The organism is Parashewanella sp. 2210YD4-3 (genome assembly GCF_056591735.1).
The window spans coordinates 1-57671 of the sequence record NZ_JBWQOG010000014.1; the positions used below are offsets into that span (position 1 = coordinate 1).

54 protein-coding genes, 4 tRNA genes and 1 pseudogene (1 of these 59 running past the window's edge) are annotated in these 57671 nt (G+C 42.0%); 38 read left to right on the top strand and 21 right to left on the bottom strand.

The features are described 5' to 3' along the window. Window positions 1-240 precede the first annotated feature (240 nt). Both AC1EU0_RS17170 and AC1EU0_RS17175 read right to left on the bottom strand, forming a co-directional pair. A complete protein-coding gene (locus tag AC1EU0_RS17170) occupies window positions 241-645 on the bottom strand; it encodes a hypothetical protein (protein ID WP_480303795.1) in 405 nt (134 codons plus the stop codon). A 17-nt stretch (window positions 646-662) separates the two neighbouring features. Next, complete coding sequence (locus tag AC1EU0_RS17175; RefSeq protein WP_480303796.1) at window positions 663-1070, bottom strand: hypothetical protein; 408 nt, start codon at window positions 1068-1070, stop codon at window positions 663-665. A 362-nt stretch (window positions 1071-1432) separates the two neighbouring features. Between AC1EU0_RS17175 and AC1EU0_RS17180 the strand changes: the two genes are divergently transcribed. The 6 genes from AC1EU0_RS17180 (at window position 1433) to AC1EU0_RS17205 (ending at window position 7330) form a co-directional block, all read left to right on the top strand. Beyond that, window positions 1433-1861 carry a hypothetical protein gene (locus AC1EU0_RS17180; protein ID WP_480303797.1) on the top strand — a complete coding sequence of 143 codons (429 nt, stop codon included), beginning with the start codon at window positions 1433-1435 and terminating at the stop codon, window positions 1859-1861. A 20-nt stretch (window positions 1862-1881) separates the two neighbouring features. After that, window positions 1882-2193 (top strand): helix-turn-helix transcriptional regulator, encoded by a 312-nt coding sequence (locus AC1EU0_RS17185; RefSeq protein ID WP_480303798.1) that lies wholly within the window; start codon window positions 1882-1884, stop codon window positions 2191-2193. A gap of 13 nt (window positions 2194-2206) precedes the next feature. Continuing rightward, window positions 2207-2404: a hypothetical protein gene (locus AC1EU0_RS17190; RefSeq protein ID WP_480303799.1), complete on the top strand. Its 198-nt coding sequence runs from the start codon at window positions 2207-2209 to the stop codon at window positions 2402-2404. A gap of 65 nt (window positions 2405-2469) precedes the next feature. Then, the gene (gene murB, locus AC1EU0_RS17195) at window positions 2470-3495 is read left to right on the top strand and encodes a UDP-N-acetylmuramate dehydrogenase (RefSeq protein ID WP_480303800.1); all 1026 of its coding nucleotides are present in this window, start codon (window positions 2470-2472) and stop codon (window positions 3493-3495) included. Then, window positions 3488-4468: a bifunctional biotin--[acetyl-CoA-carboxylase] ligase/biotin operon repressor BirA gene (gene birA, locus AC1EU0_RS17200; RefSeq protein WP_480303801.1), complete on the top strand. Its 981-nt coding sequence runs from the start codon at window positions 3488-3490 to the stop codon at window positions 4466-4468. The genes murB and birA overlap by 8 nt, the downstream gene beginning before the upstream one ends. Before the next feature lie 81 nt (window positions 4469-4549). Next, window positions 4550-7330, top strand: coding sequence for a hypothetical protein (locus tag AC1EU0_RS17205; protein WP_480303802.1), 2781 nt, complete (start codon window positions 4550-4552; stop codon window positions 7328-7330). Between the two features lie 37 nt (window positions 7331-7367). Here the strand turns inward: AC1EU0_RS17205 and coaA are convergent, their stop codons facing one another. Next, entirely contained in the window at window positions 7368-8318 is a 951-nt protein-coding gene (coaA, locus tag AC1EU0_RS17210; RefSeq protein WP_480303803.1) for a type I pantothenate kinase, read from the bottom strand. A 249-nt stretch (window positions 8319-8567) separates the two neighbouring features. On the opposite strand from coaA, the gene AC1EU0_RS17215 reads away from it, so the two are divergent. The 8 genes and pseudogenes from AC1EU0_RS17215 to AC1EU0_RS17250 form a co-directional block, all read left to right on the top strand. Further along, a tRNA-Thr gene (locus tag AC1EU0_RS17215) sits at window positions 8568-8643 on the top strand. A gap of 5 nt (window positions 8644-8648) precedes the next feature. Further along, window positions 8649-8733: transfer RNA gene (locus AC1EU0_RS17220), tRNA-Tyr, on the top strand. A 40-nt stretch (window positions 8734-8773) separates the two neighbouring features. Then, window positions 8774-8847 (top strand) — tRNA-Gly (locus AC1EU0_RS17225). Between the two features lie 10 nt (window positions 8848-8857). Then, window positions 8858-8933: transfer RNA gene (locus tag AC1EU0_RS17230), tRNA-Thr, on the top strand. A 128-nt stretch (window positions 8934-9061) separates the two neighbouring features. Further along, window positions 9062-10246 carry an elongation factor Tu gene (gene tuf, locus AC1EU0_RS17235; RefSeq protein WP_480303804.1) on the top strand — a complete coding sequence of 395 codons (1185 nt, stop codon included), beginning with the start codon at window positions 9062-9064 and terminating at the stop codon, window positions 10244-10246. A 445-nt stretch (window positions 10247-10691) separates the two neighbouring features. Beyond that, a complete protein-coding gene (locus tag AC1EU0_RS17240) occupies window positions 10692-11393 on the top strand; it encodes a hypothetical protein (RefSeq protein WP_480303805.1) in 702 nt (233 codons plus the stop codon). A gap of 202 nt (window positions 11394-11595) precedes the next feature. Beyond that, window positions 11596-12249, top strand: coding sequence for a hypothetical protein (locus AC1EU0_RS17245; RefSeq protein WP_480303806.1), 654 nt, complete (start codon window positions 11596-11598; stop codon window positions 12247-12249). A gap of 180 nt (window positions 12250-12429) precedes the next feature. Beyond that, a pseudogene (locus AC1EU0_RS17250) lies at window positions 12430-12590 on the top strand (MBL fold metallo-hydrolase); the annotation flags it as partial. A 66-nt stretch (window positions 12591-12656) separates the two neighbouring features. Here the strand turns inward: AC1EU0_RS17250 and AC1EU0_RS17255 are convergent. Both AC1EU0_RS17255 and AC1EU0_RS17260 read right to left on the bottom strand, forming a co-directional pair. Next, complete coding sequence (locus tag AC1EU0_RS17255; protein WP_480303807.1) at window positions 12657-13973, bottom strand: M28 family metallopeptidase; 1317 nt, start codon at window positions 13971-13973, stop codon at window positions 12657-12659. 136 nt (window positions 13974-14109) lie between these two features. Beyond that, window positions 14110-14364: a hypothetical protein gene (locus AC1EU0_RS17260; RefSeq protein ID WP_480303808.1), complete on the bottom strand. Its 255-nt coding sequence runs from the start codon at window positions 14362-14364 to the stop codon at window positions 14110-14112. A 91-nt stretch (window positions 14365-14455) separates the two neighbouring features. On the opposite strand from AC1EU0_RS17260, the gene secE reads away from it, so the two are divergent. From secE to rpoC, 8 genes are all read left to right on the top strand, one after another. Further along, on the top strand, window positions 14456-14827 hold the full coding sequence (secE, locus tag AC1EU0_RS17265; RefSeq protein ID WP_480303809.1) for a preprotein translocase subunit SecE: 372 nt from the start codon (window positions 14456-14458) through the stop codon (window positions 14825-14827). A 9-nt stretch (window positions 14828-14836) separates the two neighbouring features. Next, complete coding sequence (gene nusG, locus AC1EU0_RS17270; RefSeq protein WP_480303810.1) at window positions 14837-15388, top strand: transcription termination/antitermination protein NusG; 552 nt, start codon at window positions 14837-14839, stop codon at window positions 15386-15388. A 146-nt stretch (window positions 15389-15534) separates the two neighbouring features. Beyond that, the gene (rplK, locus tag AC1EU0_RS17275; protein WP_480303811.1) at window positions 15535-15963 is read left to right on the top strand and encodes a 50S ribosomal protein L11; all 429 of its coding nucleotides are present in this window, start codon (window positions 15535-15537) and stop codon (window positions 15961-15963) included. A gap of 4 nt (window positions 15964-15967) precedes the next feature. Then, window positions 15968-16666 carry a 50S ribosomal protein L1 gene (gene rplA / locus AC1EU0_RS17280; protein ID WP_480303812.1) on the top strand — a complete coding sequence of 233 codons (699 nt, stop codon included), beginning with the start codon at window positions 15968-15970 and terminating at the stop codon, window positions 16664-16666. 623 nt (window positions 16667-17289) lie between these two features. Beyond that, complete coding sequence (gene rplJ / locus AC1EU0_RS17285; RefSeq protein ID WP_480303813.1) at window positions 17290-17790, top strand: 50S ribosomal protein L10; 501 nt, start codon at window positions 17290-17292, stop codon at window positions 17788-17790. A gap of 54 nt (window positions 17791-17844) precedes the next feature. Beyond that, window positions 17845-18213: a 50S ribosomal protein L7/L12 gene (gene rplL, locus AC1EU0_RS17290; RefSeq protein WP_480303814.1), complete on the top strand. Its 369-nt coding sequence runs from the start codon at window positions 17845-17847 to the stop codon at window positions 18211-18213. A 268-nt stretch (window positions 18214-18481) separates the two neighbouring features. Beyond that, window positions 18482-22504 (top strand): DNA-directed RNA polymerase subunit beta, encoded by a 4023-nt coding sequence (rpoB, locus tag AC1EU0_RS17295; protein ID WP_480303815.1) that lies wholly within the window; start codon window positions 18482-18484, stop codon window positions 22502-22504. Window positions 22505-22586: 82 nt separating this feature from the next. After that, window positions 22587-26792, top strand: a complete 4206-nt coding sequence (gene rpoC, locus AC1EU0_RS17300; RefSeq protein WP_480303816.1) for a DNA-directed RNA polymerase subunit beta' — start codon at window positions 22587-22589, stop codon at window positions 26790-26792. 72 nt (window positions 26793-26864) lie between these two features. Here the strand turns inward: rpoC and AC1EU0_RS17305 are convergent, their stop codons facing one another. Further along, window positions 26865-27374, bottom strand: coding sequence for a hypothetical protein (locus AC1EU0_RS17305; protein WP_480303817.1), 510 nt, complete (start codon window positions 27372-27374; stop codon window positions 26865-26867). Between the two features lie 218 nt (window positions 27375-27592). Between AC1EU0_RS17305 and rpsL the strand changes: the two genes are divergently transcribed. The 4 genes from rpsL to tuf (AC1EU0_RS17325) all read left to right on the top strand — a co-directional run bounded on the left by rpsL (window position 27593) and on the right by tuf (AC1EU0_RS17325) (window position 32055). Then, window positions 27593-27967 (top strand): 30S ribosomal protein S12, encoded by a 375-nt coding sequence (rpsL, locus tag AC1EU0_RS17310; protein WP_121839259.1) that lies wholly within the window; start codon window positions 27593-27595, stop codon window positions 27965-27967. 80 nt (window positions 27968-28047) lie between these two features. Further along, complete coding sequence (rpsG, locus tag AC1EU0_RS17315) at window positions 28048-28518, top strand: 30S ribosomal protein S7 (protein WP_121839258.1); 471 nt, start codon at window positions 28048-28050, stop codon at window positions 28516-28518. Window positions 28519-28689: 171 nt separating this feature from the next. Beyond that, complete coding sequence (fusA, locus tag AC1EU0_RS17320; RefSeq protein ID WP_480303818.1) at window positions 28690-30786, top strand: elongation factor G; 2097 nt, start codon at window positions 28690-28692, stop codon at window positions 30784-30786. Between the two features lie 84 nt (window positions 30787-30870). Next, window positions 30871-32055, top strand: coding sequence for an elongation factor Tu (gene tuf, locus AC1EU0_RS17325; RefSeq protein ID WP_480303819.1), 1185 nt, complete (start codon window positions 30871-30873; stop codon window positions 32053-32055). Between the two features lie 338 nt (window positions 32056-32393). On the opposite strand, the gene AC1EU0_RS17330 is transcribed toward tuf (AC1EU0_RS17325), so the two are convergent. Then, entirely contained in the window at window positions 32394-33998 is a 1605-nt protein-coding gene (locus AC1EU0_RS17330; RefSeq protein ID WP_480303820.1) for a hypothetical protein, read from the bottom strand. A gap of 221 nt (window positions 33999-34219) precedes the next feature. Between AC1EU0_RS17330 and AC1EU0_RS17335 the strand changes: the two genes are divergently transcribed. Beyond that, window positions 34220-34405: a hypothetical protein gene (locus AC1EU0_RS17335; RefSeq protein WP_480303821.1), complete on the top strand. Its 186-nt coding sequence runs from the start codon at window positions 34220-34222 to the stop codon at window positions 34403-34405. Between the two features lie 86 nt (window positions 34406-34491). Here AC1EU0_RS17335 and AC1EU0_RS17340 read toward each other — a convergent pair whose 3' ends face one another. Both AC1EU0_RS17340 and AC1EU0_RS17345 read right to left on the bottom strand, forming a co-directional pair. Continuing rightward, the gene (locus tag AC1EU0_RS17340; protein WP_480303822.1) at window positions 34492-36000 is read right to left on the bottom strand and encodes a leucyl aminopeptidase; all 1509 of its coding nucleotides are present in this window, start codon (window positions 35998-36000) and stop codon (window positions 34492-34494) included. A gap of 127 nt (window positions 36001-36127) precedes the next feature. Beyond that, window positions 36128-37174 carry a hypothetical protein gene (locus AC1EU0_RS17345; RefSeq protein WP_480303823.1) on the bottom strand — a complete coding sequence of 349 codons (1047 nt, stop codon included), beginning with the start codon at window positions 37172-37174 and terminating at the stop codon, window positions 36128-36130. Between the two features lie 141 nt (window positions 37175-37315). Between AC1EU0_RS17345 and AC1EU0_RS17350 the strand changes: the two genes are divergently transcribed. Next, window positions 37316-37993 (top strand): SDR family NAD(P)-dependent oxidoreductase, encoded by a 678-nt coding sequence (locus AC1EU0_RS17350; protein ID WP_480303824.1) that lies wholly within the window; start codon window positions 37316-37318, stop codon window positions 37991-37993. On the opposite strand, the gene AC1EU0_RS17355 is transcribed toward AC1EU0_RS17350, so the two are convergent. Next, window positions 37990-38856 (bottom strand): LysR family transcriptional regulator, encoded by an 867-nt coding sequence (locus AC1EU0_RS17355; RefSeq protein WP_480303825.1) that lies wholly within the window; start codon window positions 38854-38856, stop codon window positions 37990-37992. The genes AC1EU0_RS17350 and AC1EU0_RS17355 overlap by 4 nt on opposite strands. Before the next feature lie 117 nt (window positions 38857-38973). Here AC1EU0_RS17355 and AC1EU0_RS17360 point away from each other — a divergent pair, with 117 nt between their 5' ends. After that, window positions 38974-39516: a cytochrome b gene (locus tag AC1EU0_RS17360; RefSeq protein WP_480303826.1), complete on the top strand. Its 543-nt coding sequence runs from the start codon at window positions 38974-38976 to the stop codon at window positions 39514-39516. Between the two features lie 9 nt (window positions 39517-39525). Then, window positions 39526-40095 carry a YceI family protein gene (locus tag AC1EU0_RS17365; protein WP_480303827.1) on the top strand — a complete coding sequence of 190 codons (570 nt, stop codon included), beginning with the start codon at window positions 39526-39528 and terminating at the stop codon, window positions 40093-40095. Window positions 40096-40202: 107 nt separating this feature from the next. Here AC1EU0_RS17365 and AC1EU0_RS17370 read toward each other — a convergent pair whose 3' ends face one another. The 3 genes from AC1EU0_RS17370 to AC1EU0_RS17380 form a co-directional block, all read right to left on the bottom strand. Next, window positions 40203-40871, bottom strand: a complete 669-nt coding sequence (locus AC1EU0_RS17370) for a hypothetical protein (RefSeq protein WP_480303828.1) — start codon at window positions 40869-40871, stop codon at window positions 40203-40205. 90 nt (window positions 40872-40961) lie between these two features. Continuing rightward, window positions 40962-41540, bottom strand: a complete 579-nt coding sequence (locus tag AC1EU0_RS17375) for a hypothetical protein (protein ID WP_480303829.1) — start codon at window positions 41538-41540, stop codon at window positions 40962-40964. Window positions 41541-41620: 80 nt separating this feature from the next. Then, window positions 41621-42205 (bottom strand): TetR/AcrR family transcriptional regulator, encoded by a 585-nt coding sequence (locus tag AC1EU0_RS17380; RefSeq protein WP_480303830.1) that lies wholly within the window; start codon window positions 42203-42205, stop codon window positions 41621-41623. A gap of 121 nt (window positions 42206-42326) precedes the next feature. Between AC1EU0_RS17380 and AC1EU0_RS17385 the strand changes: the two genes are divergently transcribed. The 4 genes from AC1EU0_RS17385 to AC1EU0_RS17400 all read left to right on the top strand — a co-directional run bounded on the left by AC1EU0_RS17385 (window position 42327) and on the right by AC1EU0_RS17400 (window position 46401). Further along, window positions 42327-42509 (top strand): hypothetical protein, encoded by a 183-nt coding sequence (locus tag AC1EU0_RS17385; RefSeq protein WP_480303831.1) that lies wholly within the window; start codon window positions 42327-42329, stop codon window positions 42507-42509. Between the two features lie 122 nt (window positions 42510-42631). Beyond that, entirely contained in the window at window positions 42632-43642 is a 1011-nt protein-coding gene (locus tag AC1EU0_RS17390) for an extracellular solute-binding protein (protein WP_480303832.1), read from the top strand. 36 nt (window positions 43643-43678) lie between these two features. Beyond that, complete coding sequence (locus AC1EU0_RS17395; RefSeq protein ID WP_480303833.1) at window positions 43679-45376, top strand: ABC transporter permease; 1698 nt, start codon at window positions 43679-43681, stop codon at window positions 45374-45376. After that, window positions 45376-46401 carry an ABC transporter ATP-binding protein gene (locus AC1EU0_RS17400; protein WP_480303834.1) on the top strand — a complete coding sequence of 342 codons (1026 nt, stop codon included), beginning with the start codon at window positions 45376-45378 and terminating at the stop codon, window positions 46399-46401. The genes AC1EU0_RS17395 and AC1EU0_RS17400 overlap by 1 nt, the downstream gene beginning before the upstream one ends. A gap of 49 nt (window positions 46402-46450) precedes the next feature. Here AC1EU0_RS17400 and hemN read toward each other — a convergent pair whose 3' ends face one another. Both hemN and AC1EU0_RS17410 read right to left on the bottom strand, forming a co-directional pair. Further along, complete coding sequence (gene hemN, locus AC1EU0_RS17405; protein ID WP_480303835.1) at window positions 46451-47827, bottom strand: oxygen-independent coproporphyrinogen III oxidase; 1377 nt, start codon at window positions 47825-47827, stop codon at window positions 46451-46453. 107 nt (window positions 47828-47934) lie between these two features. Next, a complete protein-coding gene (locus tag AC1EU0_RS17410) occupies window positions 47935-48864 on the bottom strand; it encodes a phosphotransferase (RefSeq protein ID WP_480303836.1) in 930 nt (309 codons plus the stop codon). Between the two features lie 100 nt (window positions 48865-48964). Here AC1EU0_RS17410 and AC1EU0_RS17415 point away from each other — a divergent pair, with 100 nt between their 5' ends. Then, window positions 48965-50245 carry a metal-dependent hydrolase family protein gene (locus tag AC1EU0_RS17415; protein ID WP_480303837.1) on the top strand — a complete coding sequence of 427 codons (1281 nt, stop codon included), beginning with the start codon at window positions 48965-48967 and terminating at the stop codon, window positions 50243-50245. Between the two features lie 86 nt (window positions 50246-50331). On the opposite strand, the gene AC1EU0_RS17420 is transcribed toward AC1EU0_RS17415, so the two are convergent. The 4 genes from AC1EU0_RS17420 to AC1EU0_RS17435 form a co-directional block, all read right to left on the bottom strand. Next, window positions 50332-51183 carry an HpaA family protein gene (locus AC1EU0_RS17420; RefSeq protein ID WP_480303838.1) on the bottom strand — a complete coding sequence of 284 codons (852 nt, stop codon included), beginning with the start codon at window positions 51181-51183 and terminating at the stop codon, window positions 50332-50334. Between the two features lie 147 nt (window positions 51184-51330). Then, window positions 51331-51804 (bottom strand): DUF2489 domain-containing protein, encoded by a 474-nt coding sequence (locus AC1EU0_RS17425; RefSeq protein WP_480303839.1) that lies wholly within the window; start codon window positions 51802-51804, stop codon window positions 51331-51333. A gap of 5 nt (window positions 51805-51809) precedes the next feature. Continuing rightward, window positions 51810-52343, bottom strand: coding sequence for a Der GTPase-activating protein YihI (yihI, locus tag AC1EU0_RS17430; protein ID WP_480303841.1), 534 nt, complete (start codon window positions 52341-52343; stop codon window positions 51810-51812). 746 nt (window positions 52344-53089) lie between these two features. Beyond that, window positions 53090-53716: a c-type cytochrome gene (locus AC1EU0_RS17435; RefSeq protein ID WP_480303842.1), complete on the bottom strand. Its 627-nt coding sequence runs from the start codon at window positions 53714-53716 to the stop codon at window positions 53090-53092. A gap of 160 nt (window positions 53717-53876) precedes the next feature. Between AC1EU0_RS17435 and yihA the strand changes: the two genes are divergently transcribed. The 3 genes from yihA (at window position 53877) to AC1EU0_RS17450 (ending at window position 55619) form a co-directional block, all read left to right on the top strand. Continuing rightward, window positions 53877-54533, top strand: a complete 657-nt coding sequence (yihA, locus tag AC1EU0_RS17440) for a ribosome biogenesis GTP-binding protein YihA/YsxC (RefSeq protein ID WP_480303843.1) — start codon at window positions 53877-53879, stop codon at window positions 54531-54533. A 209-nt stretch (window positions 54534-54742) separates the two neighbouring features. Then, window positions 54743-55321 carry a hypothetical protein gene (locus AC1EU0_RS17445; protein WP_480303844.1) on the top strand — a complete coding sequence of 193 codons (579 nt, stop codon included), beginning with the start codon at window positions 54743-54745 and terminating at the stop codon, window positions 55319-55321. A gap of 1 nt (window position 55322) precedes the next feature. After that, the gene (locus AC1EU0_RS17450; protein ID WP_480303846.1) at window positions 55323-55619 is read left to right on the top strand and encodes a GIY-YIG nuclease family protein; all 297 of its coding nucleotides are present in this window, start codon (window positions 55323-55325) and stop codon (window positions 55617-55619) included. A 114-nt stretch (window positions 55620-55733) separates the two neighbouring features. On the opposite strand, the gene AC1EU0_RS17455 is transcribed toward AC1EU0_RS17450, so the two are convergent. After that, window positions 55734-56648: a DUF4097 family beta strand repeat-containing protein gene (locus AC1EU0_RS17455; RefSeq protein ID WP_480303848.1), complete on the bottom strand. Its 915-nt coding sequence runs from the start codon at window positions 56646-56648 to the stop codon at window positions 55734-55736. A 194-nt stretch (window positions 56649-56842) separates the two neighbouring features. Further along, window positions 56843-57671 carry the final stretch of a M14 family metallopeptidase gene (locus AC1EU0_RS17460; protein WP_480303849.1) on the bottom strand. 989 nt of this gene lie beyond the right edge of the window, so the window shows 829 of its 1818 coding nt (coding positions 990-1818); its start codon lies off the right edge, out of view — the gene reads right to left on this strand; the stop codon is at window positions 56843-56845.

The following is a 57671-nucleotide window of genomic DNA, read 5'->3' on the forward strand; positions in this document are numbered from 1 at the left end:
GCTTTGACAATAAATATACCGAGCATGGGGAATATAAAAGTAGCATGCGTTGTTTGCATGCATCATTTCCCATGTGGAGTAAGGCTTTTTTTGTATTGGTTTTTATAGCTTTATTCCCAACGGGTGCATTCTGTATCTGTTTTGCAAATTATCCCTTTAGATTAAATTTCATTAGATTGCTCCTCAGACTCTATTTTTCATAGAAAATATCTTTCTTATTGAATAAATCTTCTGCTAGAACTAATTCCAAGGCTTACAGCTCGTATAATCACAAGCTAATCCTACGATGGTGTATACAGGTCCTATGTATATCGTTTTATTAGAATCAACATTTTTAACAATGATGTTAAATGATTCAGTGTTGTCAAAAAAATATGAAGGCAATATATTTCCTGGGGCAATCGTTTGACTTGGAGCCCCCTCCTTTAATTGTGTGGTAATGCTGGCATGGGAATTTTTATTGTATATCGGCATACATGCTTTAATATTGGGATCATAAGCCATTTGATAGTCACAATACGCTTGCCCTGAATTAAAGGTTATAAAATTATTCTCAGGTAATGCATTCTGGATTGTTGGCGTATTCGGATAACAATTCGATGAAAGGCATATCGTTGCCACTATAAATAAACTTTTACCTTGCATGACATTCTGACCTTTCACTATTTCCAAGGTTTACAGCTAGTGTAATCGCACTTGATCCCAATCATGTCATAGACAGGCCCTGTATAAATCACTTTATTCGCAACGGCATTAGTGACAACAATATTGAATGAATCTTTTTCATGGTAATAATCAATAGTAAAAACAGTACCGGGTACAACAGGCACTAGGTTGCCCGTTTCTTTCGTTTTAACATTGAGAAAAGCCTGACTGTTTTGATTGTAAATTGGCATACATGATTTCACATTTGGATTGTTACTTATCAAGTTATCGCAAAATTCCTGCCCTGATTTGTAATTCGCGAAGTTGGTTACTGTAACTGTTTGTTGTGTTGTCTGTGTATCTTGTGCATAACTACAGGCTGACGTAACTATTGCTGCGATAAATAGTATTGAACGAGTATTCATTTTTATTCCCCAATTTTTAACGCTTTTAATTAGCACCGTAGACCTGACCTGCTTAACTGTGGCTTAACAGTGATACGTATATTTTTAACTAATGGAATGGTTGCTTGATTCTCAAGTCATAACGAATCGCTGATTGATAATTTCAGTTTGAACTATGGCAATGTAAACAAATACAAAGTTAAAGCCATCCGATAAAAATAAGTCCATGACTCTGTAACATAAAAATAGTTAACCCATTGATTTTGTTGTAGTGGCATATACGTGTCATATGATATTTTGATGCCATGTCATATGACTGACCTTTCTGATTTAGATGATCTATTTAGTCTAAGGGCTAGGCATACGCTTACAAGGAAATGGATATGAGTAATGAAGTACAATTCAAAGGCAATGAACTTTTAACAGAGGGCTACACATTTGCGTTTGATGTGAAAGGAATAAAAATTTCGACTTGGGGATCGGGCTGGACAGGGAAAGAAGTTATAAAAGTTGATGGTGAGGTTGTGAGCGAAAAGCGCTCCTATCGACGTAAATCGCTGCATCAGTTTGATATTGATAATGTTACTTACGAAATTGAATTTAATATGATTAATATTCTCAAGGGGCATTTAGAGTGTACATTAGTAGAAAACGGCACACATGTTGATACACAGGCAATTGCTTATAAGTATCCAAAAGGTTCCCAAAGGCAATCCAAAAAACAATTAATAAAAACGTTTCTTATTTGGCTTATGGTTGGATTTGCCTCAGGCATATTGTTGGGATTTATTACAGAAACGTTTTTCAGTTAATGGACTAGGGAAGTAATAACGTGGATGTTAATGCAAAAACAATCAAAGAATATCGATTAGCAAAAGGCTGGACTCAACAACATTTAGCTGACGTTTGTGGTGTCAGTTTACGCACCATCCAACGTGTTGAGCGTTATGGAAACGCTTCAAACGATACGGCAATGGGAATAGCATCAGCGTTCGATGTTGAAATCTCTATGATAGTGAAATTAACCAGTAATAAACCGATGATTTCTGAAGTTATAGGAAAGAGGACTAACTATTGGTTAATTGGTTTGTCATTATTTACGGGGGTAATTTTGGGTGCAGGCCTAACATTAAGCCTAAGTTAAAGGAATACATTAAATGCATAAGTTATTGTTCTATTTCATTATGGCCATAGGATTCATAGGTATTACAGGGTATAACTTAGGATACTTTGTGTTTAATCCAAACGATCCAACGTCAGACTGGATCGATATCACTAAAGCTGTATTTTCAGTTTTAGGGGCAGGCTATTTTTTAAATCGCCTACGAAACTACATACAACAGCAACAAAATTAACCACAAATACTGAAAAACAGCTATTGAGTCAGTACAATGGCTGTTATTTGCCAATATTAGTCATTATGACATCAAGCCAAATTTCGTTACTTCCATATAATACGCTGGGACTAAACCAATCCTGTACTGAACTGTTGACTATCACTAGTGAAGCAGAGTTGGAGAAGCAACTTAAAAAGCTTTCTATGAAACCATCACCTTGGTTTGTGCTAGGTGGTGGTAGTAACCTTGTGTTGTGTGAAGATTTTAATGGTGTTGTGTTAAAGATAAATCTCAAAGGCATTGTCCATGCTGAGGATGAAAGATTCCATTTTCTATCTATCGCCGCAGGGGAAGATTGGCACCAATTAGTGGAGTATTGCTTAGAGCATGAGATCGATGGGCTTGAGAATCTTGCGCTCATTCCCGGTACTGTTGGCGCAGCACCAATACAGAATATCGGGGCTTATGGGGTTGAGTTTTGTCAGCTGTGTGATTGGGTTGAATTTATGGATGCCACCACGCAATTGGTTACAAGGTTAACGGCTGAAGAGTGTCAGTTTGGGTATCGGGATTCTATCTTTAAGCAAGAACTTAAAGGGAAAGTTGTGATCACCCAAGTGGGTTTGAAATTGAGTAAAAACTGGCAGCCAGTTTTGAATTATGGTCCTTTGCAGCAGCTTGATCAGAATACGGTGACGGCACGAGAAATATTTGACCTAGTTTGTCAGGTTAGGCAACAAAAACTGCCCGATCCTAAGGTATTGGGGAATGTCGGCAGCTTTTTTAAAAATCCTATCGTGAGTGTCGAACGATTTAAGAATTTACATGCACGCTTTCCTGATATTGTGGCTTATCCTCATAATAATGATATGAAACTGGCGGCTGGCTGGTTAATTGATAAAGCGGATCTGAAAGGTTATCGCATAGGTAAAGCGGCGGTTCACGATAAACAAGCATTGGTTTTGGTCAATTGCGGACAAGCGACGGGTGAGGATATTATTAAACTTGCTCGTAATATTATTGAGCGGATCAAACACACCTTTGGCGTTGAGTTAGAGCCAGAGCCACGGTTAATCGGACAACACGGGGAGATCACTATTCATGGCTGAACAATGGCAACGTCGTAGACAAATCTTAACGGCATTGAGTCATCATCAAGGCTTTATTTCGGGTGAAGCATTAGCGAATCAGCTGGGGGTAAGCCGGATGACCATCAGTAATCATATTGATGCACTTGAAGCGCTTGGTGTAGAGATCTTCAGCGTAAAAGGTAAAGGCTATAAGTTACAGAAGCCCGTCCCCTTGATGGATGCAACTGAGTTACTGAAAGGGATCCAAAGTCGTTGTTTTTATTTTGATGAAATTGATTCCACTAACAGCTTTGTTATGAAGCATGCTAATGAATTGAACTCTGGTGATATCTGTATTGCTGAACATCAAACGGCTGGCCGAGGTCGTCGAGGTCGAAATTGGGTGTCGCCCTATGGAAGCCACTTTTATGGTTCATTATTTTGGAATTTCGAAAAAGGTATTGCACAAGCGATGGGGTTATCACTCGTCGTTGGCTGCTCTTTGGTTACTGCTTTAGAACAATTAGGAGTTGATGGCTTAGCCGTAAAATGGCCAAACGATGTTTACCTTAATGGTAAAAAACTGGCTGGGATCTTAGTCGAAATGTCTGGGCAAGCGGATGGTGAATGCCAAATCGTTGTGGGTGTTGGTGTTAATTTTGTGATGCCATCCAATTCAGCGGAACAAATTGACCAACCTTGGTCAGACTTAACCAATGCGGACTTATCCAGTAAAACGGCTTTTGCTATTGCCTTTCATCAGCAGTTAGTCAGTGACCTCAAAGTGTTTGAATCACATGGACTCAAGCCGTTTTTATCTCGTTGGCAGCAAACGGATTTATATCACGGCCAAGTTATTCGCCTTGAAATGGCCGATAACTACGTTGAAGGTATTTGTCGTGGTATTGATGAACAGGGTGGAATCTTGTTAGAAACTGGTGGTGAGTTGAAGTCGTTTGTTGGAGGGGAAATTAGCCTCAGGTCAAAAACAGGGAGCAATAGTGCGATATAAAGTAATGTTAATTCAATCTATAGGCGTGAGTTAATGTGTGTTGAATACACTTATAGTATTTAGCCCTACAGAGCAAGTACGATGGCAGTTAGCAATGATCATTGCAATCAACCACCAAGTTATGATCAGGTTCCCAAGAAAAGCGTTGATGCTCTCCGCTGGCAAGCTTTCCGCTTCGTTGATTGTTTTAGTGAACCTTACAGATCGGAAAACAAGCAATTTTATAAGGATTTTATTCGACTTTTAGATGCCGGCTCACCTACACAACGCCGAGAATTGGCTGAATTTTTTGGCGAATTAGTAACTAATGATTGTTTTGATGATGTTCTAGATACACTAACAACTGATCAATTATTTGAGCTTATACTGATACGACCTGAACTTTTATCGGTTGTTTTATTTGAGCTTTTTGAACCGAATACTGCGTATGAAAGGGAGCGACTTCCAGCTGAAAAAAAAGCGAAGATACAATCACTGTTACTCAAGGTTTGTGACTTCTTCCCACGTTCGGGTGGACTGAATAAGCGATGTTCTGAATCTATGAGGAGCTTGACTCAGCGTGCTCATGAGCAAAGAACGATTCCTAGTGTAGACTCCCGTTATTACTATCAAGTTTTCTCATTGACTTTAGATGAATTAGAACAAGTCAATCAAGCGTTTCCTGAATTCGCTCACTCCCTATTTTTATGGGCATTAAACGGAGCTCCTGAACACGAAATTAATGTTCTTTATAACTTGCTTATACTTGGAGAAGTCAATGAGAAATCTTCGTTAAACTCGGCGATGACTCTATTTCAATTACACCGCAGTAAGCTCAAGTTTTTATCAAATGAGTCATACGATGAGCTTGGAACGTTTTTATTGAACCACTCAACATTGGTTCCTACCGAAACCCAATTGATGCCAACAGAAAGATCTAGAACAAACAATCCTATTATCAAATTGGCTAGTCTTTTTTCTTTCGTTCAGACACAGATGCCAGGTAAACCGGTTCCGTTTCCCAGTGCAGAGCAAATGAATAATTTAGCACTTGTAATAACTACTCTTGTTGAGATCGAACCTGATTCGAAATTTGTAAGGAAATATTTTGGTTTATGCTGTCGCGTCATTCAGGAAAGGTTGAAACATACCGATGTTTCGGATGGCTTTGTGCTCTGTGATAGCAATGGGGGGGCAGAAATTGAATTGATTGAAAAGAAAAATATAGAGCTGTTATGTGAAGCAGGGTTACGCTGTTTTGCAATATATCAAAGCGTAATGGCGAAAGGCCAAACTGAATTTCTGAAAATAACAGAGGTGTCAAAGCCGTTATTCGAGCAAATAGAGGAAAAACTTTGTTTACTAGCAGATGGCGACTTGAGTTACATAAGATCTTTTGCGCAAAAATTGAATATCAAATTCGTCAAATTAAATGCCCAACTCGAAAAAAAACAAAAAGTAGAACTGGCGCTCAAAAAAAAGTTGCTTACACAGCCCTATTCTTTGCTTAGAGATCCATATCCAGAAAAAATAGTACGTGAGGTAGTGCAGGAAAACCCTGATCATTTTACACCTACAGAGTTGGTTGCGTTTTCAATTAAACAAGGTGCCAAACTTTCTGAGGATTTTTATCAATGTCTTCCCATATACATTTATTTGCAAATAGTACCATTTCAACCTGAGTTACTTGAAAGGTTAGCCTCTGATAAACCCCTTCGAATAAGAGATCGATTAGCCCTAGCTAGAGCTTGTCATTGTGATGAAAAAAATGCGATGGCTTTGTTGTCACACCCTGTTGCAGCCAAACAAATTGGGTTTGAAGTAAAAGCCTTTGTTGCCTGCCAGTGGCCTAGTTTAGCTGAGAAGGTTTGGGATGAAATCCCTGCCGCAAAGTTGAGTTATTTGGATAGGGATCAGCAATGGGATATTGTGCAAGGGATGGTATTTTTATGTTGCCAACCAAGCATCGCACAGGCCTTTATCGCTAAAATGAAACCATATTATGATTCTGGTCACCCAAAACTATACAAAATATTAGCGATGATCCAAATAAGGTTCCCTGCTTTATTGAGTGAGTTGGTGTTGAGTCAGGAAGATAGAGATGAGATTGACCGTTATGTAAAGACTTATTCTCGGTTTAGCCAAGAGATGCCTGCATCATTAGCGTTAGATAAGTTCAGAGGGTTAAATTACGCGGATAGCCATCGGTCTGATACTGGTGGATGTCTAGTTGGTGATTTTTATTGTCAAAATAAAATGTTAGATGCTTTACGTTCTAAGGGCGCAGAACTGTCAGTTATTCAAACCAGTATATCGGAGTATTGCCATTTTGGGTTAGCCATTCATTATGCTCGTTGGTGTGCTAAGCATAGCGAACCTGCAGATTTTCTGCGTTATGCAGAACTAAGAGAGCCTTATGGCTACTTTGCTCTATCCGCAGAAGTCTATAGCAAAAACTACTGGACTTATATAAGTAAACAATACCATTTGGGGAAAGTAACTGACGTTGATTTAGAGTTTTCATCGTTGTTTGCAATGTTAAAGCAAGAAAGAGTTTGTGTTGTTTTTGAAGATTTCGATCAAGATTGCTGTGCTAGTTTGTATTTAGAAACTGAGATAAAAAAAGGCACTGCTGTTGAGTGTTATAATGTTCATTTATTTTGTCCTGAAAAAGGGCTGTTATATTGCTGGAAAGGTATAAAACTCGATGACTCAATGTTTACAGAGAGTCTACAAAAAGCGCTAAGTGACCATTTTAACTATAGATCTGATGGTGAGCGTAGGCTTAAACGCTGCATTAGTAGGCTTAATTATGCAGGAGTACCATTAAAATCCATGCCATTTGTGGAAAGTTTGCCACAAGACTTCACTAACAACATATAACCGTTATGGTATTTAAACGAATAACACTTTTTAATCACTATTTTCTCAATAACACCTGATTCATCAAGTGATCTTCCCCTTTACGTAAAATCAAATGTGCCCGTTCACGCGTGGGTAAAATATTATTGAGAAGATTTGGGCCATTAATGCTTTCCCAAATGTTTTCAGCAATATCAGTCGCGGCTGCATCATTAAGGCTGGCGTAATGGTTAAAGTACGAATTCTTATTAGCAAAAGCGCCACTTCTAAATTGTAGGAAGCGATCAACATACCATTTCTTCAATAAGTCGTAATCGGCATCTACATAAATAGAGAAATCGACAAAATCTGAGACGAAAGGCCGATGATCTGGCGTTTCAGTATCTAGCCCCGTTTGTAAAACATTAAGCCCTTCTAAAATTAAGATGTCAGGTTGGTCGACTTCTAAAAATGTATCAGGTAAACGGTCATAACTGATATGCGAATATAAAGGCGCTTTGACTTTAGACTTGCCCGATTTTACATCAGAGATGAAATCAATGAGCATCTTCATATCGTAACTTTCAGGGAAACCCTTTCTCTGCATTAAACCTTTTTGCTTCAAATCTTTTAGGGGATACAAAAAGCCGTCAGTAGTGACTAGTTCAACTTTGGGGTGCTCTGGCCAATGCTGTAATAACGCTTGCAGAATACGAGCCGTTGTACTTTTACCAACGGCGACACTGCCCGCAATGCTAATAATATATGGAGTTTTAGGGGAAGTATGCTCAAGGAATTCACCCAAAACCTGACTGCGCTGCTGCTTTGATTGAACGATTAGGTTAAGCAAGCGACTCATTGGCAGATAAATATCGGTGACTTCTGATAATGACAGTCTCTCATTAATTCCTTTTAGCTTTTCTAGGTCTGTTTCGGTTAATGTCAATGGAACGGCATTACGTAGCTGACGCCATTGTTGACGCTGAAATGCGAAATACAGTGCCTGATAAGCCGATTGAGCAGAAATCATTGAAGTTCCAACTAACAGTAAATAATAAGAAAAACTTGTCGCACCTTACCTTATTCATTTCATGGCGACAATTTTTTTGAAACGTTAACGGCTATAGGTATGTAAGACTTTTGGGTTGAGGTGAAATATTCAGCAATATTTAAGGTTTAAGCCGAAAAAAGCAACATTTAACACTTTTTTTGCGAATTTTTGCAATTTGCTATTGCACTTAGTGCGACATTTACCTAATATCCGACTCCGAAATGATGCGCCGGCATAGCTCAGTTGGTAGAGCAACTGACTTGTAATCAGTAGGTCCCGAGTTCGACTCTTGGTGCCGGCACCATTGATGGAGGGGTTCCCGAGTGGCCAAAGGGATCAGACTGTAAATCTGACGGCTCCGCCTTCGAAGGTTCGAATCCTTCTCCCTCCACCATTTCATTCTTCTAGGTAGTTGGTAGCCTTATTTAGGTTGCGCGGGCGTCGTATAATGGTATTACTCCAGCCTTCCAAGCTGATAACGCGGGTTCGATTCCCGCCGCCCGCTCCATTTTCAAGTTGCTGATATGGCTCAGTTGGTAGAGCGCACCCTTGGTAAGGGTGAGGTCGGCAGTTCGAATCTGCCTATCAGCACCAGCCTCTATATGCAAGCTTCCATTACCTTGAAACTAAAAATTGTTCGATGCAAAATTACTGCGTCGAAGTTTTGCTATATATAAATATTGACTTTCACTACCTTAAATTAGGTTGAACTGAGGCATATCATGGCTAAAGAAAAATTTGAACGTAGCAAACCGCACGTTAACGTTGGTACTATCGGTCACGTTGACCACGGTAAAACTACTCTAACCGCAGCGATCTCACACGTTTTAACTAAAAAGTTTGGTGGTGACGTTAAAGACTTCGCACAAATCGATAACGCTCCAGAAGAGCGTGAGCGCGGTATTACCATTAATACTTCTCACATCGAGTATGACACAGAAACTCGTCACTACGCGCACGTAGACTGCCCAGGTCACGCGGATTATGTTAAAAACATGATCACTGGTGCTGCACAGATGGACGGCGCAATTCTTGTTGTTGCTTCTACTGACGGTCCAATGCCACAAACTCGTGAGCACATCCTGCTTTCACGTCAGGTTGGCGTACCTTTCATCATCGTATTCATGAACAAATGTGACATGGTTGACGATGAAGAGCTTCTAGAGCTAGTAGAAATGGAAGTTCGTGAACTTCTATCTGAATATGAATTCCCAGGTGATGACCTACCAGTTATCCAAGGTTCTGCACTAGGCGCACTAAACGGTGAAGCACAGTGGGAAGAGAAAATTCTTGAGCTAGCTAACGCTCTTGATACTTACATTCCAGAGCCAGAGCGTGCAATCGACGGTGCGTTCATTCTTCCAATCGAAGACGTATTCTCAATCCAAGGCCGTGGTACTGTTGTAACTGGTCGTGTTGAGCGCGGTATCATCAAAGTTGGTGATGAAGTAGAAATCGTAGGTATCAAAGATACTACAGTTACTACTTGTACTGGTGTTGAAATGTTCCGTAAGCTGCTTGACGAAGGTCGTGCAGGTGAGAACTGCGGTGTACTACTACGTGGTACTAAGCGTGATGAAGTTGAGCGTGGTCAAGTATTGGCACAGCCTGGTTCAATCACTCCACACACCACTTTCGAATCAGAAGTATACGTACTTTCGAAAGAAGAAGGTGGACGTCACACTCCATTCTTCAAAGGCTACCGTCCACAGTTCTACTTCCGTACAACTGACGTAACAGGTACTATCGAGCTACCAGAAGGCGTAGAAATGGTAATGCCAGGTGACAACATCAAGATGGTTGTTACTCTAATCTGCCCAATCGCGATGGACGAAGGTTTACGCTTCGCAATCCGTGAAGGTGGTCGTACCGTTGGTGCTGGTGTTGTAGCTAAAATCGTTGAGTAATATCGACATTTAGTTAAACACAGAAAAAGGTCGCGGTATGCGGCCTTTTTTAATGCCTGTAATTTAAGATAAACAGTACGACCAGTTTCACTAGAAGGGTGAGCGCGTTAAGGTTTTCAGCCCAATGGCTGAAAAATAGCAGGCGAACGCCGCTTGGCTCTGGCAAGTGGCCGGAGGTCGTGTTTTACTGTTGGTGCTGGTGTTGTAGCTAAAATCGTTGAGTAATATCGACATTTAGTTAAACACAAAAAAGGTCGCTCGGGCGGCCTTTTTTTATGCCTATTTGACTGAACAGATTAATTAATATTAATTTTCAGAAGATATATAAAAAGTGTTCATATTCAGTTTATAAGCTATTCCAATCTAAGATATTAGTTATTATCTGTTGGGTACATTACTGATAAACGCCAATATTCAGCCGTATAGATAATTGGTAGGAGGGAGTATGGCCGTTGCTGGACCAAACTCTTGTGCATTTACTGTTTACTGGGATATCACATCTCCAAGAGATCCGTATAAAGCATTAACTAATGCAGCTTTAGATGCCATCGAAACAACTAAATACCAAGGAAATACACTGACAGTCGAATTCATACAAGGAAAACTCATTGAAGAGGAAGATGTTGCTTTTCTATGGGATAAATCAGGAAAATTGTTGAAAGCGTGGATAGGGTTCTGGGAGATCAAAAAAAGCGGCATGATGGCTGCTATTGTAAAAGATTATAATTCACAACGCCCAATTGTAAGTGCGCAGATTACTGTAAATGAACCTGTTCAAACACCAACAAGACAAGTACCAGCAGCGGAAACAGAAACTAACCTAGTAGTTGAATATTCGATAAGGCCTCTTACTCCCGATTCACCCATAGCGTTTCATACACCTCCGCAACAAGTAAGTGATGTAGAGGATAATCAACAAAGCGATGAAGAGGACAATCCGTCCCCTGTTAATCCGCAAGCTGCTGTTAACAGCAATTGTGCTCCAGTAAAAACCAATGTATCTACTCAATCTTCTGGTGCAGATAAACAAGAACCGCCGGATCTGCCACTATCATTAGACGAAGCTGTTGAGCGTGTTCCCTCTACAAGTGTTCCGCCAGTTAAGCCAGCACGTCATCAGCAAAAATCGACAGAATCCAATGTATAAATGAACAAATATTAATATGCTGACTAACAAATGCGGTGTATTGCTTGAAATATAGCTTTTGTATTTAAAAGACACCTTTAAATCAGGTGGTTACGGTGTAGTTGATGGCAAACAAAAATTAATTATACCTGTGAGAGAGCCAAGAGTAAGGTGTCAGACTTTAGTTCAACAGAGAATATTGAATTTGAAATAGGAGTCTCAGATGGCAGTAGAAAGACAAGATAGTAACCAGCAACTTCCTCCTCAACAATATGACAATGAACCTCCCCATAGACCGGGCAGTAATCAAAGTAGCCAAAGTAATAGCCCTCAACACAGCCCTGTTGCTCTTCGTAGAAACAATAATTTACAAGCTGACGCTGCCGATCAGACACAAATATATTACGGCACGAACCGTTCGAAAAATTTAGAGCATTCGATCAAAGGTTATGAAGTTAAAAACTTGGGAAGCTATGACACACCTGTTGCACGCTGGGTTAAAGAAAGATACTGGGTGTTTTTTACTCGCTATAGATTACAAGTAGACGACGCTAAGCTACAGACAATTGCAGATTTAAATACAGTAAAAGGGGTCGACCAAAATGTGACGGCTAGAGTGTGGGTACAAGTGCGAAATGAACAAGGTAGAGATACGGCTAAGCGTGCACTAGTGATGAACTTTAAGTTTCAACCTAATGGTTCAGTACAGACAGTGGCTTCGGTCAGAAATTTCTTCGCATCATTGTTTGATATCTACGAGTTTAGAGAGCAGATGTTAAAGGCCTGTCATAGAAGGAACGATCTTAATCCTGATAAGCCGTTACTGGAAATTCGACCTCGAAATCGACAGATCCAAGAAAATCAGCCACAAAATTAATATAATTTTTTGTTTGAGAGCCGTTTAATTAGGCGACCGTTAAGGCACTTCATCGAGTGGAGTGCCCTATATTGAGCTTAACCCATGCTCCGATAATGGCTTAAAAATAGCTCGGTAGTGGTTTTCGTTAATCGTCGCATCTCAATAAGGCTAACCTTGGGTTTTATACCCATTAGCTGTGGCCCCTTTGATCTTACCTTTATTGAAACAGGGGTGTATAACAAGCGTTGGAGCAAAGTGTACAAGCACATATAGATTTGAAAGGGAAAGTTATGATGCCCATTCATAACAGCACCTTCGATTTAGCCTTACACGATTGGCATGAACCTCTAGACAGAGTACTAGATGAAAGTGATGTTTAAGGGCGTTCTCAATCAAAAATCTGCCTGAGAACGCTCGCTAATCATTTAGAAAATCTTACCGCTTTGTTTAACTTGTTGCTTATCGATTCTACTTGGTGTGGCTTCACCTGAAACCAATGGCTGGCTTGCCATTGCGACCGTTTTAACCACTTGGGTTAAGGACTTCAAATCTAAGGTAGATACATCATCAGTGGACTGATGGTAGTGTTCATCCTTGTCGATTTGAGTGCTACTAAAGCTATGCGCTGGAACCCCAAGTCGGGCCAACGTTGCATTGTCTGAACGATAGAATAAATTTTGTTTTGGATAGGGATCAGGGTAAATTTCAGTATTCAGGGATTTCAGTGACTGGTTCATGATTTGAGCAAGATCAGAACGTTCGTATCCCGTCATCCACAATTTACCGGCACCAAACTTTGATGGTTTGCCAATCATTTCAAGGTTGATCATTGCAACGATGTTATTAGGGTCAATGTGCGTTGAAAAATATTTTGAGCCAAAGCCCCCAATTTCTTCAGCACCAAAAGCCACGAACATCAAATCGCGTTTATTATTCCCTAAAGCAGCAAAGTGCTTGGCTAGGCTGATGATCCCTGATACGCCAGAAGCGTTATCATCGGCGCCATTGAAAATGGTTTCTTTATCGCCAGCGAACTTAGGCGGCAGATGATCATAATGAGCGGAAAATAATACGGATTCAGTGTTTGATTTTTTCGCGGGTAAGACACCAACTACATTTGAAAGCGGCTTTTCTTCTAACTCGCTGGTAGCATTAATATTCAGTGAGTTGACTTTGATATCATCGGTCAATATAGCAAACAACGAGCCTTGATCGTCTTTGCTCATTTTGGCTTTTGGGTATTCAAAGTAAGACTTGTAGCGCTTAAATAGTTTGGCTTGAGCTGGTGAAACTAATAGCAATTGATCCCCGCCTTGTTGATTGGCTGCTCTGAAAGCGTCGCGAAGACTATCATCGGCACCGACAACGGTAATGTTAAGCTTACTGGGGTCTTGCCACTCAATTTGCGCTTTTCCTGCAACAAAAGCGACGTCCTTTAAGTTGATTGCTTGGCTGTTAAGGCTGACGCTGGTTGATATCGGTCTTCGCAAATAAATGGAAAACGATTGTAGGTAACTGCCCTTGTAAGGTGTTAACCCAACCTCTTTGAATCGAGAAGCAATATATTCTGCAGCTTTGTCGGCATATTCGGTGAAGCTTGCTCGTCCTTTAAGCTCATCATTGGCAAGATAATGAACATCCGCGGAGATAGGCGCTAGCGTGATTTCAGGGTTAGGTTTTTCGCCACAGGCGCTCAGTAATACAGCACTGCTGAGCAGCGCTAAATAGAATGATTTTTTCATTGTGCATATATCCATTTTGCAGTGTTTAATAAATTCACTGACAAGTATTTATTATTATTTCATCCGTGAGAGAGTACGAATGACTATGGTTCTAGAGACTTATAGCAATGAAAGCTAATGGCGGTATTATCCGCAATCATCGCCATTTAAGCACTGAACCAAGTCGCTTAGGTTTATAAAATTTACTAAGCATTAAGTTTGAGCCAATAACATTACAGACATCTTTAGGATGCATCAACTCACAATTGTTGATAAATGAAGCGAAATTAAGGTTCAGAGTATGGTTGTTAACTTGATCGATAACGGGAATAAGCATACAATCTATGGCCGATTTTTTACCCGTCACATAGGTTTTTGTAGAAAAGCTGCGGAAAATTTCGATAATATCCATGTTTGATAACACATTGAATTTAGCTCATTGTGTTTAGACGTATTTAGACTTTAGATTTCACTCAGGTCGTATTGAGTAACGGAAACAACCGATGACAACGAATACTGAAAACCAGGGAAATGCTCTGGACCTTGTTAAATGGGGCATAGCGGTTATCCTGATTGCTGCTGCCGTAATTGGTAACCAAATGTACAGCGAAGCCAGTGTTTTGGTTCGTGCAATTGCTGTGGTAGTTGCTTTTGCGATTGCTGGTGTGTTTGCTTTGAAAACGGCAAAAGGCAAGCAAGCATTAGAATTTGCTCAAGAAGCACACATTGAAGTGCGTAAAGTGGTGTGGCCAACTCGTCAAGAAGCCCTTAATACGACTTTTATTGTTCTAATTGCTACCGGTATTCTTGCAGTAATACTATGGTTGTTGGACATGGGTTTAATGAAGATTGTCAATTTCATCACTGGCGTATAGGCACCAAGCATGACAGAAGCGACTGAAGCTAAAAAAAGATGGTACGTGGTTCAAGCGTTCTCAGGCTATGAAAACCGAGTATGCAAGTCACTGATTGAACATATTAAAATGCACAATATGGAAGACTACTTTGGTGAGGTATTAGTACCTACAGAAGAAGTGGTTGAAATGCGTGCGGGTCAACGCCGTAAAAGCGAGCGTAAGTTCTTCCCGGGCTATGTGTTGGTCCAAATGGAAATGAACGATGAAAGCTGGCACTTAGTGAAAAGCATTCCACGTGTAATGGGCTTCATTGGTGGTACGTCTGATCGTCCTGCACCGATTACAGATCGTGAAGCAGATAAGATTTTAGCGCGCCTTGCTGAAACCACTGAGTCTCCAACGCATCGCGTAATGTTTGAGCCAGGTGAAGTGGTTCGCGTTACAGATGGTCCATTTGCTGATTTTAACGGTACCGTTGAAGAAGTGGATTACGAGAAGAGCCGAATGAAAGTATCAGTAATGATCTTTGGTCGTTCTACTCCGGTTGAATTGGATTTCAGCCAAGTTGAGAAAAACTAAATTCGAGTAATATAACAGCGCTCAAATTTAGCACAAAATAGATTTGTATGCGGATGCGGATTTTTATATAATCCGCATCCGTTGTTTTACGGGGAGCTGTCTGCATACCGCAGCATAGCGTTTGAACCCAAACTGAGGAAGTCAAAATGGCTAAGAAAATTGATGGCTACATCAAGCTACAAGTTAAATCTGGCGCTGCCAACCCATCACCACCAGTTGGTCCTGCTTTAGGTCAAAAAGGTGTGAACATCATGGAATTCTGTAAGGCGTTCAACGCACGTACAGAAAAAATGGAAAAGGGCATGCCAATCCCAGTTGTTATTACTGTATATAACGACCGTTCTTTCACTTTCGAAACTAAGACTCCACCTGCGTCTTTCTTACTTAAGAAAGCAGCTAAGATCAAATCTGGCTCAGGTCGTCCTAATACGGAAAAAGTGGGAACTATCACTCGCGCTCAACTAGCAGAAATTGTTGAAGTTAAAGCGGCTGATATGACTGGTGCTGACGAAGACGCGATGATTCGCTCTATCGAAGGTACTGCACGTTCAATGGGTTTGGTAGTAGAGGGTTAATACAATGGCAAAGCTTACTAAACGCATGCGCGTGATCCGTGAAAAAGTTGATTCGACTCAAAACTACGAAATCAACGAAGCTGTAGCACTTCTTAAAGAACTAGCGACGGTTAAGTTCGTTGAGAGTGTAGACGTTGCTGTTAACCTAGGCATTGATGCTCGTAAATCAGATCAAAACGTTCGTGGTGCAACTGTACTACCACACGGTACTGGTCGTGAAGTTCGTGTTGCTGTGTTCACTCAAGGTGCTAACGCAGAAGCGGCTAAAGAAGCCGGCGCTGAACTTGTGGGTATGGATGACTTAGCTGCTCAAGTTAAAGCAGGCGAAATGAACTTCGACGTAGTAGTTGCTTCTCCAGATGCAATGCGCGTTGTTGGTCAACTAGGTCAAATCTTAGGCCCACGTGGTCTAATGCCTAACCCTAAGACTGGTACTGTTACGCCTAACGTTGCTGAAGCGGTTAAGAATGCGAAAGCAGGTCAAGTCCGTTACCGTAACGACAAGAACGGTATCATCCACACTACCATCGGTAAAGTGGACTTCGAACCTACTCAATTGAAAGAGAACCTAGAAGCGCTATTGGCTGCTCTTAAGAAAGCTAAGCCTGCTTCTGCAAAAGGTACCTTCATGAAGAAAGTTACTATCTCAACCACTATGGGTGCAGGTGTAACAGTAGAGCAAGGTTCTTTAGAAATCGCTTAATGATTTCTTAGTCAGAAAACTTAGGTTTTCTGACTAGGGTCTGTTGATCTTTCAGGATTAAATTTTGTGCTATTTGAGCACTTCTCAGTTCAAGGCGTGAGCAGTGAAGCTTAGTCATCTAAGTAAGCTGGTCACAACACAGAACAGGGAGTGCTCAAAAGCATCGAAGACAGCGTAAATTGGTCACTTCTGCTACGTTATCGTTTGTTTATGTGGAAACGAAGTAACGACAGTTGTGTATGTCGGTAATAACCACACCGCACAAACTCTGCCTTGCATAAGATAACCAATTTATCGCTGCAAAAATAATCTCGAAAGATCAACAGACCCTATACAAGTGGCGTCGATTGATTTATAATCTGCGCCCCTAATTCAGAGTAAATCTCATGAATTAGGAAGGGTTGAAGCCTGTAATACAGCTCGAGCGTATACAGGTTTCCATCCAAGACCGTAGGTGTCGCAAGACTTAATCAAGTTTTTATACTTATCCTGCGTAGATGGTGTCAGGCCCCAGATAGAATTTTTTCTGCTGGATCATCTGCACCAAGAGTCACTGAATCATGAGATTCAGTATGGTTAATACTAGGGATATTCCCTAGGTAGAATCCAGGAGCATAAAGCCAATGGCATTAAATCTCGAAGACAAGAAAGCGATTGTTGCTGAAGTCAACGAAGTTGCCAAAGGTGCGCTATCTGCAGTTGTAGCCGATTCACGCGGTGTAACTGTAGGTGACATGACTGGTTTACGTAAAGCCGCTCGCGAAAATGGCGTATATGTACGTGTTGTTCGTAACACGTTAGCACGTCGCGCGGTTGAAGGTACTGAATATGAGTGCCTGAGCGAAGTCTTTACCGGTCCTACTTTAATTGCTTTCTCTAGCGAGCACCCAGGTGCTGCAGCGCGTCTTCTTAAAGACTTCGCTAAAGAGCAAGAAGCATTTGAAGTAAAAGGCGCAGCCTTTGAAGGGGATTTCATCCCTGCAGCTGATATTGATCGTTTAGCGAAACTGCCGACTTACGAAGAAGCACTAGCACAGTTAATGATGACTCTAAAAGAGGCTTCAGCTGGCAAGATGGTTCGTACACTGGCCGCTCTACGCGATCAAAAAGAAGAAGCAGCATAATTATTTGCTCGCTGCTTAATAAAATTGAATTCAGAACAATAGGAAATATTTCTAATGTCTATCACTAAAGATCAAATCTTAGAAGCCTTTGCTGAAATGTCAGTAATGGAAGTTGTTGAACTAATCGAAGCAATGGAAGAGAAGTTCGGCGTATCTGCTGCTGCTGCTGTTGTTGCTGGTGGTGCTGGTGAAGGTGCTGCTGCTGAAGAGAAGACTGAGTTCGACGTAGTTCTTACTTCTCACGGCGCAAACAAAGTTGCTGTAATTAAAGCTCTACGTGGCGCAACTGGCCTAGGTCTTAAAGAAGCTAAAGGTATGGCTGAGTCTGCACCTGTTGCTGTTAAAGAAGGCATCTCTAAAGAAGAAGCTGAAGCATTAGCAAAAGATCTACAAGAAGCTGGCGCTGAAGTAGAAATTAAGTAAGTTCTAATATAGACTTACTCACTCAATAAAAATTGAGTGTAGGCTGGCGGTTTTTTGACCGCTGGCTTTTTTGCGCTAAAGCGCAGGCGAAATTTTCACCGTTTATCGCCACAAGTTTTACCAGTCGTTATCGCCTAGAAGTTGGCTGGTCGCATCCTTAACAGAGATTACTGGTTAAGGGTGTTACAACGGTGATGGGCAAACGTGCTGATGGTCTCTTTCATGAACCATTCAGTGTTGGTCATATCTGCTAAATCAGAGGAAACCCATGGTTTACTCCTATTCTGAAAAGAAGCGTATCCGTAAAGACTTCGGTAAACGTCCACAAGTGTTGGACATTCCGTATCTATTGTCTATTCAATTAGACTCTTTTAAGAAATTCACCGATCAAGATCCAACGGGTGAACGCGGCCTAGAAGCTGCATTCCGTAGCGTTTTTCCCATCAAGAGCTTCTCAGGTAACTCTGAGCTGCAATATGTTAGCTACACCTTAGGTGAGCCAGAATTTGATGTGAAAGAATGTCAGATCCGTGGTGTTACCTATTCTGCACCATTGCGTGTGAAGCTGCGTTTGGTTCTGTATGATCGCGAAGCGGCGGCCGGTACGGTTAAAGACATCAAAGAACAAGATGTTTACATGGGTGATATCCCATTAATGACCGGTAACGGTACCTTTGTTATCAATGGTACAGAACGTGTGATTGTATCTCAGCTACACCGTTCTCCAGGTGTATTCTTTGATCACGACCGTGGTAAAACCCACTCTTCAGGTAAGGTGCTTTATAATGCACGCGTTATTCCTTACCGTGGTTCATGGTTGGATTTTGAGTTCGATCCAAAAGATGCGTTATTCGTACGTATCGACCGTCGTCGTAAACTGCCTGCAACGATCATGCTTCGTGCACTCGAGTTCTCGACGCAAGAAATCTTAGACTTATTCTTTGACAAAGTTCAGTTCAAAGTTAAGAAAGATTCGTTAATGATGGAACTTGTTCCTGATCGCCTACGTGGTGAAACGGCAAGTTTTGACATCAAAGACGCAGACGGTAGTGTGCTGGTTGAAGCCGGTAAACGTGTTACTGCTCGTCATATCCGCCAATTAGGTAAGACCAACACTACTGAGCTTGAAGTGCCTGTAGAGTACATTGTTGGCAAAATTGCGGCAAAAGATTACATTGATCCTGATACAGGTGAAGTATTGGTTTCGGCAAATGCTGAAATCAGCCTAGAAGATTTAGCGAACCTATCTCTTGCAGGTATTAAAGAAGTTGACACTCTATACATCAACGAGCTTGATGCGGGTGCTTACATTTCTGACACCTTGAAGCTAGATCCAACGGCAAACCGTTTAGAAGCACTTGTTGAAATCTATCGCATGATGCGTCCAGGTGAGCCACCAACCAAAGAAGCGGCAGAAGCCCTATTTGGTAACCTATTCTTCAGCCCAGAACGTTATGACCTTTCAAAAGTAGGTCGTATGAAGTTCAACCGTCGCCTAAGCATTGATAATGAAGAAGGTGAAGGTACGCTATCTAACGATGATATCGTTGCGGTAATGAAGAAAATCATTGAGATCCGTAACGGTGGCGATGAAGTTGATGATATCGATCACTTAGGTAACCGTCGTATTCGTTCTGTTGGCGAAATGGCAGAAAACCAATTCCGTGTTGGTCTAGTACGTGTTGAGCGTGCAGTACGTGAGCGTTTGAGCCTTGGCGATTTAGCTGAGTTGATGCCACAAGACTTGATCAACGCTAAGCCAATTTCAGCTGCAGTGAAAGAATTCTTTGGTTCTTCACAGTTATCTCAGTTCATGGATCAAAACAACCCATTATCTGAAGTAACGCACAAGCGTCGTATCTCGGCTCTAGGTCCTGGTGGTCTAACCCGTGAACGTGCTGGCTTTGAGGTTCGAGACGTACACCCGACTCACTATGGTCGTCTATGTCCGATTGAAACTCCTGAAGGTCCAAACATTGGTCTTATCAACTCGTTGGCATCATTCGCTCGCACTAACCCATACGGTTTCCTAGAAACTCCGTATCGTAAAGTGACTGACGGTGTGATCACTGACGAAGTGGAATACCTATCAGCGATTGAAGAAGGTCGCTTTGTGATTGCACAGGCGAACATCGAAGTTGACACTGATGGCCGTCTAGTAGAAGAGCAAGTGGCGTGTCGTCACCGTGGCGAATCTACCTTCATGCCAGCTGATAAAGTGGAATATATGGACGTATCGCCTCAACAGATCATCTCTGTTGCTGCGTCGTTAATTCCATTCCTAGAACACGATGATGCGAACCGTGCATTGATGGGTGCGAACATGCAACGTCAAGCAGTACCAACTTTAGTTGCTGAAAAGCCACTTGTCGGTACCGGTATTGAGCGTACGTTAGCCGTTGACTCTGGTGTTGTTGTTGCGGCTAACCGTGGTGGTGTGGTTGATTACGTTGATGCATCACGCATCGTTGTTAAGGTGAACGAAGCTGAACTTCAGCCAGGTGAAGCAGGTATTGATATCTACAACCTGACTAAGTACACCCGTTCGAACCAAAACACTTGTATCAACCAGCGTCCATGTTGTTCTGTTGGCGATCCAGTGGTACGTGGTGATGTTCTGGCTGACGGTCCATCGACTGACTTAGGTGATTTGGCACTGGGTCAAAACATGCGTATCGCCTTCATGCCTTGGAATGGTTACAACTTTGAGGATTCGATCTTAATTTCTGAGCGCGTAGCGCAAGAAGACCGTTTCTCAACCATTCACATTCAAGAGCTTTCTTGTATTGCTCGTGATACCAAGCTTGGTAGCGAAGAAATCACGGCTGATATTCCAAACGTAGGTGAATCTGCACTGTCTAAGCTAGATGAGTCAGGTATCGTTTACATTGGTGCTGAAGTGAAAGGCGGCGACATCTTAGTGGGTAAAGTAACCCCTAAAGGTGAAACTCAGCTGACGCCAGAAGAAAAACTTCTACGTGCTATCTTCGGTGAAAAAGCGTCTGACGTTAAAGACAGTTCGCTACGTGTACCTAACTCTGTAAAAGGTACCATCATCGACGTTCAAGTGTTCACTCGCGACGGTGTTGAAAAAGACAAGCGTGCGGTTGAAATTGAAGAAATGCACATGGCGCAAGCGCGTAAAGATTTGTCTGAAGAATTCCAAATCTTGGAAGAAGGCATTTTCGATCGTGCTCGTAACCTACTTAAAGGTGCTGGCGTAAACGTTGAAGGTGTGGCTGGTAAAGTACTTCTTGAAGAAGTGATCAGCGATGAAGGCAAGCAAACCGAACTTGAGCAATTGGCTGAGCAGCACGCTGAGCTAAAAGCAGACTTCGAAACTCGCCTAGACATCAAGCGTCGTAAGATCTCCAAAGGTGATGATCTTGCTCCTGGCGTACTTAAGATTGTTAAGGTTTACCTTGCAGTTAAACGTACTATCCAGCCTGGTGACAAGATGGCAGGTCGTCACGGTAACAAAGGTGTTATCTCGAAGATTTGTCCTATCGAAGACATGCCATACGATGAGCACGGTAACCCAGTTGACATCGTACTGAACCCATTGGGTGTACCATCACGTATGAACATCGGTCAGGTACTGGAAGTTCATATGGGTGCGGCCGCGAAAGGTATCGGTAACAAGATCAACGCTATGCTTGAAGATCAGCGTGAGCTAGCCGAGCTACGTAGTTACATCAAAGATGTATACGAGTTGGGTGAAGGTCTACAGCAAAAAGTCGATATTGATAGCTTTTCTGATGATGAAGTGGTTCGCCTAGCCAAGCACTTGAAAACAGGTCTACCAATTGCAACTCCAGCATTTGATGGCGCAAAAGAGAAAGAAATCAAGCAAATGCTTGAGCTTGCTGACTTGCCAGCGTCTGGTCAGGTTACTCTGTTTGATGGTCGTACCGGTAACGAGTTTGAGCGTGCTGTAACCGTGGGTTACATGTACATGCTGAAACTGAACCACTTGGTTGACGATAAGATGCACGCCCGTTCTACTGGTTCGTACAGTCTTGTTACTCAGCAGCCGCTTGGTGGTAAAGCACAATTCGGTGGTCAGCGTTTCGGTGAGATGGAAGTATGGGCACTGGAAGCATACGGTGCCGCTTACACGCTACAGGAAATGTTGACGGTTAAGTCGGATGACGTGAACGGTCGTACTCAGATGTATAAGAACATCGTCGACGGTAACCATCAGATGCAACCTGGTATGCCTGAATCCTTCAACGTATTACTGAAGGAAATCCGTTCGCTTGGTATCAATATCGAGTTAGATCAGGTTTAAACGATGGCGCAGCCGACGTTTGGCTGAATGAATGGTGTCCTGCTGAGCAGGGCACCCGGTTTAACTCCTTCAGGAGAGAAACGTGAAAGATTTATTAAAGTTTCTGAAACAACAGAACAAGACCGAAGAATTTGAAGGGATCAAAATTGGTCTGGCTTCGCCAGATCTGATCCGTTCTTGGTCATTTGGTGAAGTTAAAAAGCCAGAAACCATTAACTACCGTACCTTCAAGCCAGAGCGTGAAGGTTTATTCTGTGCTCGTATTTTCGGCCCAGTAAAAGACTACGAATGTTTGTGTGGTAAGTACAAGCGTTTGAAGCACCGTGGCGTAATTTGTGAAAAGTGTGGCGTTGAAGTAACCCAAACTAAAGTACGTCGTGAGCGTATGGGTCACATTGAACTGGCCAGCCCAGTTGCCCACATTTGGTTCTTGAAATCACTACCATCTCGTATCGGTTTGATGCTAGATATGACACTACGTGACATTGAGCGCGTACTGTACTTCGAATCATACGTCGTGACTGAAGGCGGCATGACCAGCCTTGAGCGCGGTCAAATGCTGACTGAAGAAGCGTATCTTGATGCACTAGAAGAATACGGTGATGAGTTTGAAGCGAAAATGGGTGCAGAAGCAGTACTTGATCTGCTACGTGCTATTGACGTTGAAAAAGAAATTGAAGAAATGCGTGAAGAGTTGCCATCAATCAACTCTGAAACTCGCCGTAAGAAGATCACTAAGCGCTTAAAGCTGCTTGAAGCGTTCTTCACTTCTGGTAACAAGCCAGAGTGGATGATCCTTAAAGTGCTTCCGGTTCTTCCACCTGATCTACGTCCACTAGTACCACTAGATGGCGGTCGTTTTGCGACTTCAGATCTGAACGACCTATACCGTCGTGTGATCAACCGTAACAACCGTTTGAAGCGTCTGCTTGACTTAGCTGCACCAGACATCATCGTACGTAACGAAAAGCGTATGTTGCAAGAGTCTGTCGATGCACTACTGGATAACGGTCGTCGTGGTCGTGCTATCACAGGTTCGAACAAGCGTCCTCTTAAATCTTTGGCTGACATGATCAAAGGTAAGCAAGGTCGTTTCCGTCAAAACCTACTAGGTAAGCGTGTTGACTACTCAGGCCGTTCGGTTATTACCGTAGGTCCTACTCTGCGTCTGCACCAATGTGGTCTACCTAAGAAGATGGCACTTGAGCTATTCAAGCCATTCATCTACGGCAAGCTAGAAGGTCGCGGTTTAGCGACTACCATTAAAGCTGCGAAGAAGATGGTTGAGCGCGAAGTGGGTGAAGTTTGGGACGTTCTAGACGAAGTGATTCGTGAACACCCAGTGCTACTTAACCGTGCACCAACACTTCACAGATTGGGTATTCAAGCGTTCGAACCTGTACTTATCGAAGGTAAAGCTATCCAACTACACCCATTGGTGTGTGCGGCGTATAACGCTGACTTCGATGGTGACCAAATGGCGGTTCACGTTCCATTAACGCTTGAAGCTCAGTTAGAAGCTCGTGCGCTAATGATGTCAACCAACAACATTCTGTCACCTGCGAACGGTGAGCCTGTTATCACGCCATCACAAGATGTGGTATTGGGTCTGTACTACACCAGCCGTGAGAAAATCAACGGCAAAGGTGAAGGTATGGCCTTCATGTCTACTGATGAAGTAGAAAAAGCTTACGCGACTAAATCAGTTGAACTGCACTCTCGTATTAAAGTGCGTATCACTGAAACTGAATTTGATGAGCAAGGTGAAGCCACTGAATCAACACGTATCGTAGATACCACGGTTGGACGTGCGCTGCTGTCACAAATCTTACCAAAAGGTTTGTCATTTGATTTAGTGAACCAAAACATGGGTAAGAAGCAAATTTCTAAGCTTCTAAACACCTGTTACCGTAAGCTAGGTCTGAAAGACTCTGTTATCTTCGCTGACCAATTGATGTACGCAGGTTTCCGTTTTGCAACGCTTTCTGGTGCTTCAGTTGGTATCGATGACATGGTCATCCCAGATGAGAAGTACACGCTGGTTGCTGAAGCTGAAGCTGAAGTACGCGAAATTCAAGAGCAGTTCCAATCAGGTCTTGTAACCGCAGGTGAGCGTTACAACAAAGTGATCGATATCTGGGCTTCGGCCAACGAAAAAGTATCGAAAGCGATGATGGAGAACCTCTCTACTGAAATGGTTATTAACCGTGAAGGTAAAGAAGAGAAGCAAGCGTCATTCAACAGCATCTACATGATGGCCGACTCAGGCGCTCGTGGTAGTGCGGCTCAGATCCGTCAGCTAGCTGGTATGCGTGGTCTGATGGCGAAACCGGATGGTTCTATCATCGAAACGCCGATTGTGGCGAACTTCCGTGAAGGTCTGAACGTACTTCAGTACTTCATCTCAACCCACGGTGCGCGTAAAGGTCTAGCCGATACCGCATTGAAGACAGCAAACTCGGGTTACCTAACTCGTCGTCTAGTAGACGTTGCTCAAGATTTGGTTGTAGTTGAAGAAGACTGTGGCGCTGAAGGCGGCCTAACTATGAAACCACTGATTGAAGGTGGTGATGTAGTTGAGCCATTACGTGAGCGTGTTCTAGGTCGTGTGGTTGCACAAGATGTCTACTACCCAGGTACTGAAAAAGTGCTTGCACCGCGTAACACCCTTCTTGATGAAGCATGGTGTAATTTGCTCGAAGAGCACTCAGTGGATGAAGTTATCGTTCGCTCGGTAATTACCTGTGAAACTGACTTTGGTGTGTGTGCGAATTGTTACGGTCGTGACTTGGCGCGTGGTCATATCATCAACCAAGGTGAATCTATCGGTGTTGTGGCAGCACAGTCGATTGGTGAGCCAGGAACGCAGCTTACGATGCGTACCTTCCACATTGGTGGTGCGGCATCAAGAGCATCTGCAGAGAACAACGTACAGGTTAAGAATGCTGGTACATTGAAGCTGCATAATGCGAAGTACGTAGTCGGCAGTGAAAACAAGCTGGTTATTGTATCGCGTTCATCTGAGCTTGCTATCATCGATGAGATGGGACGTGAGAAAGAACGTTATAAAGTGCCTTACGGTACTGTACTTGAAGTTCAAGACGATGACGCTATTGAAGCTGGTCAAGTTATTGCAAACTGGGATCCACATACTCACCCAATCATTTCTGAGGTGGCGGGTAAGATCAAGTTTGTTGACATGATTGAAGGCGTGACCATGAACCGTCAAACTGACGAGTTAACGGGTCTATCTTCTATCCAGATCATCGACGCTGCAGAACGTACTTCAGCAGGTAAAGAGTTACGTCCAATGGTTCGTCTAGTTGATGCCAACGGCAATGATTTGATGATCCCGGGTACTGACGTTGTTGCTCAATACTTCCTGCCTGGTAACGCACTGGTTAACTTGGAAGATAACGATGATGTGAACGTGGGTGATGCATTAGCACGTATTCCACAAGAGTCGTCGAAAACTCGTGATATTACTGGTGGTCTACCTCGCGTTGCTGACTTATTCGAAGCACGTAAGCCTAAAGAGCCTGCAATTCTTGCTGAGATCTCAGGTACGATTGCATTCGGTAAAGAAACGAAGGGTAAGCGTCGTCTACAAATCACTCCAACTGAAGGCGGTGATACGTACGAAGAGATGATCCCTAAGTGGCGTAACTTGAACGTGTTCGAAGGTGAAAAAGTTCAAAAGGGTGAAGTGATTGCTGATGGTCCAGAAGCAGCACACGACATTCTACGTCTACGTGGTATCCACCATGTGGCGAACTACATCGTTAACGAAGTTCAAGACGTATACCGTCTGCAGGGTGTGAAGATCAACGATAAGCACATCGAAGTGATCATCAACCAGATGTTGCGTAAGTGTACTATCACTTCTGCGGGTGATTCTGAGTTCTTACCAGGCGAGCAAGCGGAAGTGTCTCGCGTTAAGATCGCTAACCGTGAATTAGAAGCACAAGGCAAAGCGCCTGCGACTTATGAGCGTGATCTATTGGGTATCACTAAAGCGTCTCTTGCCACTGAATCGTTCATTTCAGCTGCGTCGTTCCAAGAAACAACGCGCGTATTGACCGAAGCAGCAGTAGGCGGTAAGTCTGATACGCTTCGTGGTCTGAAAGAGAACGTGATTGTAGGTCGTCTGATCCCTGCGGGTACGGGTTACGCATATCATCAGAAACGTAACCAAGTTGCGAGCGAAGAAGAAAAAGAAGTTGCACCAATTTCTGCCAGCGAAGCTGAGCAGAACTTGGCGGATCTTCTGAATCTTGCGGGTTCGTAATAACGGTCATTGACGTTATGTTGATTAAAAAGGCGCCTTTAGGCGCCTTTTTTGTTGTTGGGTGTTAAGTTCCTAAACTTGATCAACCAGCTTTAGATCAGACAAGTGAAAGGGTTGGCAGAAAGCACGAGAGCCTGAGAGGCGTTGAAAGGCATATCTATAAAAATCCAATTCACGTAATACAGGATGATTGTGAAACCTAAAAAAACGATTAATCGATGGTATTAACGGGATATTCTGTTTTTTTGATACAGCTAGGACCCTTAACATTGTCAATGTCCTTTCCGTCAACCCTACTAAAGCTCCAAGCTTATTATTAGAGATCAAATCGAAACATACAGGTGCAACATAATCGGTTGCATTAGTAAAAAATTGGTAGATGCCATTACTTCTCAGGCCCATTGGGTTCTTAGATTCTATCAAGTAACGGGCTGTACCTATGACTATACCCCCAATAGCCCCAGTGGTGCCTGCAATGTATCGCCCCATGTATAAAGGAGTCGCAAAATGATATAGAGAATCGAGTGTTGCTGTTGATAATTTGCAACACACAGCGTTGTTTTGAACGGAAATACCAGCCATCGTTTTACCTTTAGCAACCAATTTACGAGCCATCGTACTGTATGAATTGAGTGATAACGAGTTAATTATTTTTCACTTTCTCGGAAAAATAACGAGAAAAAGTGGCTAATTCTTGACAGTTAGGCATTTGCTTTCTAAAATTCCGCGTCCCACCATTGTGGGATATAGATTTTTCACACCTTATGTTGGGGAGACTCAACAGAATTTGGAGCTATTACATGGCAACTGTTAACCAGTTGGTACGTAAGCCTCGTAAGCCTAAAGTTGTTAAAACTAATGTGCCTGCGTTGGAAGCGTGCCCACAAAAGCGTGGTGTTTGTACTCGTGTTTACACTACTACACCTAAAAAACCTAACTCTGCTCTACGTAAAGTAGCGCGTGTGCGTCTAACTAACGGTTTTGAAGTTACTTCATACATCGGTGGTGAAGGTCACAACCTTCAAGAGCACAGTGTTATCTTGATCCGTGGCGGTCGTGTTAAAGATTTGCCAGGTGTGCGTTATCACACCGTTCGTGGCGCATTAGACTGTGCAGGTGTTACTGCTCGTCGCCAAGGCCGTTCTAAGTACGGTGCTAAGCGTCCTAAGTCTTAACTTTCCGTTAAGTTAGTAAGGCCAAACTAAATAATTGTAATTCCAGTTTTGGAAATACCTGAAGCATACGGAGAAATGTTATGCCAAGACGTCGCGTTGTAGGACAACGTAAAATCCTACCAGACCCAAAATTTAAAAGTGAGTTGCTGGCTAAGTTCATCAACGTACTTATGCAAGACGGTAAAAAGTCTGTTGCAGAAAAAATCATTTACAAGGCTCTAGATGTTGTTGCTGATAAAAAAGGCGAAGAGCACCTAGTTATCCTTGAAACTGCTCTGGAAAATGTTCGCCCAGCGGTTGAGGTTAAATCTCGCCGTGTTGGTGGTTCAACATACCAGGTTCCATGTGAAGTGCGCCCAGTTCGTCGTAATGCGTTAGCAATGCGTTGGTTGGTTGAAGCTGCACGTAAGCGTGGTGAAAAATCTATGGCTCTACGTTTAGCAGGTGAAATGCTAGACGCATCTGAAAACAAAGGTACTGCTGTTAAGAAGCGCGAAGACGTGCATCGCATGGCAGAAGCAAACAAAGCGTTTGCTCATTACCGCTGGTAATGGCTTTGTGTGTGAGCCTTCGGGCTCACATCGGTTTGGCATGGCAACATGCCAATTCGCAATGATGTTAAATTAACAAAACAGGTTACACTGTCTCATTAGCGTCATTTCGAATTGGTATAAAACCAAAAATAGATAACCCTATGCGGTTTAATTAAAGAGGATTCTTTCGTGGCTCGTAACACTCCTATTGAGCGCTATCGTAACATCGGTATCTGCGCTCACGTAGATGCGGGTAAGACCACTACCACAGAGCGTGTCTTGTTTTACACTGGCTTATCCCACAAAATCGGTGAAGTGCACGACGGTGCTGCGACCATGGACTGGATGGAGCAAGAGCAAGAACGTGGTATCACCATCACTTCTGCCGCTACCACCACTTTCTGGCGTGGTATGGAAGGCCAATTCACCGAGCATCGCATCAATATTATTGATACTCCAGGTCACGTTGACTTCACTATTGAAGTAGAACGCTCTCTACGTGTGCTAGATGGCGCTGTGGTTGTCTTTTGTGGATCATCAGGGGTAGAGCCTCAATCTGAGACTGTATGGCGTCAGGCGGACAAATACGGCGTACCACGCATTGTATTTGTTAATAAGATGGACCGTGCGGGTGCTGATTTTGAGCGCGTAGTGGATCAAATTCGTAATCGTTTGGGCGCAAACTGTGTGCCCATCCAATTAAACATTGGCTCTGAAGATGAGTTTAAAGGCGTTATTGATCTTATTAAGATGAAAGCCATTAACTGGAATGAAGCGGATCAAGGCGCTACATTCAGTTACGAAGATATTCCTGCTGAGCTTCAAGACCAAGCTGAAGAAATGCGTGAATACTTGGTTGAAGCCGCTGCAGAAGCCAGTGAAGAATTGATGGATAAGTACCTTGAAGAAGGTGACTTAACCGAAGTAGAAATCAAAACTGCTTTACGTCAGCGCACCATAGACAATGAAATCGTACTGGCGACGTGTGGTAGTGCCTTTAAAAACAAAGGTGTTCAGGCTGTGCTGGATGCCGTGGTTGATTTCTTGCCTGCACCAATTGACGTACCAGCAATTAAAGGTCTTGATGATCGCGATAAAGAAGTTGAACGTCATTCAGATGACAAAGAACCGTTCTCTGCATTAGCATTCAAAATTGCGACTGATCCATTCGTGGGTACGCTAACCTTTATGCGTGTGTATTCTGGTGTGCTAGAAACTGGTGCGATGGTTTACAACTCGGTTAAAGAGAAAAAAGAGCGCATTGGTCGTATGGTACAAATGCATGCCAATGATCGCCAAGAATTGAAAGAAGTTCGCGCCGGTGATATTGCAGCAGCCATTGGTCTAAAAGATGTGACGACCGGGGACACTCTGTGTGACAGCCAACATAAAGTGATTCTGGAGCGTATGGAATTCCCAGATCCAGTGATCACCATTGCAGTAGAGCCACGCTCACAAGCCGACCAAGAAAAAATGGCGATTGCACTGCAAAAATTGGCCGCAGAAGATCCATCATTCCGCGTAGAAACCGACCAAGAGTCCGGTCAAACCTTGATTTCAGGTATGGGTGAACTGCACCTTGATATCATCGTTGATCGTATGCGTCGTGAATTTAAAGTAGAATGTAACGTTGGTAAGCCACAAGTGGCGTACCGCGAAACCATTAAAAATGCCGTTGAAGTCGAAGGAAAATTTATTCGCCAATCCGGTGGTCGTGGTCAGTTTGGTCACGTATGGTTAAAAATTGAGCCGCGAGAGCAAGGCTCAGGTTATGAATTCGTCAATGATATTGTGGGTGGTGTGGTTCCTCGAGAATACATTCCTGCCGTTGACAAAGGTATCCAAGAGCAGATGAAGAGCGGTGTTTTAGCCGGCTTCCCTGTGTTGGACGTGAAGGTCACTTTGTACGATGGGTCATACCATGATGTAGACTCCAACGAAATGGCTTTCAAGATTGCTGGTTCCATGGGCTTCAAAAAAGGTGCGCTTGAAGCGTCGCCTGTGTTGCTCGAACCCTGCATGAAGGTAGAAGTAACTACCCCAGAAGAGTACATGGGTGATGTTGTTGGTGACTTAAACCGTCGCCGCGGCTTAATCGAAGGTATGGATGACGGCATAGCCGGCATCAAGATCGTTCGTTCCGTAGTGCCTCTATCTGAAATGTTTGGTTATGCGACCGACTTGCGTTCCGCTACTCAAGGTCGTGCTTCATACTCTATGGAGTTTTTGAAGTACACCGAAGCGCCGCAAAACATTGCAAAAGCGATGATGGAAGCTCGAGGCTAAGCTTTCGAGTTCCAACACATTTATCTTAAGACTTAAGCCGTCCTGCCGCTGGTGGTAGGACTCCTGAAAGAAAAGGAATATAAAGTGGCTAAAGAAAAATTTGAACGTAGCAAACCGCACGTTAACGTTGGTACAATCGGTCACGTTGACCACGGTAAAACTACTCTAACCGCAGCGATCTCACACGTTTTAACTAAAAAATTCGGTGGTGACGTTAAAGATTTCGCACAAATCGATAATGCTCCAGAAGAGCGTGAGCGCGGTATTACCATTAATACTTCTCACATCGAGTATGACACTGAATCACGTCACTATGCGCACGTAGACTGCCCAGGTCACGCGGATTATGTTAAAAACATGATCACTGGTGCTGCACAGATGGACGGCGCAATTCTTGTTGTTGCTTCTACAGATGGTCCAATGCCACAAACTCGTGAGCACATCCTGCTTTCACGTCAGGTTGGCGTACCTTTCATCATCGTATTCATGAACAAATGTGACATGGTTGACGATGAAGAGCTTCTAGAGCTAGTAGAAATGGAAGTTCGTGAACTTCTATCTGAATACGAATTCCCAGGTGATGACCTACCAGTTATCCAAGGTTCTGCACTAGGCGCACTAAACGGTGAAGCACAGTGGGAAGAGAAAATTCTTGAGCTAGCAAACGCTCTTGATACTTACATTCCAGAGCCAGAGCGTGCAATCGACGGTGCGTTCATTCTTCCTATCGAAGATGTATTCTCAATCCAAGGCCGTGGTACTGTTGTAACGGGTCGTGTTGAGCGCGGTATCATCAAAGTTGGTGACGAAGTAGAAATCGTAGGTATCAAAGATACTACCGTTACTACTTGTACTGGTGTTGAAATGTTCCGTAAGCTGCTTGACGAAGGTCGTGCAGGTGAGAACTGTGGTGTACTACTACGTGGTACTAAGCGTGATGAAGTTGAGCGTGGTCAAGTATTGGCACAGCCTGGTTCAATCACTCCACACACCACTTTCGAATCAGAAGTATACGTACTTTCGAAAGAAGAAGGTGGACGTCACACTCCATTCTTCAAAGGCTACCGTCCACAGTTCTACTTCCGTACAACTGACGTAACAGGTACTATCGAGCTACCAGAAGGCGTAGAAATGGTAATGCCAGGTGACAACATCAAGATGGTTGTTACTCTAATCTGCCCAATCGCGATGGACGAAGGTTTACGCTTCGCAATCCGTGAAGGTGGTCGTACAGTTGGTGCTGGTGTTGTAGCTAAAATCGTTGAGTAATATCGACATTTAGTTAAACACTGAAAAAGGTCGCAGTATGCGGCCTTTTTTAATGCCTGTAATTTAAGATAAACAGTACGACCAGTTTCACGAGAAAGGTGAGCGCGTTAAGGTTTTCAGCCCAATGGCTGAAAAATAGCAGGCGAACGCCGCTTGGATCTGGCAAGTGGCCGGGACGAGCGCGTGAAGCTTTTTAGCCCAATGGCTGAAAAGTAGCAGGCGAACGCCGCTTGGATCTGGCAAGTGGCCGGGACGAGCGCGTTAAGGTTTTCAGCCCAATGGCTGAAAAGTAGCAGGCGAACGCCGCTTGATTCTGGTCAGTGGCCGGACAGAGCGTGTTAATTCTTACCATCTAATGGCAGTGATTTTGGGTAATTAACTTCACACGCAAAGATCGTGCTTTCAGTATAGATAGGCCATGTTCGCTTTTTTACACCGTTTAAATACGCTGGTATCAAGACTTCCTTTTCTGCGGCATAATGCCACGCGATTATCTCTAAGATAGTTTTCTCATCGATATTCTGCTCGAATAACTTGTCTATAAACACCGTAATATTGTTCATTGTTTGGTGTAAGAGAGCGTATTGCCATGGTGTGAAGCCATACTGATCTTTGATTTGTAGTTGTTCGCCTTGAAGAACCAAAACTGTGATAGCACTTCGCTGAACATACTCACTCAATGCTGCATAATGCAGTGGTGTTTTGCCAGTACTGTCTGTCTGGTTAGGTTTTCTGTTTGCCAAAGTTGATAATTCATTTACCAAAGTGCTGGAGCCTTGGGCTTTATGATGTGTACATATTTGCTTATGTTTGCGGGTGGCACGTGAATCTGGTTTTTTCGTTAGCATGACACACATTTGATTATAACGATCACGCTTATAGCCTGATACCTTAGTTCGTGCATCAATGAGTGCTTTACGAAAATGTTTATCAATGTAACTGTCAGCTATCTCAAATTTAGGAAAATCTCTAGTTGAAGCTGTTATGGCTGATTTAGGTCGGGAAGGAGTTGAAAGTCTTGTTTTGCCATCTGCACCTACAGTCAGTTCTAGTGTATTCGTTGATGACAACTCAACTGAAGACTGACTTGTAAGAAGTAGATCTGAATAAGCTGCATCTGGCGAGCAAGCACTTAGCATTGAAGTAATCGGTGAAATAGGCGAGCTAGGCAGTGGCGTTAACAGATCTTCACTTTCAGAGTCGTTGCTATCGTATTCGCTAGTTACAACAGGCAGAGGTAAAGTATCAGGAGCTTTTTGTTTTGCGGTCTTTTCGTTTCTTTTTAAAGCACTGTTTGTCCTTCGGCATTCGGTATCTTGCAATTTCTTGAGCGCTGAACTTCCTCTTTGCATAGGGTAATTATGAGCCGCATCTGTATGCTCTGCGGAATGTGGGCGATCATGAAATGTATTCGTTCTTGTGTTCTCAGATGTAGTGGTTCTGGCTTGTGCTGAGTGTGGACGTACTTTCCTTAATTCGAGCCTTGATTCTTCGGTGACACCAAAATACTTAAATAGTGATGCTCGAGACTTGTGATTTGCTCCTGAATCAATGTCGGCTTGTAGTTGTTGTTCTTTTCTTTTTTGTGCAGCTTCAAGCTCTTGCTTTTGCTGAAGTCTTTCTGCTTCCATTTCTTCTTTTGTCTTAGTTGGAATTTTTTGCAAAGGCTTGTGAAATTGCGGGCTACTGTCACTATCAGATTGCTTGTTTTCGGCCGCCAAGATTATACATCTTGGGCTAGCCCAAAAGTCTGGAGTACCTATCATATCTTGTTGATGGAAGGTTACGTGTGAAAGTCGATTGGGATCACATTGTGAAGTTGGGCTGAATGTATGGTTATCGAAGTCATCTGAATCACCTGAACCTTTAGAGTCAGTTGATCCAAACGTACCGTATTTATCGGTAAGGTATTGTTCTAAAGTAGAGTCAACAGCACCTGCCATAAAAACAACTCCTCACTAATGTTTGATGCTCATGAATATGAAATATGGAATAATTAGCAAACATAATTACTTGAAAAATCAAAATTACTTTACTGAGAAACGCCATTAAAATCACATTAAATTATCTTCATCCAATTTGGGGAAAAGGGTATAGTGTTGACCATTAATCTTGAGTTTTGGAAGGTCATAAATAAAGGCCGAATAATCGAGTCGGAGGTATTATGTTCTGGAAAATAATAGGTGTGTTATTGTTAGGCTGGGCTGGTTGGGATCTTTACCACGGTTATACCTACCTTTATAGCATCGTATACCGTGATCAAGAGCCAACACTATATTGGACTGGTGTAGCTGTTTGGACTGCGTTAGGAATAAGCTGTTTTTTTTCATGGGATTCCAAATCAGAGTAATCCCATTGAGAATACCTAAGGGCTGTAACAAAAAAGAGCGCTGCAGCGCTCTTAAGTTGTATAAATAATGAATATAGGATGCAATATTACTTGTTATCCAAAATCCATTCAGTGAGTAATCTTACTCCAAAGCCAGTGCCACCTTTGGGTACTTCATTTTTTGACGAGCTGGCGAGTGCATTGCCTGCGATATCAATATGAGCCCATTTGGTATCACCAGCAAAATGCTGTAAAAAGCTTGCTGCAGTGGTGGCACCCGGACCACTTGAGCCAGTATTACGCAAGTCGGCGATACTACTCTTAAGTGCACTCTTGTAACCTAATGGTAAACGCCATAGGTTTTCGTTTACTTCTTTACCTGCCATGGTGAGTTGTTTTACTAAGTTGTCGTCCTCAGAAAATACAGCTGCATATTCATTACCAACAGCACGAACTTTAGAGCCTGTTAATGTTGCGACATCAATTAAAATTTTTGGATTGTACTTCTCACGGGCATACCACATAGCATCGGTTAGCACTAAGCGACCTTCGGCATCGGTGTTAGTGATTTCAACGGTTAAGCCTTCTGCTGTGGTCAGTACGTCACCCGGAGCTACAGATTTTTCAGAAACCATGTTAGCTGCCATGCCCATCACGGCAACCACATTCACTTTTTCTTTACCCATGGCGAGTGCTTTGACCGTACCTAATGCGGCGGCTGCACCTGCCATGTCTGACTTCATGTGAACGATAGAGCTGTGGGTTTTGATGTTATAACCGCCAGAATCAAAGGTAATGCCTTTGCCAGCAATAGCAATCGGAGCTTCATCACTGTTTTTATAGTGAGCAACCACCAAACGAGCGCCTTCTACGCTACCTCTACCAACGGCTTCTAAGGCACCCATGCCTAACTTTTTGAGTTGCTTAGGGTTAAGCACAGTCACTTTCACGCCATATTTTTTCAGCTCTTTTGCGGCTTTTGCAAAATCTACTGGCGTCATTTCTGTAGGCGTTTCGCTGGTTAAATCACGCGCTAAAAATACGCCACTTTCTATGTAGGTTAATGGCTTGTATGCCTTGCGGGTGGCTTTTGCGTTATCCACATCGAAATAGAAGGATTTTTCTTGGCGCTTTTCTTTAAAGTAGTTTTCAAAGCGGTAAGCACGAAGATTAATACCATGAGCAATGAGTGCCGCCGTTTCGGCGTTATTGGTTAAGTCATCAGCGGCAACGGTAACGGTTTTGATTTGTGATTTTTCAAGTTTGGCCGATAAATTCCCGCCCAGCTTTGTGGCCGTGCTTTTTGATAGCGCTTTATCACCTGTACCAATAACTATGACACGTTGATAATCGATATTGTTGGGAGCCAACACCTCTACGGTATTGCTGTATCCACCTTTAAAGCCAGCCGCTTTGATCGCTTTTGTCAATTGACCGTTGCTTTGCTTATCAAAGCTGTTGAAGCTTGTATTGGTGCCTTTTTCACCATAAAACAGTACCAAAGTATCAGTATCTTGTTTAACGTGAGAATCAAACGTAATAGATTCAGCGAAAGTGAGTGTTGATGCTGTGACCAGCGACAAACCAAGGGCAAGTTTTGAAAGCTTAGCAATCATAAGTCATACCTTTATAATCATAATTATTGGACGAAAAGATGATTATTATAAAGGAGATCGTTTTAACGAAAAAGAATGAAAAGCATTCTTAACAAGAAGCACCTTTTGCTGTGCTTGAAGTTCATCATTAGAGAGAAGATGTAGCTTTATTCATTAAACGGTTTCTTAGGTGATTGGCTTGAAGACTCATTAGAGGTGATCTGTTTTTTGCCGTTGCTCGTTGCATCACTTCTAGATGATGAAGGCTTTGCTTTACTAGTTTATGTTCAGCTGCAGCTCGTTGCTGTTCGTTGCCCGTGTTTCCCGCGGTTTCGAATTGACGGTAAGCTTGGTTTATTTGGTGTAAGCTATTTTCGACTTCATGGATATGCTCTTCGGCAACTTCGTCATTAATGAAAATTAAAGCGTTTGCAAATATAGTCCCATTATAGCTTTCAAGTGCTGATCCTTGCCATTGACTTATAGCATCATAAAGCACTAAAGCTGAGGTATTGGTATCTTGTAAAAATTCCTTTAATTGAGAAACATGTTCACTATGCTGAACAAAAACAATACTGAGAGCAAGGGCTTCGTCGCCACCAAGTTGACTAAATCCTTTATCTGGGTCAATGGGTTTTTCGCCATTATCCACCAGTTGTTTGTTTACAGCTTTAGGGTTGCTTAGGAAGTAATCCTTTAATATCTGTTGGTAGTTTTCGAAAAATGGGGTTCCATCATTAGAAGTTATCCTTCTAAGTTCGTGCTGTAATTCGGATTCAAAGATAATGCGATCATCAATGGTTAATTTCAACGTTAATTCTGGTGTTACTTCTGCGTGAAATTTGTCAGCATAATTGGGATCCGCCATTTGCTTTAAGCGCATAAAACGCTCATAAGCAGTCAATTCAATTTTCGGCTTATCAGGATTGCCCACTAATGAGTAATGGCTATTGCCTGTAGTGGCAGGAGTTGGCTTATCATGTGTGAGTAACTGGTATAACACATCTAATGCTTTGGCTTTTTGGTCACGGCGAATAAATGAAAGAAACTTATCTAACCAGCCCATAAATACGGCTTGCTTATGGTTGCCTATGAGTAACCTTTCAACCCTTGATTGATTTAGGCCTTTTTTCCCAAAATAAGGATATGACCTAAGTTGAGGGGGTAATTGTTCTGGTGTTATGGCTACAGGCATAAGAAATAATTCATATCGAATTTTGACTAACTATATCGCAGTGAAAATATTTTTGGCTTTTGTGAAGCAAGCTTAATGTTACGTTGAAGTTAGGACGCCGTTTTCTTTTATAATGACATTGCTTTTAAGGAAACAATAATCATGACATATATTATTACAGGTGCCGCTGGTGGCTTAGGTCAAGCGTTAGCAAAGTGTTTATCAAAGCAAGGTAAACGTTTGTTGCTGGTTGGACGAAATGAAGAAAAATTAAAGACTTTACTGGCCGAACTGAACGAAGCCCACCATAAGTTGTTTGTGGCCGATCTGACGAAAGCTTCTGATGTTCAAGCCTTGAAAGAATATGCCGTCGAAAACTGGGGTGTTCCTGATGGTTTGATTAACTGCGCAGGGCATGGCGTCTTCGGTAGCTTACCTAACATAGATGAATCTGATATTGCTTCCTCTTTAGAAACAAACTTGCTTTCAGTGATTTACCCATGTCGAGCGTTTGTTGAAATGATGCAAATAAAGGGAGGTGTCATTGCCAATGTCATGTCTACAGCTGCACAAAAAGGCAAAGCTAATGAAACGGTGTATTGTGCTGCAAAGTGGGGCGTCAGAGGTTTTACTGAAGCGCTACGTGAAGAAATGAAATCCACCAAAGTGCGAGTAATTGGCGTTTATCCAGCGGGAATGAACACGGGTTTTTGGCAGCAAACCGGCGTCGACTATCCCGTAGAGTCATTTATGACGGCTGATCAAGCTGCCGAGCTTATTATTCCGGCTTTAGAGCATTGTGAACAAGGGTATGTCTCAGACATTATGCTAAGTCGTTAAATCAAGTTCTTCAATAAGTGCTCATACAAGGCTTTGACTTTGTTGCTGTTGCGTAAGTCACGATGGTAAACAAACCACAGATGGTCAATTTGATCTGGAACTTGGAATGGGGTTTCAATCAAATTTGGCAGTTCATCGGCGACTGTTTTTCCTATTACGCCTATTCCCATACCTTCTGAAATAGCGTGAGCCATATCCGAAAAATGATTGGATTGATAAACTTCTTTTTCTAGTGGGATATGAGACAAAATGGTTTTAAAAATAGGAATATTGCGTTTAAAGCCTGTGGGAGTCACCCAATCAAACTGATGCAAATCAGCAATGGTGTTCGGCATGCCGGAATTAGCGATGTCTTTATGAGCATAGATTTTTAATTCCATAGCATGTAGCGGTTTAACAATGACATCACTGCTTTGGGGTTTGTTTCCGGGGCGAATAGCGACATGTACCGTGCCGTTTTCAAGTGGAATAATTTCATCAGTTGCATGCATGGTTACCCTTAACTGAGGGTGTGCTTGCCTTAGTGATTTGATAGTAGAATGTAAGCGGATAGCATAAGTATTAACGGTAGTGATTACGATGTTACCACTGAGTTCATTCGAGGCATTATGGATTTGATTTTCCAATCGTTTAAATTGGTGCTGAATATTAGGAAATTCTTTTAAAAATACCTGTCCTGCTTCAGTCAGTTGATAACCTCGCTGGTGACGAAAAAATAGCTTTGTTCCTAGGTTATCTTCTAAGCGATCGATATGGCGCAGCACAGTACTATGAGCCAGCCTTAAATGTTTTGCCGCTTGGCTCAAGCTACCAGATTTCGCTACCGCAAATGCACTTTTATAGTCATCCCATAGCACATCCATATAAGCTCCCAAATCACTCTGTCTATTTATGCACAATAGTTTTTCATATTTGTCGATTTTCGACCAGATAAATCTTCTGTAACCTAGTGTTCACTTTTTGATGTTTGAATAAGAAATATGCAGCTAAAAAACTCACAACAACGATATGGGCTTGTCGCCAGCTTATTACACTGGGTCATGGCATTAGCCGTATTTGGTTTGTTTGGTCTTGGGTTGTATATGGTTGAGTTGACGTATTACGACCCATGGTATCGAGGTTCATTAGAGCTTCATAAAGCACTAGGGGTTGTATTGATGTTGACACTTGGTTTTAGAGTTATTTGGCGTTGGTTTAATCCTCGTCCACAAGATTTAGCGACCAATAGCGCACTGGTAAATAAGGCCGCTCACATTGCTCATATGCTGTTGTATGTCGGATTACTTGCGCTGATGATTTCTGGCTATCTGATCTCAACTGCCGATGGGCGCAGCATTGATGTGTTTGGGGTCTTTGAAGTTGCAGCGTTACCAGTGATGCATGATCAGCAAGAAGATATTGCGGGTGTGATCCACTGGGGATTGGCTTGGGGATTAATCATCTTAGCCGCTCTTCATATGTTGGCCGCATTCAAACATCATTTTATTAAAAAAGACGACACACTAAGGCGCATGTTGCCATAAGGAACTAAGATGAAAAAGACAGTATTAATGGCAGCCTTGTTTGCTGCAATGGCGGGAAGCGTAAATGCGGCCGATTACAAAGTGGACATTGAAGGCGCACACGCTTTTGTTAACTTCAAAATTAAACACTTAGGTTACAGCTGGTTATACGGCCGTTTTAATGACTTTGATGGCAAGTTTAATTGGGATAAGGCCAATCCAAATGACTCGAAGATCAATATTGAAATCGATACCGCAAGTATTGACTCAAACCATGCTGAGCGTGATAAGCATCTGCGTAATTCACACTTTCTTGATGTTAAAAAGTACCCAAAATCGACGTTTAAAAGCACTAACATCGAATTTAAAGATGCGACTCACGGTACCGTAACGGGTGAATTTACGCTTCATGGCGTGACTAAAACTATTAGCTTCCCAATTGAAAAGCTAGGTGAAGGTAAAGATCCTTGGGGTGGGTACCGCGCAGGTTTTGTGGGCACGACTGAATTGAAATTAAAAGATTACGGCATTAACTACGACTTAGGTCCGGCCAGTACTCATGTTGAGCTAGAACTCGCTATTGAAGGCATTCGTCTATAACAATCGTTATTTTGTAGCCAATATATGAGTTAAGTACCAAGCTACTGAACATCAACCCTTAAGCCGAGCTAAGTACAAACTTAGCTCGGTTTTTTTTCATTTTAGCTCTAGAAGTTGTACCTTACGCCAAGATTCCAAGCGCCAAACTTTTTACGGTCTTTTCCGCTCGGGCTGTAGCTGTAGCCTACATCAATACCAATATTTTTAGTAATTGGCATATTACCGCCAATGGTGAAGTAGGTAGCACTGTTATATCTTGATAAGATCAAATCTAAATCTCCCCACTCATCAAGACCCATTTTGAACCCAGCTTCAAAATACGCTTTAGTAGCATCATCGTCACGCTTTTGGAAAATAGCTTTATTGTTTATCTGGAATCGATAGTCATAGCTGGTCTTTTCATGGACAACACCAATACCACCACGAATATCAAGATTGTCTGCGATTGGGTGATATAAACCTACAATACCAGCAAAAGTAGTTTCAGAGCCATTAACTGTATGCTTTGTATTACCTACGGTGTCACTATCGTCCACAGATAATCGGCTAAACTCCCCTTTTAAATACACACCATTAACTGGCGAATATTGGACGGCTGTATTAAATGACTTTCCTGAAAAGGTAGGTAGTTGATTAGCGATATTATATTGATTTTTGGTAATGGAAGTCCCAAGTTCAGCATAATTATAGTTAAGATCGCTCGCCATAGTGTAAGCCGATATGCTTAGTAGTGGTAATGCTACAAGTAAAGCAAGCTTACTTTTATGAATCGACATAATAGTCTCCTCGTTGATGATAATGCAAAAAAGAAAGTGTCAAATAAAGTCAGCCTGTTTAGGCATTCTATGAAAGTGAATTAGCTCAAGTTATTTGTATTGAACAAATAACTGAGTTGCCTCAGGTTCTGCTCTACTGTTGAGGTAATTGACTTCAACAACAGATTCAATAGGTCGAGCGTAGTCGATTTTACTCCAGCCTTGGATTAGCTGTGCGTCAGAGTACTTTCCTTTTGGCAAAAGCTGCTGAAGCATCGAGGGGGAAGGAAGAGGTGTATTGCCAATGGCATTTTTTACTTCTTTGAAATCAAATCCGATGGTGACGGTGGCTTCTGAAAAATCCGAACTGATGTTTTTATATAGCACAAATACTTTGCTTGGGTTGCTAGAAAGCTGTGAAATTACGGCTTTGGATGTTCTAAAATCACTCCAAAATGAAGGCAATTCAAGCAACTTAGTACGTTTAGTCAGGCCTGTAATTGCTTGAGTGGTATAGGCCAGTTTTTCGTTGGTGATTGCTGGCTTTATGATTTCATTGTCCTGAGCAGTCTCAGTTTTAGATATGGGGTTATTGGCGATGGCGTTAGCAGGTTTTGTCTGAAACAACATAAGTACGCCCAGACAAAGTAATATCGCTGCAGTAGTGAATGCTATATTGAAAATGCGCATGATAAACCCCTCTAAGAATAATTCATGCGCAGTTTAATGAGTTAATCATTAATTGTCAAAAAGAAAATAAACATGAGTGTTTATTCAGTTTCAAGTGTTGATATTAGCAGTAAACTACTTTTTTTGAGCATAAAAATTTCATCGGTAAGTTCAAGTGGTAATAAACTCTCGCTCATGATGAAATTCGCATTGAGGCTGGATGCAATTAAGTCAATTTTATTTTTCTCAATGTTGGGAAATTGTCCTTTTAAAATATCTGATATGTATTTAATACCTTGTTTCATCGTAAATTTATGATCTTCTCGAATAGGAGCTAAACGCTTGGCTTCAGAAAAAAGTGCATCGGAAACTTTTATGCGCTGGATATAATCTTTTGAGCGAGAAGAAAACATAGTATCAATCAAAGCCTGTGCTCGTTGCCTTTTAGGCAACCAATACAATAATTGTTCCCACTGCTCACTGTATTTATCACGCCAGCGTGAACTTAATGCACAGATGATTTCATCTCGATTGCCAATATAGTGGCGCAAAATAGTACGTTTCATATTGGCGGTTTCAGCTATGTATTCGAGCGAGCTTTCTTGAATGCCTTTTTCGATAATACATTGTTCTAGTGCGTCTAAGATTTCTTCTCGTCTTGTTTTTGCTAAGCTGGGTCTTGCCATTAAAACGCCTCATGGTCTATGTTGAACAATCTTCATTCTACTTTTTAATTGTCTGCTTGACAATTAAATGAGTTAGTGGATAATTTTAGATTATTGTCATATTGAAAATAAATGGGTAAAAATGATGCCTTGGTCATACTGGTTAGGTTTTGCGTTAGTATTGTGGTTGTTGTTTGATTTGGTGCGAGGAGAAGCTTATATCTGGCAGTCGTATCGTCGTGATTCAGAGCCAGGAATGTATTGGTTTACCATGTTGGTTTGGGCACTAGTGGCTGCAAGTTGTTTTATCTACCCTTCTTTTTGATGAGGTGTAGCGCTCCGACAATGACTTGTTTAATGTAAAAATGTTGAAAAAATGATCTCAAACCTTTTTCATCGCCGAATCAAGTGGTAAAATGCGAATCATTATCATTTGTGAGGTGAACTATGAAACGGTTATTAGCAACATCTATTTTGGCTTTTTCTGCATTAAGCGCGCAAGCGTCAGAGCCGCAAGTAAACATTTATTCGTTCAGACAACCGTTTCTGATCAATCCTATTCTTGAGCAATTCACCGAAGAAACTGGCATTAAAACCAAAGTAGTGTTTGCTAAGAAAGGACTGATCCAGCGCTTAAAGCGTGAAGGTGAATTGTCACCTGCAGACTTGGTATTAACTTCAAACTTTTCTAAGTTACTTGAATTAAAAGATTCAGGATTAACTCAGTCTTATCAATTAACGTCTGATCTTTCTAACAACATTGCTCCACAGTTTCGTGATTCTGAACATCACTGGCTAGCGTTAACCAAGCGCGTTCGTAATGTGTATTCGTCCAAAGATCGTGCTGGCAAGCTAGAAACCTTGAAATATGAAGATTTAGCCAAAGCGGAATACAAAGGTCGCATTTGTACTCGCAGTGGTAAACACCCATATAACCTAGGCTTGATTGCTTCTATGATTGCCCATGACGGTGAAGCGCAAACAGAACAATGGTTGCGTGGCGTAAAAGCGAACCTTGCTCGTAAACCTCAAGGTAATGATCGTGCTCAGGTGAAAGCGATTAAAGAAGGGCTGTGTGATGTGTCACTGGGTAACAGCTATTACTATGGCAAGATGATCAAAGACAGTAAGCAAAAATCGTGGGCTGATGCGGTATATCTTAACTTTCCAAATCAACAAAGTCGTGGTTCGCACATCAATGTGTCAGGTGCAGTGATGGCAAAACATGCGCCACACAAAGCGGCTGCACAAAAGCTGTTGGACTTTTTAGCTAGCAACAACGCACAAGCCTTGTATGCGAAGCTGAATATGGAATACCCAGTGAATCCTGAAGTGAAACCGTCTAAGTTAGTTCAAAGCTGGGGGGAGTTTAAAGCAGATAATATTGCTTTAGAAAAGATTGCTGAAAATCGCCAGAAGGCATTAAAACTCGTCGATAAAGTGGGGTTTGATTTATAATTTCCTGCATTCTGATTTTGCCCAGTAGCAGATACCTTGAATAATAAACGCTACCGCTTTAACTTTTTATCACGCTCGCCACATGTTAACCATGGGCGAGCGTTTGCTTTTCTCAAAGGCGTGACCTCTGTCGGTACGGCATTATTATTATTGCCTGCGCTGGCGTTAATTTATCTCGTTATTAGCTCACAATTCTCTGGTATCGTTGATGATAGTTTCAATGAAATCAAAGAAACGGTACTGAATCACTATATCATCAACAGCCTATCCGTTATGTTCGGTAGCGTGGCAATTGCCCTATTGTTGGCGATACCGACATCTTGGTGGTGCAGTCATTATCAATTTCGTGGTCGAAAACTGTTGCAGATGTTATTGATCCTACCCTTGGCGATGCCAGCCTATGTGTCTGGCTATATTTATACTGAGTTGTTGGATTTTGCAGGTCCCATTCAAAGTTGGTTACGGCAGACTTTCAATTGGCAACGACCGACGGATTATTGGTTTTTTGATGTACGCTCGACCACTGGTGCATGCATCATGCTCGCTTTGGCGCTGTATCCGTACCTTTTTTTACTACTCACAAACGCATTTACTAAACAAAGCCCACAAATGACCGCGGCGGCACAAATGTTAGGAGCGAGTAATAAGCGTATATTTTGGACGGTACAGCTGCCTTTAGTGCGCCCTGCGTTGGTGATTGGGTGCAGTTTGATTGCCATGGAAGCGCTGGCTGATTTTGGTACCGTACAGTTGTTTGCCGTCAACACTTTAACCACCGCTATTTATGATGCATGGTTGGTGTATGGCAGTTTACTTACTGCAGCTAAGTTGTCATTGATGATGCTGATGTTGGTATTAGGCTTGTTGTGGATTGAAAAAGTCAGCCGTAAACAGCAACAGTATTTTACAGAAAAATCAGCCAATGATGTGCTGGTTCTAGCCAAGCCCTCAGTAAAGCAATTAAGTATGATTTTGGGCTACTCGCTGACAGTGTTAGTGTTGGCACTACTGTTGCCAGTGGGATACCTGATCCAATTTGTCACTGACTATTGGCAAGAAAATACTCAAGGGCAATTGTGGCAGCATTTATCCAGCAGCTTGTGGCTGGCGTTGATCGCTGCGACGGTGGCAAGTTTGATTGCTCTGTTGTGGAACCAAGAGCAACGCATTGTTCAATCGAAAATGGCAAAAATTAAATTATCACTGTCATCGTTAGGCTATGCGATACCGGGAACGGTACTCGCCATTGGGTTATTGATCCCACTGAGCAGTACTGATTTGATGCTCAATAAGCTATTGGTTGAGCTTGATATGCAAAGAGTGGGTCTGATTCTATCGGGGAGCATGTTTGCCCTGATCATGGCTTATGTAGTTCGCTTTGCCGCTATTGCTAATGGCAGTGTGCAATCGGCGTATGAGCAGATCCCAAAGCATCAAGATGATGCGGCTCGAATGCTGGGTTCATCACGTTTTAAGGTGTTCAAAGACATTAACTTACCTCAATTGCGACCAGCGGTGTTTACCGCGTTTTTACTGGTGTTTATCGAATGCATTAAAGAGCTGCCAGCTTCGTTACTGCTACGCCCATTTGATTTTGAAACGCTATCTACCTACGTCTATCAATACGCCAGTGATGAGCAGCTAGAGCATGCCGCATTAGGCGCTTTACTGATCATCATGGTGAGTACGCTACCGCTGCTGTTTCTTCATCGTCAAAACAAAGGAGTGCACTAATGTCACATTCATCATCCGTCAGTCAGGCATTAGTGCTTAATCAGATACGTTTATCGTTATCGGGTAAACCCATAGTAAAAGCGTTGGATCTGTCACTGGCAATGGGTGAGAGTCTTTGTCTGCTTGGTCCAAGTGGCTGTGGTAAAACCACAGTACTTAAATGTATTGCAGGATTATTAACGCCAGATTCGGGTCAAATCCATGTCAATGGGACTTCGGTGTTTGGTGATGAGTTTGTGCCAGCGCAAAAGCGTAATATTGGCTTTATTTTTCAAGACTACGCGCTATTTCCACATATGACAGTGGCAGATAATATTGGTTATGGGCTGTCAAAACTGAGTAAGCACGAAAAGACACATCGAATTGATGAGTGCTTACAGCTGGTGGATTTAGTTGGGTTTGGTGATCGTTATCCACATCAATTGTCTGGCGGCCAGCAACAGCGTGTTGCCTTGGCTCGGGCATTAGCGCCTAAGCCAAATTTACTGTTGATGGATGAGCCGTTTTCTAATGTCGATGCGCAATTAAAGCGGCAGATGATGGCGGAACTAAAAGCCATTTTCAAAAAGGCCAATGTCAGCTGTATTTTTGTGACTCATGCTAAAGAAGAGGCGTTTGCGTTTGCTGATAAAGTGGCGGTGATGCTGGAGGGTAAAATTGCTCAATTTGATGAACCATTACAGTTGATCAATCAGCCCTCATCGGTTGCAGTCGCCCAGTTTATGGAGTGTGGAAATATTCTCACTACAGAGCAAGCTAAGGTATTGTTTCCTAAGATTACATTATCTCAATCCGGTTCGTGGTTATTTAAGCCTGAATACATTGATATTTCAGGATCAGTTCAAGGCCTTGATATTGAGCACATTGAACAAACCTTTACAGGCAGAGAGTACGTGGTCGATATCATGATTGATGATGAAATAAAGCAAGGAATTAAAGCTGTAAGTCAGTACTTGCTAACTATAAGCTCCTCAGAAAAATTGATGTTTGATTATCAAGAACAACCATATCAGATTGAAGATTAATGAGAGTTGGGTAAACGAATCAATCGCTTACCCTATGATACTTTATGCCTTAAATCACTCGTGAAAACTGTTGCTGACGTGCCTTTTCGCGGAAATATTTATCAAAACACATACAAATATTGCGGATCAAAAGGCGACCCGTTTCACCAATGGTGATCACTCGGTCATCAATATTGACTAACTTATCATTAATAAAAGTTTGAAGCAGTTTCAAATCTTCAGCAAAATAGGTTTCGAACTCAATACCCAGTTCTTGCTCCATCTTCGCCATATCCAGTTCGAAATGACAGATGAGTTGCTTGATCACTGCACGACGAATTTCATCATCTTTATCTAATGAGCAGCCTTTCCATAACGCATTGCTTTTGTCATCAATGGCCTGATAGTAGTCTTTGACTTCTTTTTGGTTTTGGGCGTAACAGTCGCCAATCTGGCTGATAGAAGAAACGCCTAAGCCTAATAAATCACACTCTTCTTGAGTCGTGTAACCTTGGAAATTACGGTGCAACTTACCAGCACGTTGTAATTTGGCTAGCTCGTCATCGGGTTTCGCAAAATGATCCATCCCGATAAATTGATAGCCCGCTCCCGTTAATCCTTCAATAGATTGATGCAATATCTCCAATTTTTCACGAGGTGAAGGCAGGGTTTCGTCTTTGATTTTACGCTGCGCCGCAAACCGAGCAGGGAGGTGAGCATAGTTAAACACTGATAAACGATCGGGAGATAACTCAATGGTACGGGCAATGGTTTTGGCAAAACTTTCAGCTGTCTGATGCGGCAGACCATAGATCAAATCCACATTGGTGGATTGGAATCCGAGTTCTTTAGCTCGACCAATCAAGTCAAATATGAACTGTTCATCTTGTTCGCGATTGACGGCCACTTGGACTTCTTTATTGAAATCTTGGATACCCACTGAAATACGATTAAAGCCCGCTTGTTTAAGGGTATCAAGCATCGACAGTTCAATTTCTCTTGGGTCGATTTCAATTGAGAATTCGCCATCATCAACAAAGTTAAAGGCTGATTTTAGTTGATCAGTCAGCCATAGAATCTGCTCTGGCTCTAAGTAAGTTGGAGTACCACCGCCCCAGTGCATTTGCGTCACTTGATAGTCTTTAAACAGTGGTGCACGGGCTAAAATTTCAGACTTTAGATACTCTAGGTATTGCTCAGCCTTATGCTTGTGGCGAGTAATGACTTTATTACAACCACAGTAGTAGCAAAGTTTGGCACAAAATGGGATATGAATGTAAAGCGACAACTGACGGCTTTTGCTGGTCTCAATCGCTTTTAAAAATTGGTCTTCTGTAAAACTCGCGTCAAACTCTAATGCCGTTGGATAAGAAGTGTAACGTGGACCACTGTAATTGTACTTTTCAATCATGGATTGATCCCAGCGGATCTTTGAGGAATAACTCACAATGCTTCTCCGGCGTTATTAGAATGAGCGAAAGTGTGTGAAGTATGCCTGATACCCTAACGCAAAACTTTGATCTAACGCATATTGTGCTTTTGACAGTATGTTCTTTATATTGTTAGCAACCGCTTGAAAGCATTTTGAAAGGCTACTTCAAGCTCGGCTCTTGCATCAGGTGGCAAGTGTAACATCATTGATGCATACGATACGGCTTGATGAGCATAGCAAACGCGCTGACAATGCTTCCAAGCCAATACCACTTGTTCAGGCTGATATTGCTGTTTCCAAGGGGCGAGGTAGTGTTCAATAATCTGTGCTTTATCAGTGGAGTCTGGCATGCGATATAAATAGGTTCCATCGATAAACGGATGACTGATACAAGCATCACTCCAGTCAAAGAACACAAATTGATCATTGTTCAGTGCTACATTCTCAATATGCAGATCACCATGAACGAGCGTTTCCTGAATATCCAATTGGATAAGCTGATGGATATCAGCAGAAACAGCCACAAGAGCCTTATCAAGCTTGATAAGCATGTCCTTTGACAGCATGGCTCGTAGGCAAGGTTCCTCAATGAGTTTTTCTAACTGTTCGACGAGCTTGATTATAGGGCGGTGTAAACAACCATTTTGCTGGAGCGTATTGATATGCGGGATGCATTTAAATTGTAAATGAGCCAATTGCTGAAAAGCGTTTGCCCATATTGTTGTTGAACTATCTTCGGGCAAGCCGCCACCAAAATCCCGAGTTAATTGATATTGATGATGCTGATCTATGGCTATAACCTCAGGTGTAGGCAGGCATAGAGCATGAAGCTGTTGGCTCAAAAGGGCTTCGTTAGAAAATAGTGGCAGTTTAGCTGTCGCTTTGAAAAAGACATTACCCTGACGAATGTGTTGTTTAAACACATGGCCCAGTCCCCAACTTGATACGGGCTGTAATGACCCTATGCCGCAAATATCTTGAATGGCTAATTGTTCTGATACCCAATGATTGATCTCTTCAAGCCAATTATCATTATCCCAAACTTGCTCCATGAATACTCCTTGTCATGAGAGTCAGCAAACCCGTATTGCATACTGATGCAGCAAGGGTATAGTAAATTGTTCTGCAAAAAATAAACAAAAAGGTAACATAATGAATACCAAAGCCCTACGGTTAATCTTGATGGGAACACTGGTTTCCAGTTTCACTGCACAAGCTGAACTATTGATATACGCTGGCCAGTTGATAGATGGCAAGTCTGATAAGCCACAAAAAAAAGTTACGCTGGTGGTGCATAATGATCGCATTAGCGATATTAAGCGTGGTTATGTCAAGGCGAAAGCAGGTGATGAAGTCATTGATTATCGACAGGGTACTGTTATGCCGGGCTTTATCGATATGCATACTCATTTATCCTACCAAATGAGTCCAAACTCCTATATGGAGCCATTTACCTTAAATCCTGCTGATATTGCTTTACGCGGATCAGCTTATGCCAAGAAAACCCTCAAAGCTGGATTTACTACAGTTCGTGAGCTAGGGGATACGGGTAATGCTTCAGTAGCGTTACGTAATGCTATCAGCAAAGGTTATGTTCAAGGTCCAACCATTTATACGGCAGGAAAATCGATTGCGACAACCGGTGGACATGCCGATGGAACCAATGGCCGTAAACTCGCAATGATGGGAGATCCGGGTCCTAAACAAGGGGTGATAAATGGTGCTGATGATGCGTACAAGGCGGTACGACAACGCTATAAAGAAGGGGCAGATTTGATCAAAATTACCGCCACTGGCGGCGTTTTGTCGATGGCAAAAAATGGCCAAAACCCACAGTTTACTGACAAAGAACTAAGAGCCATTGTTGCGGCCGCTAAAGATTACGGCTTTAAAGTCGCAGTGCATGGTCATGGCAAAGAAGGCATTAAACGGGCAATTTTGGCAGGAGTGAACACCATTGAGCACGGTACTTACCTTGATAAAGAAACCTTTGCTTTGATGAAAAAACATAATGTCGCTTTAGTGCCGACCTTAAGTGCAGGTGCCTTTGTGGTGGAAAAAGCCAAAATTGATGGTTACTTCCCAGAAGTAGTGCGACCTAAAGCCGCTACTATTGGACCGAAAATGAAAGATATGTTCTCTAGAGCTTATAAAGCAGGGGTTACTATTGCTTTTGGTACTGACGCAGGTGTTGGAGCTCATGGTGAAAATGGTAAAGAGTTCACTTTAATGGTCGAAGCTGGTATGCCTGAGATGAAAGCGATTCAAAGTGCGACATCAGTGGCAGCTAGCGTTCTAGGGGCTAATAATATTGGTCATTTAGCCAAAGGTAAGCGTGCCGATATCGTTGCGGTGAGAGGTAATCCATTGAATGACATTACATTACTAGAAAGGCCTAGTTTAGTGATTAAAGCGGGTAGAGAGGTCAAGTAACTGCCAAATAAACATACATAAAAAGAGCCGCGAAAGCGGCTCTTTTTATTAAACGCTGAAACAAAATGAAAAACAGTAGCTGAGCATTAGAAACGTTTTAGGTTCTTAATAGCAGTAACGTCTTTTTCAAAACTCATTACTTCTTGAGTTGAGATATACCCGTCAACTTTTTTCATTGATTTTGCAAAAAATTCGTTTAAAGCTTCTACAAGCACTTTATCTGTATTATCAATTAGAGGTTTTGATTTACCAGCTGTAAGAGAATTAACGGCCATTCCTAAAAGGCTATCACTTTGTGCTTTGTAATGCTTTCTTTGAACATAATCTCGAGGAGCTGTTAGTTTTGATAAATTAATTCTTTTACTAAAAAAAGTTTGTTTGGTTAATGGTTCAATCAATTTGATGTTTAAAGAGCCACCAATTTGAATTGTCCCGACATTTTCACAATAACCATTTTTGTGTGAACACTCAGAGTTCAAAACTTTTTGATCTACATAAATATTAAGATCAGGAACAAGAGCTAAATATGAAGATTTTTTATCACCATAAGTAATATCATCAAATGTCTCATATGGTCCAGATATTTTAAATCCTTTACTAATTACAATTTCATGGAAAGTATCACCCATAGCAGAAGCTAAACGGTTACCATATTGGCCCAAGTGTCGATTGAAGTTGACGTTTATTTTACGTGAGTTCATTTGAGCTAATGCCAATAAAGAAGATTGACTGTAATTATTTCTTGGACTGGATGTCGATTCAGCAGATTTGTATATTGGTGAGACTATAGAAATTGTTTTATCGAGTTTTTTACTTGTGCTTTGGGTTTTATAAGAAAAGTTAAGTTGACCGACTTCTTTTTTTGTTTGCGGAGTGCTTTGGCATGCAGTTAAAAGAGGCAAAGAGCAAATAGAGGCTACAAGAATAAGCTTTTTCATTACTTAAGTCCTTTAAAGTAAAGTGGGGTAGGTAATCATTCCTATATGATTATTATATTAATTCTCCTTTAAACAATGAGTTAAAGTCAATGAAAAATTTAATAATTAGAAAGAGCCGCAATAGCGGCTCTTGATATTCATAATTATCTAATGACTGAATTTGGCCAATTCAAAATGCTGCAGTGTTTCAGCTTCTTTTAAAATTGGCGCTTCCAAAGCCGATTCAGATTTCATTCGCGCTAAATCTAATTTCATCCGCTCTTGCTTAGGTAGGGCATTGCGTTGCTCTTTGATTGGGTGCTCTTTGATACATTCAAAGTGAGCATATAAATTCGGATAATGACTTGATACACGTTCAGTAAGTAAAGCCACTTCAAATAATCGTGCAATACGTACTACACCTTCTGAAAGCTCACAACGTTCCTCAAGCATAGCGGCAGCAATATAGCGTATGTCCTCGATGACCGAATCTTGCTTTTCCTTGAGCTTTTGTTGCTGATCTGCTTCAGCCTTAGCTTTGGCTTGATTTTGTTTACGTAGCTCAAGTAATAAATAAGTGGCGTAGGCGGCTAATGCCATCACAATTAATACCGCAGGAATAACAAGTAGACTGATTGTCATGGCTATTATCCTTGCTGATAATCCTGTAGAACATCAGCGCCGGATTCAAAGCGATCAAATAAGGCATCATCATCAGAAACTTTTGCAGGCGCTTGTTCTGCTTGCTCATCAAGTCCCAGTTTTTTCATCAGACGCTCAATTTCATCCAATTGAGTATCCAACCACTTCTGATCTTCTGCGCTTAAGGTACGGCCTTCTTCGAGTTGATCCAACAGCTGATTAAGACGTGGATCTTCCTCGATGCTTAACAGACGTTGTTCGTCACTCATTTTTGGCTTCTTAGCTGTTGGCACATCAGCTTTTACTTCTGCTTTTGGCTCAACAGTTAATGGAATGGCTTTTTTACTACCATGGCGAGGATCTTTACTCGCATCATAAGTTGGTGAAGCTTTTTTGAGTGTGACTTCATTATGACGTGCACCAGAGGCTTTGCCGGTTTTACGCTTCTTTTTCGATACGATGCGCTCAGCCTTTTTGGTGCGAGGAGCATTTTTAGGGGTGCTATCACCCACTTTACGTGTTTTTTTACTGCGAGGCATTGGATAAATATTCCAGAGATAAACCTAAACTAGCGCTGTGAGTCGCTCAATTTTAGGTGGAAAAAATAATGGCTAAGATTATAGCACGAACGTACTTTGAAAATAAAAAAGGCGGCAGAGTGAATCTGCCGCCTGTAGCACAAGTGTATAGACACCTTATTCTTTTTAACCAAGCTTCCTTACCTGCGTAGCGACGCTCCCGGTCGGTATCTTTACTAACAGCTGTCCCTGCACCATTTTTTATTATGAGTCATCCAGACATTTTATGGGTTAGTGTCGTAATTACGACTGAGTGACACTTAAATTTGTGTCTGAACATCATCTTTGATGCTGAATCAACTATCCATGTTTATTTTATTGTTGTTGGGTAAGGCAGTGCTATATAGCGAGTGGTCAAAATCGACCTTTTCCTTACAACGTAGCGAACCTGGGTTTCAAGTTGAAACCACAACTCTTATTATTATTGGAGAGCGGTTTAAATCGTATTTTTATTATTGGTAACTTTATTCTTGTTCTTAAATATTCTGTGCCAAGAACTGTTCGACGGAGTTATTTTTCTTAGTTCGACAGCTGGGTTTTTCTTGGTACAGGCGCATTAAACCCAAGTTACAAATTAATGTCAATAAAAAAATAACAATATTTACCTTTACGTTAACGTAAAGTGTTTAAGGTTAAAAAAGGACATAAATATGTCCTTTTTTGATAATTTAAGTTACTAATACTAAGTATTCAATGGCTTAAAAAGTTTAATTTAAGCTAGCGATGTACTTAGACAATGCATCAATATCAGCATCAGTAAGTTTAGCAGCGACATCTTGCATCATGCCGTTTAAGTCGTTGTGACGCGACTTGCTACGGAATTTCGTTAATTGTGCTTTGATATAGTCTGGCTGCTGGCTTGCTAAGTGTGGGAAACCAGCCATGCCCATGCCTTTACCTTGTGGGCCGTGACATGCCATGCACGCAGTAATACCGCGTTTTGCATCGCCTGCTTCATAAAGCATTTTACCTGCAGCAGGTACATCAGCAACGGCTACTGGTTTTGACTTCTGACTAGCAAAATAAGCAGAAAGATCAGCGATGTCTTGATCGTTTATTGTCGCAACAAAGCCAGCCATGATTGGATCGAAACGACCTTCTTTGCCAGCAGAAGCTGAGCCTTTCTTAAAATCATGTAATTGCTTCACAAGGTATTCTGCATGTTGCCCTGCTAGCTTTGGGTACATTGGGACTAAACTGTTACCGTCTACACCGTGGCAGGCAGCACATAACATTGCTTTGGTTTTTCCGGCTTCTGCATTGCCTTCTGCTGAAAATGCTGGAGCAGAGATTGCGGCAATAATAACAGACAGCACAAGAGCTAACTTTTTCATGGCGTTCCAACTTCTTGTTAAGATTATTGTCCTGAACTTACAAGCATAGCCCGTAAGCGTGGTAATATTGTTATCAACCTAATATTCTACACGAAAATGTAGAAAAGTAAGTAATTCGAGTTGAATTATAGTATTAAGATTGAATAAGTTGGAGTAAACCGTGGTTGCCCCTGAATTAGATTTCCGTAAAGCAAAGTTTGTTATCAGTGCTCCAGATATTGAACACCTAGATCAACACTTGGGTGAGAGCCAAGGCATTGAGATTGCGTTTGCTGGCCGTTCCAACGCTGGAAAATCCAGTGCTTTGAATGCGTTAACTGAGCAAAAAGGTTTAGCAAGAACCAGTAAAACTCCCGGACGAACCCAGTTAATTAATGTATTTGAAATTAACGAAGCCTGTCGTTTAGTGGATTTACCCGGTTATGGTTTTGCTCAAGTACCATTGGCCATGAAAAAAAAATGGCAGCAAGCTTTAGGTGAGTATTTACAAAAACGTGATGCCCTTGCTGGGGTTGTGGTGCTGATGGATTGTCGTCATCCACTTAAAGACCTCGACATGCAAATGATTGAATGGGCAGTACATAGTGAATTGCCTGTGCTGGCCTTGCTGACCAAATCGGATAAACTAGCTCAAAGTGCTCGTATGAAGACGGTTAATCAAGTTCGTAAGAAACTGGCTGATTTTGGTGATTCTGTCCAAGTTGAACCTTTTTCTTCATTAAAAGGCTTAGGTAAGCCAAAAGTACTGAGTATTTTAACGACTTGGTATCAAGAGAGTGTCGAGCTTGTTGAAGAAGATGTTGAAGATGCTGAATAGTCATTAGTCATTAGTCATTCAAGATAGGTCAGCCATTCGCTGACCTTTTAGTACCGAACTTAACTCATTTGACGTTTTTTTATCTAATGAGCGATAGATTAAGAATATTTGGGATTGTTTAAATTACTATCTTTTTAAGCAGGTTCAGCAATTAGCAAGGAGTAACAAGTAGTATCAATATAAGATAGCACTTTCTTACGAGATGAACGATGGCACAAGGCATAGTTTCAACATTACCCTCTATTACTTTAGATTCGCTCTGGAATCCATCCAAAGATAGTATGTTTTCTTTATCAGATGATGACTTCAAAAAATTATCATCTCATATGCCTGCTAAAGTAATCAAAGAAGCTAATAATGATGCTGAAGGGCTGAATGAAAGTGAAACAAATCCGCCCTACACAGAGGTTCATGTTACCTATAAATATGAACAGAGTGTTTTGTGGGGGTTGACTTCAGATATAAAAAAATTTAGCGCAAATTTATGTCTTACCAGAGATTCTGAAAAGCAAAAAGCATTAATTTATTTTATGCAGCATGAGACTATTGAGCAAATCCACAATGATTTTGCGAGTAAACTTCAAGATCAATACCAAATCAAAGAGACAAGCCCTGTGGAGCTTAGTCTTGCACAACAAGCAGCAATAGCACGGGCGAAAATGGGAACACCTAGCTACCATGAATATCTCTCAGAAGATGGAGAAAGATTAAGTACCCTTGATGAAAAGAAAGCTAGCAAATTAAAAGAAAAAAATAAATTGTTACGAAGAGCAAAAGGGATTGGATAAGGTGCTTACTAAAGAGAATAATACGTTAACCACTATTTCAACCGTTTGGTGGATCTACATCATCCAATGTGCCAATGATGGCCCACTGTATACAGGTATAACAACGGATGTTGAACGTCGTTTTTCAGAGCATCAACAGGGCGGTACTAAAGCTGCGAAATTTTTGCGTGGAAAAGGTCCATTGACCTTGCTCTATCAAGAGACTGTGACAGATAAAAGTACGGCGCTTAAACGAGAAATCGCCATAAAAAAGCTAACTCGAACCCAAAAGTTAGCCTTAATTAAAGGGCAATACTGAGCGAAACGGCTACTCAGTATTGCGTCGGGAAAGTATTATACCATCCGTCATTGAACTTTATATTTCCTTTGCTAATGCTCTCCAAAAAATCACAGTGAATTGATGTGAGTGGTATTATTCTTCGACTGATACTGGCCCATCAATGTGTTTAAAGCTGAGCCCACCAGAGCCGGAGTTAATGATATTAAGTCCTTTAGTATGCTTAACTGATATGCTACCTGAGCCATCATCGATTGTTACGATTCCATTAATATGTTCAGCGTAGATCTCACCAGAACCGTCGTTGATTTTGGTATTACCACCAATATGTGTAAGGTCGATAGTGCCTGAACCATCATTAATGGTTACTTTGCCTTGGGTGTTATTGATATCAATGCTGCCTGAGCCATCGTTAATCTGAATATCACCAGTCACTTTAGATAACTCAATATCACCTGAACCATCTTTAATGGTGGCCGCCTTGCTGTTATCAATGTTGATGCTGCCCGAACCGTCTTTGATATTAATTTTGTCTACCATTAATAATTCAATATCGCCAGAACCATCATTGATTTGGATCTGCTTTCCCTGATGAATGTTGATGTCGCCTGAGCCATCATTGATGGTGATATTTGCATTTACAGATTCAATTTTGATGTCACCAGAGCTATCGCGAATGTCCAACATCAGGTTGTGTGGAACGGTAATGGTTAAATCGATTCGCGGTGAACGATTATAAAATCGCTCTGTATCAAATTTGGCAACCAGCTTAGCTGCATCACCGTAAGGCTTTAAAGTTAAGATAGCTGGAACATCATTATAGGTATGAATGTCCGCTTGAACTTGGACACTTTGCTGTCCGCGGACACCTTTGATGGTTAAGAAACCGGAAGTGACTTCAGCTTCAAGATGAGTAAGATCGGCTGCTGAAAGTTCAAGGGTTTGCTGTTGGTGGACGGTTGGTTCAGCGAAAGCGCCTTTAATTTGGATGAAGCAGCCATTAAGTAATAGAGCTGATAGTACAACCAATAATGTCGAAAATGATTTCATTAATCTGTCCTTAGTTCATTCTTATTGCAACGAAATTAGCACGAAGCATGCCATTATGTAATTCATTGATTTTAAAGGGCTACAGATGATCTTGGTGTTGTAGTGAAGAATAAAGTTAGTGAAACAGGCTAAGGTGTGGTGAAAAATCCCATCGCCATCAGTGTGGCAATGGGATAGGAATAGACAGAAGTCATTTAATGTTGAAGTAATACTGGATATGTTAAGTATTGCTCATCAAAGTATGGGCTACGCTCATAAAACCAACGTAGTCTGGCTTTGGGGTTGTCCGCAAAGGCTTGGTCTTTTAACGCTTGTTCAAATTCAGCTTTCAGCTCAGGCGCGGCTTTCAGCATCTTTTCAGCCATCGGCTCTACCGCATAATCTTCCATGTATTCAGTACGAGTAAAGATGGGGTTGAAAAAGCCCCATTGCAAAAAAGAGTCAGGAGACTGTGGCTCTAATAGCATAATGGCTAAATTACCAAGAGGTTGCTTAGTGGTAATTTTCACAGTGCCTGCTGGGAGCGTGGACGTTACCGTGTGTAAGTTTGCGGAAACCTTGACGCGCTGGTGGCTTTCATAAGACTGCGCTGCAAATGTGTGATCATCAAAATGATATTGTTTGAGGTTGAGGGTTTGTGGCTTTGTAAGGCGCGTCATCCGAATGCCGTGTAGTTGCAATCGTTCAATTACTTGCTGCCATTGCGGTGGAATAAAATAAGCACTCGGTCTTGTGATAGTGATATCAGGAGTGGTATTCCCAATCACGGGCAGGTTAGGGAAAAGTTTTGGTTTTCCTGTCCAGCGTACTACTTGGTCACCACTGATAGAGCTGATTTCTTTAACATACTCAATGCCTTTAAAGTCCCAGCCTTGAGACTGAGTTTCACTTTTCCACGTTAACGTTATTTGGCTAGGGTATGCATACTGATCCTGTTTAATCGCGGTTTTTAACTTGGTGCCATTCTTAGCTAATGTTTTCAGGGTTTGTTCAAGGTAAACATAGGTGCCAAGTACACGTTGC

Excerpts from the sequence above, each read along its gene's own strand:
- coaA (WP_480303803.1), bottom strand. The coding sequence starts at position 8,318 with ATGATTTCTGCTCAATCGGCTTATCAGGCACTGTATTTCGCATTTCAG.
- AC1EU0_RS17370 (WP_480303828.1), bottom strand. The coding sequence starts at position 40,871 with ATGTCGATTCATAAAAGTAAGCTTGCTTTACTTGTAGCATTACCACTA.
- AC1EU0_RS17175 (WP_480303796.1), bottom strand. The coding sequence starts at position 1,070 with ATGAATACTCGTTCAATACTATTTATCGCAGCAATAGTTACGTCAGCC.
- secE (WP_480303809.1), top strand. The coding sequence starts at position 14,456 with ATGACAACGAATACTGAAAACCAGGGAAATGCTCTGGACCTTGTTAAA.
- AC1EU0_RS17445 (WP_480303844.1), top strand. The coding sequence starts at position 54,743 with ATGGCACAAGGCATAGTTTCAACATTACCCTCTATTACTTTAGATTCG.
- birA (WP_480303801.1), top strand. The coding sequence starts at position 3,488 with ATGGCTGAACAATGGCAACGTCGTAGACAAATCTTAACGGCATTGAGT.
- yihI (WP_480303841.1), bottom strand. The coding sequence starts at position 52,343 with ATGCCTCGCAGTAAAAAAACACGTAAAGTGGGTGATAGCACCCCTAAA.
- AC1EU0_RS17240 (WP_480303805.1), top strand. The coding sequence starts at position 10,692 with ATGGCCGTTGCTGGACCAAACTCTTGTGCATTTACTGTTTACTGGGAT.
- AC1EU0_RS17425 (WP_480303839.1), bottom strand. The coding sequence starts at position 51,804 with ATGACAATCAGTCTACTTGTTATTCCTGCGGTATTAATTGTGATGGCA.
- AC1EU0_RS17380 (WP_480303830.1), bottom strand. The coding sequence starts at position 42,205 with ATGGCAAGACCCAGCTTAGCAAAAACAAGACGAGAAGAAATCTTAGAC.
- tuf (WP_480303804.1), top strand. The coding sequence starts at position 9,062 with ATGGCTAAAGAAAAATTTGAACGTAGCAAACCGCACGTTAACGTTGGT.
- AC1EU0_RS17245 (WP_480303806.1), top strand. The coding sequence starts at position 11,596 with ATGGCAGTAGAAAGACAAGATAGTAACCAGCAACTTCCTCCTCAACAA.
- AC1EU0_RS17335 (WP_480303821.1), top strand. The coding sequence starts at position 34,220 with ATGTTCTGGAAAATAATAGGTGTGTTATTGTTAGGCTGGGCTGGTTGG.
- AC1EU0_RS17360 (WP_480303826.1), top strand. The coding sequence starts at position 38,974 with ATGCAGCTAAAAAACTCACAACAACGATATGGGCTTGTCGCCAGCTTA.
- AC1EU0_RS17365 (WP_480303827.1), top strand. The coding sequence starts at position 39,526 with ATGAAAAAGACAGTATTAATGGCAGCCTTGTTTGCTGCAATGGCGGGA.
- AC1EU0_RS17180 (WP_480303797.1), top strand. The coding sequence starts at position 1,433 with ATGAGTAATGAAGTACAATTCAAAGGCAATGAACTTTTAACAGAGGGC.
- rpoB (WP_480303815.1), top strand. The coding sequence starts at position 18,482 with ATGGTTTACTCCTATTCTGAAAAGAAGCGTATCCGTAAAGACTTCGGT.
- AC1EU0_RS17170 (WP_480303795.1), bottom strand. The coding sequence starts at position 645 with ATGCAAGGTAAAAGTTTATTTATAGTGGCAACGATATGCCTTTCATCG.
- rpsG (WP_121839258.1), top strand. The coding sequence starts at position 28,048 with ATGCCAAGACGTCGCGTTGTAGGACAACGTAAAATCCTACCAGACCCA.
- AC1EU0_RS17455 (WP_480303848.1), bottom strand. The coding sequence starts at position 56,648 with ATGAAATCATTTTCGACATTATTGGTTGTACTATCAGCTCTATTACTT.
- AC1EU0_RS17385 (WP_480303831.1), top strand. The coding sequence starts at position 42,327 with ATGATGCCTTGGTCATACTGGTTAGGTTTTGCGTTAGTATTGTGGTTG.
- AC1EU0_RS17390 (WP_480303832.1), top strand. The coding sequence starts at position 42,632 with ATGAAACGGTTATTAGCAACATCTATTTTGGCTTTTTCTGCATTAAGC.
- AC1EU0_RS17330 (WP_480303820.1), bottom strand. The coding sequence starts at position 33,998 with ATGGCAGGTGCTGTTGACTCTACTTTAGAACAATACCTTACCGATAAA.
- AC1EU0_RS17415 (WP_480303837.1), top strand. The coding sequence starts at position 48,965 with ATGAATACCAAAGCCCTACGGTTAATCTTGATGGGAACACTGGTTTCC.
- AC1EU0_RS17345 (WP_480303823.1), bottom strand. The coding sequence starts at position 37,174 with ATGCCTGTAGCCATAACACCAGAACAATTACCCCCTCAACTTAGGTCA.
- AC1EU0_RS17255 (WP_480303807.1), bottom strand. The coding sequence starts at position 13,973 with ATGAAAAAATCATTCTATTTAGCGCTGCTCAGCAGTGCTGTATTACTG.
- AC1EU0_RS17260 (WP_480303808.1), bottom strand. The coding sequence starts at position 14,364 with ATGGATATTATCGAAATTTTCCGCAGCTTTTCTACAAAAACCTATGTG.
- AC1EU0_RS17190 (WP_480303799.1), top strand. The coding sequence starts at position 2,207 with ATGCATAAGTTATTGTTCTATTTCATTATGGCCATAGGATTCATAGGT.
- AC1EU0_RS17355 (WP_480303825.1), bottom strand. The coding sequence starts at position 38,856 with ATGGATGTGCTATGGGATGACTATAAAAGTGCATTTGCGGTAGCGAAA.
- rplK (WP_480303811.1), top strand. The coding sequence starts at position 15,535 with ATGGCTAAGAAAATTGATGGCTACATCAAGCTACAAGTTAAATCTGGC.
- rpsL (WP_121839259.1), top strand. The coding sequence starts at position 27,593 with ATGGCAACTGTTAACCAGTTGGTACGTAAGCCTCGTAAGCCTAAAGTT.
- rplJ (WP_480303813.1), top strand. The coding sequence starts at position 17,290 with ATGGCATTAAATCTCGAAGACAAGAAAGCGATTGTTGCTGAAGTCAAC.
- AC1EU0_RS17410 (WP_480303836.1), bottom strand. The coding sequence starts at position 48,864 with ATGGAGCAAGTTTGGGATAATGATAATTGGCTTGAAGAGATCAATCAT.
- AC1EU0_RS17400 (WP_480303834.1), top strand. The coding sequence starts at position 45,376 with ATGTCACATTCATCATCCGTCAGTCAGGCATTAGTGCTTAATCAGATA.
- rplA (WP_480303812.1), top strand. The coding sequence starts at position 15,968 with ATGGCAAAGCTTACTAAACGCATGCGCGTGATCCGTGAAAAAGTTGAT.
- AC1EU0_RS17340 (WP_480303822.1), bottom strand. The coding sequence starts at position 36,000 with ATGATTGCTAAGCTTTCAAAACTTGCCCTTGGTTTGTCGCTGGTCACA.
- AC1EU0_RS17375 (WP_480303829.1), bottom strand. The coding sequence starts at position 41,540 with ATGCGCATTTTCAATATAGCATTCACTACTGCAGCGATATTACTTTGT.
- AC1EU0_RS17350 (WP_480303824.1), top strand. The coding sequence starts at position 37,316 with ATGACATATATTATTACAGGTGCCGCTGGTGGCTTAGGTCAAGCGTTA.
- murB (WP_480303800.1), top strand. The coding sequence starts at position 2,470 with ATGACATCAAGCCAAATTTCGTTACTTCCATATAATACGCTGGGACTA.
- AC1EU0_RS17305 (WP_480303817.1), bottom strand. The coding sequence starts at position 27,374 with ATGGCTGGTATTTCCGTTCAAAACAACGCTGTGTGTTGCAAATTATCA.
- nusG (WP_480303810.1), top strand. The coding sequence starts at position 14,837 with ATGACAGAAGCGACTGAAGCTAAAAAAAGATGGTACGTGGTTCAAGCG.
- AC1EU0_RS17420 (WP_480303838.1), bottom strand. The coding sequence starts at position 51,183 with ATGAAAAAGCTTATTCTTGTAGCCTCTATTTGCTCTTTGCCTCTTTTA.
- AC1EU0_RS17205 (WP_480303802.1), top strand. The coding sequence starts at position 4,550 with ATGGCAGTTAGCAATGATCATTGCAATCAACCACCAAGTTATGATCAG.
- AC1EU0_RS17435 (WP_480303842.1), bottom strand. The coding sequence starts at position 53,716 with ATGAAAAAGTTAGCTCTTGTGCTGTCTGTTATTATTGCCGCAATCTCT.
- rplL (WP_480303814.1), top strand. The coding sequence starts at position 17,845 with ATGTCTATCACTAAAGATCAAATCTTAGAAGCCTTTGCTGAAATGTCA.